Consider the following 56,881-nt stretch of genomic DNA (forward strand, 5'->3'; position numbering starts at 1 on the left):
CCGCTCCGCCGTCAGGCCCTCGTCTGGCGGCACGGACGCGGTGACCGCGACCGTGCCGTCATGCGTGGTCTCACTCACTGGTGGAAAACTTTCGTCCTCGAGATGCCGGGCCCGCAAGCGGACCCGGCATGAGCCGGAGAGCCTGGGTAGGGCCCCGATGTTCCCGCATACGAGCTTGTCAGATGACGGGGGGCCGGCCCAGTCGGGTCAGCCGCCATACCGTACGCCACTTCATGGGCCGACGGGGTCCGCAGGGAGTGGTCCAGCCCTCCCGGAATCCGCCGAACCACGCCTTCAGCGCGGGGCGCGAGGGCCGGCGCAGGAGGGTGAGGAGCATCCAGACGCCCAGATAGGCCGGAATCAGGAGGGCGGGGAGGTTGCGGCGGGCCAGCCAGACCCGGTTGCGGGCGACCATGCGGTGGTAGACCGCGTGCCGGGAGGGGGCGGTGATCGGGTGGTACAGCACCATGTCGGACCGGTAGTCGATCATCCAGCCGGCGTCGAGGGCCCGCCAGGCGAGGTCGGTCTCCTCATGGGCGTAGAAGAACTCGTCCGGCAGCCCGCCGACCTCGGCGAGGACCTCGGTGCGTACGGCGTTGGCGCCGCCGAGGAAGGTGGTCACGCGGGAGGAGCGCATCGGGTCGGAGGCGCGCAGCCGGGGCACGTGGCGGCGCTGGGTGACCCCGGTCTCCGGGTCGGCGATGCGGAAGCTGATGATGCCGAGCGCCGGGTCGGCCTCGAAGGCCTCGCGACACAGCTCGACGGTGTCATGGCCGGCGAGCAGGCCGTCGTCGTCGAGGAACAGCAGGACGTCGACGTCGGTGCCGCCGGGGCCGAAGGCCTCGATGCCGACGTTGCGGCCGCCGGGGATGCCGAGGTTCTCCGGCAGTTCGACGGTGCGTACGCCCTCGGGGACCTCGGGGACGGGCGAGCCGTTGCCGACGACGACGACCTGGACCGGGTCGCCGTCCTGCTTGGCGACCGAGTCCAGCAGGGCGCGCAGTTCGTCGGGGCGGTTGCCCATGGTGATGATCACTGCGCCGACCTTCATGCCGGCGCTCATTTCAGCCTGCTGGAGGCGAGGACGGACACCAGGTGCAGCAGGGTCTGCAGCAGGGCGATGCCGGCCAGGACTGCGGTGCCCAGGCGGGTGAAGAACAGGTCGTCCCGGACCGCGTCCGCGATCGCGAGGACCAGGATCAGCAGGGACGCCTCGATGCCGAGGATGAGACGGTGGAACTTGAACGCGGCGGCGGCCCGGCGGGCCAGCGCCATGCCGGAGGAACGCATCTCGGAGGCGGCCTCCTTCACCGGCGGCAGCCCGTTCTGGTGGCGGGCCACGCCGACGAGATCGGTCTCGGCCTTGATCAGGACCGCGCCGAGGGCGGCCAGGGTGCCGAGGAAGGCCCAGAGCCAGTCGATCCGTCCGGGACCCCACGGATCGGCGGCGCGCAGGCCGAGACCGACCAGGACGGCCGCGTCGGTGAGGTAGGCGCCGACCCGGTCGAGGTAGACGCCGCCGAGCGAGTACTGCTTCCGCCAGCGCGCGATCTCTCCGTCGACGCAGTCCAGCAGCAGGTACAGCTGGACGGCGACCACGCCGAGGACGGCCCCCGTGATCCCCGGTACCAGCAGCGCCGGGGCCGCGAGAACGCCGAAGACGGTCATCAGGTAGGTGAGCTGGTTGGGGGTGATCCTGGTGTTCACCAGGTAGCGGTCCACCCGCAGGGACACCTCGCGCATGTAGAGGCGCCCCATCCAGTGCTCACCGCTGCGCCGGTCCTTGACCCCCGGGGGGTGGACGACCGGACGGAGTTCAGCTACCGATGGCCTTGACATAGTCGGCGTAGACGTCCTTGATCTGTTCGGTCTTCAGGTCGAGATGTTCGAGGATGGTGAAGCGTCCGGGACGGGTCTCCGGGGCGAACTCGACGACCCGGACGAATTCGTCCGGCGTGAATCCGATCTCCTCCGGCAGCACCGGAAGCCCGTGTCGGCGCAGCACCTCGGCCATGTGGACCGATTCCTCGTGGGCGCCGCGCAGGTACATCGCGAAGGCGGCGCCCAGTCCGCACTGCTCCCCGTGGGCGGCGGCCCGTTTGGGGTAGAGCAGGTCGAAGGCGTGGTTGATCTCGTGGCAGGCGCCGGAGGAGGGACGGGAGTCGCCCGACACGGACATGGCGATGCCGGTGAGGACCAGTGCCTCGGCCAGCACCTGCAGGAAGCCGTCGTCACCGACCCCGCCCGGATGTCGCAGCACCGCCTCGCCGGCCTGCCGGGCCATGGCGGCGGCCAGGCCGTCGATCTTCTCCCCGTTGATCCGGTGGGCCAGTTCCCAGTCGGCGACCGCGGAGATGTTGGAGATGGCGTCGCCGATGCCGGACCGCACGAAACGGATCGGGGCCTCACGGATGACGTTGAGGTCGATGACGACCGCGATCGGGTTCGGCACTCCGTACGAGCCGCGACCGGCGTCGTTGTCGAGGGTCGCGACCGGCGAGCAGAGGCCGTCGTGCGCGAGGTTGGTGGCGACGGCGACCAGGGGCAGGCCGACGCGCGCCGCCGCGAACTTGGCGCAGTCGATGATCTTCCCGCCGCCGAGGCCCACGACCGCGTCGTAGCGGCCGGCCTTTATGGCGCCCGCCAGCCGGACCGCGTCGTCGATGGTGCCGCCGCCGACCTCGTACCAGTCGGCGCCGGGCAGCGAGGGCGCGATCCGCTCGCGCAGCTGGGCGCCCGAGCCGCCGCTGACGGCGATGGCCAGCCGGCCGGACTGCGAGATCCGCTCGTCGGCGAGTACGCAGCCCAGGTCGTCGAGGGCGCCCGGACGGATGTCCACGACGACCGGCGAGGGGATCAGCCGGGTCAGTACTGGCATGCGATCTCCCGTCCGCGGGCGAGGTCGTCGTGGTTGTCGATCTCCACCCACTTGACGTCGCCGATCGGTGCCACGTCGATCCGGAAGCCGCGGTTCACCAGTTCCTGGTAGCCGTGCTCGTAGAACTGCTGCGGGTCGGTCTCCCACACGGTCCTGAGCGCGTCGGCGAGCTCGACGGCGGCGTCGCCCTCGATGAGGGTGACGCCGATGTACTCGCCGGTGGCCTCGGCGGGGTCCATCAGCTTGGTGATCTTCGTCATCCCCTTCTCGGGGTCGACGACGACCTTCATCTCCTCGTCGGCGAGCTGCTTGACCGTGTCGAGGGCGAGGATGATCCGCTTGCCCTCGCCCCGGGCGGCGAGCAGGGTCCGCTCGACGGAGACCGGGTGCACGGTGTCGCCGTTGGCGAGGATCACACCGTCCTCGAGGGCGTCACGACCGCACCACAGGGAGTAGGCGTTGTTCCACTCCTCGGCCTTGTCGTTGTCGATGAGGGTGAGTCTGAGGCCGTACTTCGCCTCCAGGGCCGCCTTGCGCTCGTACACGGCCTCCTTGCGGTAGCCGACGATCACCCCGACCTCGGTCAGACCGATCTCGGCGAAGTTGCCGAGGGTGAGGTCCAGGACCGTCGGTTCGCCCTCTATGCCCGCGGGCCCCACCGGCACCAGCGCCTTGGGAAGGCTGTCGGTGTAGGGGCGCAGGCGCCGTCCGGCGCCGGCCGCCAGCACGAGGCCGATCATGCGGGTTCTCCTTCATCGTGTACGGCGGGCGCCCCTGCGGACGCCCAGAAGCGGATGCTCTCGACGAGCACCACCAGGGCCACGGCCACGGCGAGGACCGTGAGCGCGACCGTGAGCTGTGAGGCGGTGAGCAGTGCCGCCAGGACGGCGACCGCGAGCGTGCGGCCCTCGTGCCCTCCGATCACCCGCACCAGCCAGCGCGGGGACGCGCCCGCGTTGCCGCGGATGCGGTAGACCGTGTCGTAGTGATGGTAGGCGACCGCGGCCACCAGGCCGTAGGCCGCGGGCAGGGCTCCGTTCACCTCCGCGTCGGCCGCCAGCGCCAGGACGGTGCCGTACTCGGCGGCGCGGAGGAACGGCGGGACCAGCCAGTCGAGGGCTCCCTCGAGGGGACGTGCGACGGCGAGGGCGGAGGCCAGGACGTACCCGCAGGCGGCGACGGTCGTCCAGGGACCTCCGAAGCCGGTGAGCACGGCCGTGCCGGCGACCGCGAGACCGCCGAGCAGGGCGACGGCTGGGGCGGTGAAGCCGGGCAGCCACCGCGCGGGGCGCTCCAGCGGGCCGGTGAGGACCTGGGCGAGCGGGCCGGAGTCGGCGAGGTCGGCGAGCGCCTGCGCGGCCCGGTCGGTGCGGCGGGCCTTGCGGGTCAGCGAGCGCAGGACGCGGCCCGCGGTGGTGTACGTCGCGGCGAAGGCGCAGCCGACGAGCAGGGCGTAGAAGGTGATCCGGGGGGTGGTGACCGCGGTGAGGACGGCGATCATCGCCCAGCGTTCGCCGATGGGCAGGACGATCATGCGGCGCACCCAGACCGTCCAGCCGACGCTGTCGAGCCTGTCGGAGAGGGCGGCGGTGGGGCTGGTGTTGGCGGTGGCGTCGTGGTTGGCCTCGTTGAAGGAGAAGTCGACCACGTGCCGGCAGGTCTGCAGGACCATCGCGCCGAGGGCGAGGGCCCATACGTCGTCGCCTCCGCGGGCGGCTCCGAGGGCGAGGCCGGCGTAGTAGGCGTACTCCTTGGCGCGGTCGAAGGTGGCGTCGAGCCAGGCGCCGAGGGTGGAGTACTGCAGGGAGTAGCGGGCGAGCTGGCCGTCGGTGCAGTCCAGCACGAAGGAGGCGATGAGCAGCGCGCCGGCGGCGACGAAGCCGCCGCGGGTGCCGGTGGCGGCGCAGGCCGCGGCTATGAGCGCGGTGAGCAGGGAGGCGGTGGTGACCTGGTTGGGGGTCAGTCCGCGACGGGCGCACCAGCGGGCGATGTAGCGCGAGTACGGGCTGATGAAGTGAGTGGTGAAGAAGCCGTCGCGGGCCTTGACGGCCGACTTCAGGCGTACGGCCTCGTCGTCGACGGCGGCGACGGCCTGCCGGGCCTCGTTGCGGGTCTGGGGGTCGCCGGGGACGGTGGCCACGAGGCTGCCGAGCTCGGGGCGGTGCACGTCGGCGCCGTCGGCGTCGAGGGCGGCGGCGACACGGTCGGCGAGGCTGTCGACCAGGGGGGTGCCGCCGGCCGGCTCGGCGGGGGCCGCCGAACTCTCGCGGGCCAGCGCGCGGCTCAGGGCCTGGCGGCCGGCCGGCTGGGCGGTGACAGCGCCGGGGACCGCGGCGAGCGGGAAACGGGGGTCGGTGAGACCGAGGCGCAGCGCGTGCGCGTGGCCCACGAAGCGGGCGTCGACCACGGCGACCCGCTGCCCCGCGGGCACCCCGGCGAGCAGGGTCTCGGCCTCGGCGGCGCCGGCCGCGGTCCGTACGTCGAACCCGAGGGAGCGCAGATCGCCCTCGAGTGACGAACCGGGGACCGGCTGGCCGGTGAGGATGGCGGTCGACAACCGAATCTCACTCCCTGGATGCCGACGCGTCAACGTCGGTCATGTACACGATGAGGTGCCCGTACAGGTCCCCGGGCGGCATGTCGGCAGAGGTTATCGGATGCCCGGAAGTCCGCGTTCACTGACCGTTCGACAAATGGATCGGCGCGGTTCGCCCGCCCGCCGCTGCCGTGATCATCATCGGCGATGCGGGGCCCCGCCCACAAACCGTCGCACCGCAGCGGACATTCACCTCAATCCGCGCATGGAGGACCACCGGGTCCGCTCGGCATAGGGTGGGCCACCATGACATGGCTGATCACCGGCGGGGCCGGTTATATCGGGGCACATGTGGCACGGGCCATGGCCGGTGCCGGGGAGCGGGTCGTGGCGCTGGACGACCTCTCCGCCGGGGTGCCGGCGCGGCTGCCCGCGGACGTCCCGCTGGTCGAGGGCTCGACGCTGGACGGCGAGCTGCTGAGGCGGGTGTGCGTGGAGCACGGGGTGACGGGAGTGGTGCATCTCGCCGCGCGGAAGCAGGCCGGCGAGTCCGTGACACAGCCGACCCGGTACTACCGGGAGAACGTGGGCGGCCTCGCGACGCTCCTGGACGCCGTCGCCGGCGCCGGGATCGAACGCTTCGTCTTCTCCTCGTCCGCGGCCGTCTACGGCGACCCCGGTGTGGATCTCATCACGGAGGACGCCCCCTGCGCCCCGGTGAACCCCTACGGCGAGACCAAGCTCGCCGGCGAGTGGCTGGTCCGGGCGGCGGGTCGGGCGCACGGCATCGACACGGTGTGCCTGCGCTACTTCAACGTGGCGGGGGCGGCGGCCCCGGAGCTGGCCGACACCGGTGTCTTCAACATCGTGCCGATGGTCTTCGACCGGCTCACCCGCGACGAGGCCCCGCGCGTCTTCGGCGACGACTATCCGACGCCGGACGGCACGTGCGTCCGCGACTACATCCACGTGGCCGACCTGGCGGAGGCGCACCTGGCGGCGGCCCGCAGGCTGTCCGAGGGGGAGGTCACGGGAGACCTGACGGTGAACATCGGCCGCGGCGAGGGCATCTCGGTGCGCGAGCTGATCACGGTCATCGGCGAGGTCACCGGCGACACCCGGGCCCCGCTCGTCGAGGGCCGCCGCCCCGGCGACGCGCCCCGCGCGGTGGCGTCGGCCGCCCGCGCGGCCGAGCGGCTCGGCTGGACCGCCCGGCGCCCGGTACCCGAGATGATCGAATCGGCATGGCGGGGGTGGCGGCTGCACCACGGCCGGTGACCTGCGCACGGCATCTGTCCGCCACCTGACCTGCGCATCGTTTACGCAGGTCAGGGCAGATGACAACGGTGTTCAGTGCCGCGTTGCGGATACCCCCTCCCCGTAGTTCACTGTGGCCCGGACGGGATCACGGGAAGGAACCTTTCATGGGGGCTGGGCACGATCACGGGCATGCGCACGGCGCGCCCGTCGGCGGTACCGCGAGCGCGACGTACCGCGGCAGGCTGCGGGGGGCACTGGCGATCACGCTCGGGGTCATGGTGATCCAGATCGTCGGCGGCCTGCTGGCGGACTCGCTCGCCCTGGTCGCGGACGCGGCCCACATGGCGACGGACGCCGTGGGCCTGGGCATGGCGCTGCTCGCGATCCACTTCGCGAGCCGCCCGGCCAGCGAGCACCGCACCTTCGGCTACGCCCGCGCGGAGATCCTGGCGGCACTGGCCAACTGTCTGCTCCTGCTCGGCGTCGGCGGCTACGTGCTGTACGAGGCGATCGAGCGGTTCGTCTCCCCGGCCGCCACCGACGGCGGCCTGGCGATGGTGTTCGGTGTGATCGGTCTGGTCGCCAACCTGGTGTCGCTGACGCTGCTGATGCGCGGGCAGAAGGAGAGCCTGAACGTGCGCGGCGCCTTCCTGGAGGTGGCGGCGGACGCGCTCGGCTCCGTCGCGGTGATCCTCGCCGCGCTGGTGATCCTGGCCACCGGGTGGACGGCCGCCGACCCGATCGCCTCCCTGGTGATCGCGGTGATGATCGTGCCCCGGACCTGGAAGCTGCTGCGCGAGACCCTGGACGTACTGCTGGAGGCCGCGCCCAAGGGCGTCGACATGCGGCAGGTCCGGGAGCACATCCTGGCCACGGACGGCGTGGAGGACGTGCACGACCTGCACGCCTGGACGATCACCTCGGGGATGCCGGTGCTCTCCGCGCACGTGGTCGTCAGCTCCGACGTCCTGAACACCATCGGGCACGAGAAGATGCTGCACGAGCTGCAGAACTGTCTGGGCGCCCACTTCGACGTGGAACACTGCACCTTCCAGCTGGAGCCCGGCGGGCACGCCGAGCACGAGGCGCGCCTGTGCCATTAGGACGGGGCCGGGCGCGCCGCCGCGCGCCGGGGAACACAGCCCTCCGTCCCCGTGGGACGGCCCCGGGACATGCGGGCATGCCAAGGAGTGCCGGGAGTGCCGGATTCGTGCGGCAGACTGGGGGCGCCAAGACCGAGTGAAGGATGGGTATGCCGATCACACCTGCCACCGCGACGAACAGCCCGTCGAGCGGCGCCGCCGAGCCGATCTTGCTGGAACTGGTCGACGAGGACGGCGTGACGACCGGCACCGCGGAGAAGCTCGCCGCCCACCAGCCGCCGGGACGGCTGCACCGGGCGTTCTCGGTGTTCCTGTTCGACGAGCGCGGGCGGCTGCTGGTCCAGCAGCGGGCGCTGGGCAAGTACCACTCCCCCGGTGTGTGGTCCAACACCTGCTGCGGCCACCCCTACCCCGGTGAGGCGCCGTTCGCGGCGGCGGCCCGGCGGACCTTCGAGGAACTGGGCGTCTCCCCGTCGCTGCTCGCCGAGGCCGGCACGGTCCGCTACAACCACCCGGACCCGGTCTCGGGCCTGGTGGAGCAGGAGTACAACCACCTCTTCGTCGGCATGGTGCAGTCGCCGCCGCGGCCGGACCCGCAGGAGGTGGCGTCCACGGCGTTCGTGACCCCGGCGGAGCTGGCGGAACGGCACGCGAAGGACGCCTTCTCGGCCTGGTTCCCGACCGTCCTGGACGCGGCCCGCCCCGCGGTCCGCGAACTGACCGGGCCGTCGGCGGGCTGGTGACCTAGCCGATCCGCGAGGGCTTGAGCGGCAGGGCGGCCCAGATCGCCTTGCCGCCGTCGGCGGTGTGCTCGATGTCGTACGCCCCGCCCGCCTCGCGGGTGACCTCCCGCACCAGGAGCAGTCCGCGGCCGCCGGTGCGCCCGTGGTCGGTCTCCAGAGCGGTGGGCCGGTAGGGGTGGCCGTCCTCCACGGCCACCCGGACCCACTCGGCGCCCACGGCGACCTCGACGGCGAGCGTCGGGGACAGCAGCGCCGCGTGCCGTACGGCGTTGGTGACCAGCTCGGAGACGATCAGCAGCAGCCCCTGCACGACCTCGTCCGCGGCCGGCACCCCCTGGCGCAGCAACAGGTCCCGCACGGCGTGGCGGGCCTGCGGGACCGAGGCGTCGACGGCTGGGGCGGTGAACCGCCAGACACCTTCGTACGGCAGCGGATCGCCGCTCTCACGCTCGATTGTCACCACACGTCGAGTGTTGGTACCGATCGGTTCCGCACCTCACCCCTGAACAGAAGTCAGCGGATATCGAGCGTTTCCGACCGCCTGCGTACGACACGGTCGCCCCCGGGACCGCTCCGGTCCGTCCTGTGCCGGGTCGGCGAACTCTTCGGGTTGTACGTGTTCGGTGGCCCGGTGATCGCTCCCCTGCCGTTCCTTCCCCGGCGTCCGCCGTCCGCCCGTCCCCCACCGGGTGGAGTCCCTGCCGGTCGGCGCGTCGGCCGGGGCGGATAGCATCCGGCGGATGGAGCCCCAGTTGCTGCACGACGTCGCCGAGCACGTCGCCACGGTCGTCATCCGCAATCCGGCGAAGCGCAACGCCATGACGGCCGCGATGTGGGATTCCCTGCCGCCGCTGCTGGAAACGCTGGCGGCCGACCCGGACGTACGGACGCTGGTGCTCACCGGTGAGGGCGGGACGTTCTGCGCCGGCGCCGACATCTCCACGCTCCGGGGGTCGCCGCTCGAGGCGCAGCGGCTGGCCGTGGCGGCGGAGGAGGCGCTCGCAGCCTTCCCCAAGCCGACCCTGGCGGCGGTCCGCGGGCACTGCGTGGGCGGCGGGGCCCAGCTGGCGGCGGCCTGCGACCTGCGGTTCGCCGAGGAGGGGTCGTGGTTCGGGGTGACCCCGGCGAAGCTCGGCATCGTCTACCCGTCCTCCGCGACCCGGCGGCTGGTCTCGCTGGTGGGTCCGGCGACCGCCAAGTACCTGCTGCTCTCCGGTGAGTTGATCGAGGCCGGGCGGGCGCTGCGCACCGGACTGGTGGACGAGGTGCTGCCCGGGGGCGAACTGGACGAGCGGGTGGGCGGGTTCGCCCGGATCCTGGCGTCCCGCTCACAGCTGACGCAGGCGGCGGCGAAGGAGTTCGCGAACGGCCGCGCCGACCGGGACGCGTACTGGGGCGAGCGGGCCCGGGAGAGCGGCGACGGCGCCGAGGGCGTCGCCGCGTTCCTGGAGCGCCGGCCGCCCCGCTTCACGTGGAGCGTGTCTACGTCAGGCTGAAGCGGCTCCTCGACCGGAACTCCTCGACGAGGTGCGCGGGCGCCTCCCCCGGGGGAGCCGGCGTCGTAGGGCGGCCGCGGGTCGTACTCGATGAGCAGCTGGACGGCCCGGGCGTGCTCGTCGCCGGCGATCCGGCCGAGCAGGGTGAGCCCCATGTCGATGCCGGAGGAGACGCCGGCCACGGTGACGTACTTGCCGTCGGTCACCACCCGCTCCCCGGCCGGCTCGGCGCCGTACCGTTCCAGGTGGTCGAGCGCGAGCCAGTGGGAGGTGGCCCGGCGCCCCCGGAGAAGTCCGGCCGCGGCCAGCAGCAGGGACCCGGTGCACACGGACGTCGTCCAGGTGCTGGACGCGTCGGCGCCGCGCAGCCACTCCAGCAGGGCCTCGTTCTCCATCTGGGGCGTCTGCCCGGGGCCACCGGGGACGACGAGGACGTCCGGACACGGTACCTCTCCCAGGGTCTTGTCGGCGGTGATCGCGAGGGCGCCGGTGTCGGTGCGCACGGGCCCGGTCCGCTCGGCGACGAACACGGTCTCCGCGTCCGGGAGCCGGCCGAGGGTCTCGTGGGGACCCACCGCGTCGAGGGCGGTGAAGCGGTCGAAGAGGACGATGGCGATCTGCATCGGCGGCCTTTCAGCCGTGGTCGGGTGCGAGGGCGGGCCGGAACCGGCGGCGGTACTCCGCCGGGACGTCCCGAGGGTCCGGACGAAGACGCGCCGCATCGCCTCGGGGGGCCGTAGCCGCTGGCGCGGGAGACCTCCTCCACACCGCCGGTGGTGTCCTCCGACAGCCGCCGGGCGTGTTCGAGGCGTACCCGGTCGACGTAGCGGCCCGGCGTCGTGCCGGTCTCGGTGTGCAAGGCGCGGGCGAAGTGACGCGGCGAGAGGGCCGCGCGGGCGGCGAGCGCCTCGACCGAGAGATCGGTGTCGGGGTGCTCGGTGATCCACTGCTGGACCTCGCGCAACGGCTCGCGCCGCGCGGTCTGGGCTGCGAGCTGGGCGCTGAACTGGGCCCGGTTCCCGGGCCGGCGCAGGAACACCACCAGGTGCCGGGCGACGGTGAGGGCGGCCTGACGGCCGAGATCCCCCCCCACCAGGGCGAGCGCGAGGTCGATGCCCGAGGTGACGCCGACGGAGGTGGCGACGTGGCCGTCCCGGACGTAGATGGGGTCCGGGTAGACCTCGACGGCCGGGTGATCGCGGGCCAGCGTGTCGCAGTGGGCCCAGTGCGTGGTGGCGCGACGGCCGTCCAGCGACCCTGCTCCGGCGAGCAGGACCGCTCCCGTGCAGACGGAGACCAGCCGCTCGGCCCGCGGCCCGTGCCGGCGCAGCCAGTCGGTCAGCCGCGGGCCGGGCCGACGGGCGCCCTGTCCGCCGGGCACGAGCAGCGTGTGCGGTTCCGGCGCGTCGGCCAGGGTCCCGTCCGGTACGACGGTCAGCCCGCTGCTCGTGCGTACCGGGGCGCCGTCCAGGGAGGCGGTGCACAGCCGGTACGTCCCCGGGGTGTGCTTCTCGGCGCCCGCGAAGACCTCCACGGGACCGGTGACGTCGAGGCTCTGCACGCCGTCGAAGAGGACGACGAGAACGGTTCGCTGCGCCATGCCGTCGATTCTCGGCAGTGCCCGGCGTGGCCGCAGCGACGGGTCCCCCACCTTTCCTGCCATGTCCGGACGGTGTGCATGGGGAGGCGTCGACGAGGTATACGCAGTACCTCCGGCCGGGGAGGTCGGCCGACGAAAGGGGAGACACATGTTCCGTGCCGTCGCGGATGTCCTGCGCCAGATCGGCGGGGCCGTCGCCACCGTGGTGACGCTGCCCTTCCGGGCGCTCGCCAGGCTCTTCGGCGGGGCCTCGTCCACCGCCCGGGGCCGTCGCGCCTGACGCCGCCCGTGCGGCCCCCGGGCGAGTCGCCGCCCTGATCCCCGATTGTCGGCGTCACCTGCCACAATTGCCGCGCAACCTCAGTGGAGAAGGCGGTACGGGAACGTGACGACACCCCTCGCAGGGTCCATCGAAGGCAGGATCGCCGAGGAGCTCGGCGTACGGGAGCGGCAGGTCAGGGCCGCCGTCGAACTGCTCGACGGCGGTTCGACGGTGCCCTTCATCGCCCGCTACCGCAAGGAAGCGACCGAGATGCTCGACGACGCGCAGCTGCGCGCACTCGAGGAGCGGTTGCGCTACCTGCGGGAGCTGGAGGAGCGCCGGACGGCGATCCTGGAGTCGGTGCGCGAGCAGGGCAAGCTGACCGACGAGCTCGAGGCGCGGATCCGGGGCGCGCAGACCAAGGCGCGCCTGGAGGACGTCTACCTGCCGTACAAGCCCAAGCGGCGCACCAAGGCGCAGATCGCGCGCGAGGCGGGTCTCGAGCCGCTGGCGGAGGGGCTGCTCGCAGATCCGGGCGTCGATCCCCTGGCCGCGGCCGCCGCGTTCGTGGACACCGGCAAGGGGGTCGCCGACCCGCAGGCCGCCCTGGACGGTGCGCGGGCGATCCTCACCGAGCGGTTCTCGGAGGACGCCGACCTGATCGGCGAGCTGCGCGAGCGGATGTGGGTGCGCGGGCGGCTGGCCGCGAAGGTGCGCGACGGCAAGGAGGAGGCGGGCGCGAAGTTCGCCGACTACTTCGACTTCGCCGAGCCGTTCACCGAGCTGCCCTCGCACCGGATCCTGGCGATGCTGCGCGGCGAGAAGGAGGAGGTCCTCGACCTCGTCCTGGAGCCGGAGGAGCCCACGGACGGACCGTCGTCGTACGAGGGGATCATCGCGAACCGGTTCGCGATCGCCGACAAGGGCCGTCCCGCCGACAAGTGGCTGGGCGACACGGTCCGCTGGGCCTGGCGCACCCGCGTCCTGGTGCACCTCGGCCTCGACCTGAGGCTGCGGCTGCGCACGGCGGCCGAGGACGAGGCGGTGCGGGTCTTCGCGGCGAACCTGCGCGACCTGCTGCTCGCCGCCCCCGCCGGTACGCGCGCGACGCTCGGCCTGGACCCCGGCTTCCGTACGGGCGTGAAGGTCGCCGTGGTGGACGCGACCGGCAAGGTCGTCGCCACGGACGTGATCCATCCGCACGTCCCGGCCAACCGATGGGACGAGGCGGTCGCGAAGCTGGCGCGGCTGGCGCAGGAGCACGCGGTCGAGCTGATCGCGATCGGCAACGGCACGGCGTCCCGCGAGACCGACAAGCTCGCCGGCGAACTCATCGCCAAACACCCCGAGTTGAAGTTGACCAAGGTGATGGTGTCCGAGGCGGGCGCCTCCGTGTACTCGGCCTCCGCCTTCGCCTCCCAGGAGCTGCCCGACATGGACGTGTCGCTGCGCGGCGCGGTGTCGATCGCGCGCCGGCTCCAGGACCCGCTGGCCGAGCTGGTGAAGATCGACCCGAAGTCGATCGGGGTCGGCCAGTACCAGCACGACCTGTCCGAGGTGAAGCTGTCGCGTTCGCTGGACGCGGTGGTGGAGGACTGTGTGAACGGCGTGGGTGTGGACGTCAACACCGCGTCGGCGCCCCTGCTCGCGCGGGTCTCCGGCATCACCTCCGGGCTCGCCGAGAACATCGTGGCGTACCGGGACTCCAACGGTCCGTTCCGGTCGCGGGGCGAGCTGAAGAAGGTGTCGCGGCTCGGTCCCAAGGCGTACGAGCAGTGTGCGGGCTTCCTGCGGATCCGTGGCGGCGACGATCCGCTGGACGCCTCCAGCGTGCACCCGGAGGCGTATCCGGTGGTGCGGCGGATGGTGAAGTCCTCCGGCACGGAGGTCGCCGCGCTGATCGGGAACACGGCGGTGCTGCGGTCGCTGCGGCCGCAGGAGTTCGTGGACGAGACGTTCGGTCTGCCGACCGTGAGCGACATCCTGAAGGAGCTGGAGAAGCCGGGGCGGGACCCACGGCCGGCGTTCAGGACCGCCGTCTTCAAGGAGGGGGTGGAGAAGATCTCCGACCTGGCCTCCGGGATGGTGCTGGAGGGTGTCGTCACGAACGTGGCCGCGTTCGGCGCGTTCGTCGACGTCGGTGTGCACCAGGACGGTCTGGTGCACGTCTCGGCCATGTCGAAGACGTTCGTCAAGGACCCGCGGGACGTGGTGAAGCCGGGTGACATCGTCAAGGTCAAGGTGCTGGACGTCGACATCCCGCGCAAGCGGATCTCGCTGACGCTGCGGCTGGACGACGAGGCCGCGCCTCAGGGGGAACAGCGGGGGCAGCGCGGGGAGCGGCAGGGGGGCCGACCGCCGAAGCAGCGGCAGCAGCAGGGGCGGTCCGGGGCCGGAGGGAAGGGACGGTCCGCGGCCGCACCCGCTCCGGCGAACGGGGCGATGGCTGACGCGTTGCGGCGGGCCGGGCTGGCGTAGGCGCGCCGACGTTGTGGCCGGGCGGGGGTGGTTCGCGTGGGCCGGTGCCCACCGCGTGACGCCCTCGCCCAGCCGTGCCGCCCTGCGGCAGGGGCGCCCGCGGAGGGGTGGGGCGGGGCGACTGCCCGCAGCTACGTGCGTTCCACGACCTTGCCGTCCGTTACTTCCAGGCGTCTGGTCACCTTGACCGCGTCGAGCATGCGGCGGTCGTGGGTGATCAGGAGGAGGGTGCCCTGGTAGGTGTTCAGGGCCGATTCGAGTTGCTCGATGGCCGGCAGGTCCAGGTGGTTGGTCGGCTCGTCGAGGATCAGGAGGTTGACACCCCTGCCCTGGAGGAGCGCCAGCGCGGCCCTCGTGCGTTCGCCCGGGGAGAGGCCGGCCGCCGGACGCATGACGTGGTCCGCCTTGAGGCCGAACTTGGCCAGGAGCGTGCGGATGTCGGCCGGCTCCAGGTCCGGCGCCGCCGGGCGGAACGCGTCGAGCAGGCTCTGCGGGCCGTGGAACAGCGCGCGGGCCTGGTCCACCTCGCCGAGGAGCACGCCCGAGCCCAGCGCGGCGTGCCCGGCGTCGAGCGGGACGCGGCCCAGCAGGGCGGCGAGCAGGGTGGACTTGCCCGCGCCGTTGGCGCCCGTGACGGCCACCCGGTCCGCCCAGTCGATCTGCAGGGAGACCGGGCCGAGGGTGAAGTCGCCGCGACGGACCTCGGCGTCCCGGAGGGTGGCGACGACCGCGCCCGAGCGAGGGGCCGACGCGATCTCCATGTGCAGCTCCCACTCCTTGCGCGGCTCCTCGACCACGTCCAGGCGTTCGATCATGCGCTGGGTCTGACGCGCCTTCGCGGCCTGCTTCTCGCTCGCCTCGCTGCGGAACTTGCGGCCGATCTTGTCGTTGTCGTTGCCCGCCTTGCGGCGCGCGTTCTTCACGCCCTTGTCCATCCAGGCACGCTGCGTCTGTGCCCGGTCCTGGAGCGCGGCCCTCTTGTCGGCGTACTCCTCGTACTCGTCGCGCGCGTGCCGGCGGGCCACCTCCCGCTCCTCCAGATACGCCTCGTAGCCACCGCCGTAGAGGTTGATCCGCCGCTGGGCGAGGTCGAGTTCGAGGACCTTGGTGACCGTGCGGGTGAGGAACTCGCGGTCGTGGCTGACGACGACCGTGCCGGCGCGCAGGCCGGTCACGAAGCGTTCGAGGCGTTCCAGGCCGTCCAGGTCGAGGTCGTTGGTCGGCTCGTCGAGGAGGAAGACGTCGTAGCGGGAGAGGAGCAGGGAGGCGAGTCCGGCGCGGGCCGCCTGGCCGCCGGACAGGAAGGTCATCGGCCGGTCCAGGCCGACGGTCAGGCCGAGGGAGCCGGCGACCTCCTCGGCGCGCTCGTCGAGGTCGGCACCGCCCAGGGAGAGCCAGCGCTCCAGGCTCGTGGCGTACGCGTCGTCCGCTCCCGGCGCGCCGTCGACCAGGGCCTGGGTCGCCTCGTCCATGGTCCGCTGGGCCTCGGTGACACCGGTGCGGCGGGCCAGGAACGCCCGTACGCTCTCGCCGGGCCGGCGCTCCGGCTCCTGCGGGAGGTGCCCGACGGTCGCGGTGGGCGGCGAGAGACGCAGCTCGCCCTGTTCCGGCGCGGTGAGGCCGGCGAGCAGGCGCAGCAGCGTGGACTTGCCCGCGCCGTTGGCGCCGACCAGACCGATCACGTCGCCGGGTGCGACGACGAGGTCGAGGCCGGTGAAGAGGGAGCGGTCGCCGTGTCCGGCGGCGAGGTTCTTGGCGACGAGGGTGGCAGTCATCAGACCGCCGATCCTAATGGCCGCGCGCGGCCGGCCGCGCCCCGGTTCTCACCGCCCCGCCTCCGTCGCCCGTACCGTCCCGCCGGTGCGCGCCACGAGGTACGCCTCGCCCCTGACCGCCTTGCCGCGTCCAGGAGGACGTGGTGGCGGCCGGGTTCGAACACGCCGTCGAGGAGGTCCCGGACGCGGGTGCGGGAGAGACGGTCGATCCGGTACGCGGTGAGCCGGACCCGGCAGGGCGAGGTGCCTCCGGCTCCGCCGCGTCACCGGCGGCCGGGCGATCGTGCGGCGGTGTGCGGCGCTGTGTCAGGCCGTCGCGGGGGCGCGGGTCCTGGAGCACCGGGCGGGATCGCGGCTGGAGCGGGTGCCGCTGCCGGGCGGGCGGGACCCGGTGCACCACTACGGCCACGACGGTGCGGGTCACGGCGGGGGTGGGGGTGTGCGGAGGAGGCGGCGGCGCTCGCCGCACGCTGAAGCGGGCGGCGGCCGCGCCGCCCCGATGGGGCGCGGCCGCCGGGGTTCCGTCAGTGTCGGCCGATGGGGTCGCCCTCCACGTCCGGGCCGCGGCCCGGGCCCACCCGGATCTCGAACTCGCCGTCGTACTTCCTGTGACCCTCGATGACCGCGAGCTCCACCGCCTCGGAGCCCATCTCGCCCCGCACGATGAGCGGGTCGCTGCGCAGGTCGCGCATGAGCGCCACGCACATGAAGAGCATCACGACGACGAACGGTGCCGCCGCGAGGATCGTGAGGTTCTGCAGGCCGGTCAGCGCGTCGCCCTGTCCGCTGCCGACCATCAGCATGATCGCCGCCACCGCGCCGGTGACCACGCCCCAGAACACCACCATCCAGCGGCTGGGTTCGAGCGCGCCCTTCTGCGAGAGCGTGCCCATCACGATGGAGGCGGCGTCGGCGCCCGAGACGAAGAAGATGCCGACGAGGACCATCACCAGCAGGCTGGTGACGGTGGCGACGGGGTACTCCTGCAGCACGGCGAAGAGCCGGCCCTCGGGGGTCGTCTCGTCGCCGAGCCGGTTCTGCTCCTGCAGCTTCATCGCCGAGCCGCCGAAGACCGCGAACCAGACCAGGCTGACCGTGCTGGGGACCAGGATGACCCCGCCGATGAACTGGCGGATGGTCCGGCCCCGGCTGATGCGGGCGATGAACATGCCCACGAAGGGCGTCCAGGAGATCCACCAGGCCCAGTAGAAGACGGTCCAGCTGCCCAGCCATTCGGGGACGTCCTCGCCGCCGCTGATCTCGGTGCGGCCGGCCAGCTGGGGCAGGTCGCCGAGGTAGCCGAAGACCGAGGTCGGCAGCAGGTCGAGGACGATGATGGTGGGGCCCGCGACGAACACGAACACGGCGAGGATCAGGGCCAGCACCATGTTGATGTTCGACAGCCACTGGATGCCCTTCTCCACACCGGAGACCGCGGAGGCCACGAACGCCACGGTCAGCACCGCGATGATGCCGACCAGCAGCCCGGTGCCGACCTCGTCCAGCCAGTCGAGCTTCTCCACACCGGAGCCGATCTGCAGCGCGCCGAGGCCGAGCGAGGCCGCGGAGCCGAAGACGGTCGCGATGATGGCGAGCACGTCGATGACCCGGCCGCCGGCGCCGCCCGCGTTCTTCTCACCGATGAGCGGGGTGAACACGGCGCTGATGGTCTGCCGGCGGCGCCGGCGGAAGGTGCTGTAGGCGATGGCGAGGCCGACCACCGCGTAGATCGCCCACGGGTGGAGCGTCCAGTGGAACAGGGTGGTGGCCATGGCCGTCTCCATACGAGCGCCCGAGTCGGCCGGGTGGGCGCCCGGCGGGGGCGTCGTGTAGTGCGCCAGTGGTTCGCTCACGCCCCAGAACATCAGGCCGATGCCCATGCCCGCGCTGAACATCATGGCGACCCACGACACCGTGCGGAACTCCGGCTCCTCACCCTCGGCACCGAGGTGGATCCGGCCGTAGCGGCTGGCCGCGAGCCAGAGGGCGAAGACCACGAAGCCGGAGGCGGCCAGCATGAACGCCCAGCCGCCCTGGTGCATCAGCCCGCCGAGCGCGGTGCTGGAGACGTCCTCGAGCGAGTCCGTCCCGATGGCGCCCCACAGCACGAACGTGAGGGTGAGCGCGGCGGTGACGCCGAACACCACCCGGTCGGTCCGCGGGTGTTCCCGGCCCGGCAGGCCGGTTTCGGAGCCCGGCAGCGGACCCGCCGTGTCGTCCTTGTCGCTGTGCTGGTCATGCGTCACAGGCGGCACCTTTCCTCAGAACCGTGGGGCGGGAAGCACTCCTTCCGCTACGCCCCTACCACCTTTGGCCCAAAACTCACCCCATCGGCGGAAAGTATTGGCCCTCCATCAGGTGATATGCCGCGAGGACGCGTTTCATCGGGCTCCAGGGACGCGGTGGGCGGTGGCTTCGGGCCGGTCCACACCGTCCAGGACGGTTCCGGGGCCGCGGAGTGCGAGCCCGCCGTGGCGCGGGCGAAGGCGGCCGCTCCGCCGGCGAACGGCACCCGCACGGAGGTGCGGGCCAGGTCGAGGACGAGCGTCGGGGCGTCGGCCGGGGGATCGCTCGGGCCCCGGTGCCGTGCGGTGGCCCCGGAGGGCGACGTGGCCGGTGGCCGCCAGGTCGAGGGCGAGCTCCGGTGGGTGCTGCGGCCGTTGCCGTGTCGACGGCGTCCTTGCCCACGGGCGGTTCCACTCTCTGGTGCGCTCGGGCGGGTCGCGCCCGGGTGTTCCGGATCGCCTTGGTCGGCACGCTCGGACCACGCACGGACCGAGGGCCGCCTTTCCGGCAACGTGCTTGCTCATGCGATGGCGCACGTCACACCGGGGAACGTCCCGCACGTCCGCGCGGAGTGACAGCCGAGGTGTCACAGCGGTGGTGGAACAGCGATACTGCTGCACATGACGACCGAGACCGAGCAGCCGTTCACGATCGACGAACTGGCGGCCCGGGCCGGCGTCACCGTGCGCACGGTCCGTTTCTACGGCACCAAGGGGCTGCTGCCGCCGCCGGTGATCGGTCCCCGGCGGGTCGGTCACTACGGGCGCGGGCACCTGGCCCGGCTGGAACTCATCGAGGAGTTGCAGCACCGGGGCATGACGCTGGCGGCGATCGAGCGGTACCTGGGACAGCTGCCGCCGGACCTGAGCGCCCGGGACCTGGCGATCCAGCGGGCGGTGGTGGCCTCCTGGGCACCCGAGGCGGTGGAGACGGCGCCGCGCGGGGAGTTGGAGCGCCGGGCGGGGCGGTCGCTGAGCGGGGAGGACCTTCGGCGGCTGACGGCGATGGGCGTCGTCGAGCGGGACGGCGAGGCGTTCCGGGTGGACCCCGGGCTGCTGCGGCTCGGGGTGGAGCTGCTGGACGTGCCGCTGTCCCACGAGACGGTCCTCGCCGCGCGCACCGCGCTCATCGAGCACTCCCGCGCGGCCGCCCGCGAGTTGTCGCGGCTGCTGCGCGACGCGGTCGCGGAGCGGGACGCGCGGGACGTGCGGTCCCTGTCCGCCCGGATGCACCCGCTGGTGGTCCAGGCACTGCTGACCACCTTTCAGCGGTCGCTGCGGGAGGAGCTGCGGGAGTGGCTCGACGAGGAGGGGTGACGGGGCGGGCCCCGTCACCCCGTGCGGCGGGTCAGCGGGCGTCCGTGAAGGTCTCCCCCCGCTCCGCCTTCGCCACCAGCAGCGCCGGCGGGGTGAAGCGCTCGCCGTAGCGCTCGGCGAGTTCCCGCGCCCGGGCCACGAAGCCGGGCAGGCCGCCCTCGTAGCCGTTGATGTACTGCAGGACGCCACCGGTCCAGCCCGGGAAGCCGATGCCGAGGAGCGAACCGATGTTGGCGTCGGCGACGGAGGTCAGCACGCCCTCCTCGAGGAGCCGGACGGTGTCCAGCGCCTCGGAGAAGAGCATCCGCTCCTGCATGTCCGCGAACGGGATCTCGTGGCCGGGCTCGGTGAAGTGCTCGCGCAGCCCCGGCCACAGCCCCACCCGCCTGCCGTCCTCGCCGTACTCGTAGAAGCCGGCGCCGCCGCTGCGGCCGGGGCGCCCGAACTCGTCGACCATGCGGTCGACGACCGCCTCGGCGGGGTGCGCGGTCCAGGTGCCGCCGGCCTCCTCGACGGCCCGCTTCGACTCGCCCCGGATCTTGCGCGGCAGGGTGAGGGTCAGTTCGTCCATCAGGGAGAGCACCTTGGCCGGGTAGCCCGCCTGGGCGGCGGCCTGCTCGACCGACGCGGGCTCGATGCCCTCGCCGACCATGGCGACGCCCTCGTCGATGAAGCGGCCGATGACGCGTGAGGTGAAGAAGCCGCGCGAGTCGTTGACGACGATGGGGGTCTTGTTGATCTGCCGGACCAGGTCGAAGGCGCGGGCCAGGGCCTCGTCGCCGGTGCGCTCGCCCTTGATGATCTCGACCAGCGGCATCTTGTCGACGGGCGAGAAGAAGTGCAGCCCGATGAAGTCGGCCTGGCGTTCGACGCCCTCGGCGAGGGCGGTGATGGGCAGGGTGGAGGTGTTGGAGCACAGCAGCGCGTCGGGGGCGACGACGCCCTGGATCTCCTGGAACACCTTGTGCTTGAGGGAGGTGTCCTCGAAGACGGCCTCGATGACCGCGTCGCAGCCGGCGAGGTCGGCGGCCTCCGCGGTGGGCGTGATCCGGGCGAGCAGCGCGTCGGCCTTCTCCTGGCTGGTGCGGCCCTTGGCGACGGCTCTGGCGCACAGCTTCTCGGAGTAGCCCTTGCCCTTGACGGCGGCTTCCAGGGAGACGTCCTTGAGGACGACGTCGATGCCCGCACGGGCGCACGCGTAGGCGATGCCGGCGCCCATCATCCCGGCGCCGAGGACGGCGACCTTGGTGACCTGGCGCGGTTCGACGCCCTTCGGACGGCTGGCGCCGGAGTTGACGGCCTGGAGGTCGAAGAAGAACGCCTGGATCATGTTCTTCGAGGTCTGTCCGGTGGCCAGCTCGACGAAGTAGCGGGCCTCGACGACCTGGGCGGTCTCGAAGTCGACCTGGGAGCCCTCGACGGCGGCGGCCATGATGTTGCGCGGGGCCGGGTAGGGCGCGCCGCCCGTCTGCTTGCGCAGGTTGGCCGGGAAGGCCGGCAGGTTGGCGGCGAACTTCGGGTGGGCGGGGGTGCCGCCGGGGATGCGGTAGCCGGGCCTGTCCCAGGGCTGGGCGGACTCGGGGTTGGCCTCGATGAAGGCGCGGGCCTTGGCGAGCATCTCCTCGCGCGTGTCGGCGATCTCGTCGACCAAGCCGTTCTGCTGGGCGCGGCGCGGGGTGTACTGGGTGCCCTGGAGGAGCACCTTCAGCAGCGCGTCGGTGATGCCGAGCATGCGGACGGTGCGGACGACGCCGCCGCCGCCGGGGAGCAGGCCGAGGGTGACCTCGGGGCAGCCGATCTTGGAGCCGGGGGCGTCGAGGGCGATCCGGTGGTGGCAGGCGAGGGCGAGTTCGTAGCCGCCTCCCAGGGCGGCGCCGTTGATCGCTGCGACGACCGGCCTGCCGAGGGTCTCGATGCGGCGCAGGTGCCGCTTGACGGCCATGCCGCCGTCGAAGAGGTCCTGCGCCGTCTCGGGGGTGGCCCGGATCAGGTCGCGCAGGTCGCCGCCGGCGAAGAAGGTCTTCTTGGCGGAGGTGATGATGACGCCGCGGAGGGAGTCCTTCTCCGCCTCCAGTCGGTCGGTGATCACGGCGAGGGAATCGCGGAACGCCCTGTTCATGGTGTTCGCGGACTGGTCGGGATCGTCGATGACGAGGGTGACGACGCCGGTGCGGTCCTGTTCCCAGCGGATGGTGGTGCTCTCGGTCATGTGGAGGTCTCCGTGAGTAAGGTGGCGGGTCGCCGGGTTCAGAGGCGTTCGACGACGGTGGCGATGCCCATGCCGCCGCCCACGCAGAGCGTGGCGAGGCCGTGGCGCAGGTCGCGGCGCTCGAGTTCGTCGAGGAGGGTGCCGAGGATCATCGCGCCGGTGGCGCCGAGGGGGTGGCCCAGGGCGATGGCGCCGCCGTTGACGTTGACCTTGTCCAGGGACAGGCCCATGTCCCGCGCGTAACGCAGGACGACGGCGGCGAACGCCTCGTTGATCTCGACCAGGTCGATGTCGTCGATGGTCAGGCCGGCCTTGGCGAGGGCCTTGCGGGTGGCGGGGGCGGGGCCGGTGAGCATGATGGTGGGCTCGGAGCCGGACACGGCGGCGGAGACGATCCGCGCGCGGGGGGTGAGTCCGTGGCGCTCGCCGGCCTCCTTGGAGCCGACGGCGACGAGCGCGGCGCCGTCGACGATCCCGGAGGAGTTGCCCGCGTGGTGGACGTGGTCGATCCTCTCCACCCAGTGGTACTTCTGCAGCGCCACCGCGTCGAAGCCGCCCCGCTCGCCGATGTCGGCGAAGGACGGCTTCAGCCTGGCCAGCGAGTCGGCGGTGGTACCGGGGCGCAGGTGTTCGTCGTGGTCGAGGACGGTGAGACCGCTGCGGTCCCTCACCGGGACGACGGACCGCTCGAAGCGGTTCTCCTTCCAGGCGGTGGCCGCGCGCTCCTGCGACAGGGCGGCGTACTCGTCGACGTCCCGCCGGGAGAAGCCCTCGATGGTGGCGATGAGGTCGGCGCCGATGCCCTGCGGGACGAAGCCGGTGGCGAGGTTGGTCATCGGGTCGTTGAACCAGGCGCCCCCGTCGGAGGCCATCGGCACCCGCGACATCGACTCGACACCGCCCGCCAGGACGAGGTCCTCCCAGCCGGAACGGACCTTGGCGGCGGCCAGGTTGACGGCCTCCAGCCCCGAGGCGCAGAAGCGGTTCTCCTGGACGCCCGCCACCGTGTCCGGCAGTCCGGCGGCGATGGCGGCGATGCGGGCGATGTCGGAGCCCTGGTCACCCAGCGGACTCACCACGCCGAGCACGATGTCGTCGACGGCGGCCGGGTCGAGGCCGGGGAAGCGGTCGCGGATCTCGTGGATGAGGCCGACGACCAGGTCGACGGGCTTGGTGCCGTGCAGGGCGCCATCGGCCTTGCCGCGCCCGCGCGGGGTGCGGATCGCGTCGTACACGTACGCTTCGGTGCTCACGAGGGGGCCTTTCACTGAGGGTTCGGGGGCTACGGGGCTACGAGGGCGGGGACAGCAGTCCGGGCACGTCCCAGTCGCGGGCCACCTCGTCGGTGTCGGCGCCCGGCCGGGCGGGTCCGGTGCGGACGGTGGTGGGGGTCGCGGAGAACCGGGGGGCCGGTGCGGGCTGGGTGATGCCGGCGTGGTCCGTGAACGTGGAGCGGACGGCGAGGTGCGGGTGGTGCGGGGCCTCGCGCAGGGAGAGCACGGGCGCCACGCACGCGTCGGAGCCGGCGAACCGGACCGTCCACTCGTCGCGGGTGCGGGCCCTGAAGCGGGCGGTGACCTGTGCGCGCAGCTCCGGCCAGCGGGTGACGTCGGCGTGGGCCCCGGCCTGGTCGTCCAGGCCGAGCAGGCGCAGGAACTCGGTGTAGAACCGCGGCTCCAGCGCGCCGACCGCCATGTGCTCGCCGTCGGCGGTCTCGTAGGCGCCGTAGTAGGGGCAGCCGCCGTCGAGGAGGTTGGCGCCGCGCCGGTCCTGCCAGGCGCCTGCGGCGAGCATGCCGTGGATCATCGCGGAGAGGTGGGCGGTGCCGTCCACGATCGCGGCGTCGACGACCTGTCCGGCGCCGGTCGCGCGGGCGTGGTGCAGCGCGGCGAGGACGCCGACGACGAGGTAGAGGGAGCCGCCCGCGTAGTCGCCGAGCAGGTTGGCCGGGACGGCCGGGGGCCTGTCCGGGTCGCCGATCATACCGAGGGCGCCGGTGAGGGCGATGTAGGCGATGTCGTGGCCGGCGCGGTCGGCGAGGGGCCCTTGCTGGCCCCAGCCGGTCATCCGCCCGTAGACCAGGCGCGGGTTGCGGGCGTGGCAGTCCCCGGGGCCGACGCCGAGCCGCTCGGCGACTCCGGGGCGGTAGCCCTCGACGAGGACGTCGGCGCGTTCGGCGAGGTCGAGGACGCGGGCGGGGCCGCCGGGGGCCTTCAGGTCGACGATCACGGAGCGCTTGTTGCGGTTGGTCACGTCGAGGGCGGGGTCGATCCCGAGTCCGGGTCCGCCCGGACGGTCCACGCGCACGACGTCGGCGCCCAGGTCGGCGAGGAGCATGGCGGCGAACGGGCCGGGGCCGATCCCGGCCAGTTCGACCACGCGTACGCCGTCGAGCGGACCGTGTCCCGGCGTCTTCGCCTCCGTCATCGAGCCCCCATCGGCTGTGACACTCCTGGTGTAACACCTACGATGCTAGGAACGTGTCCCACCCGGCACAAGACGGGGCGAGCAAGCGCTTGGCCACTCTACGGCGCGACGCTGTCGCCCGCGCCGGTCCGCGCACCCGTCCGGCGCACGTCGGGCTCCGGCGGGACGCGCCCCCGGCCGGTCTCGCCCAGGACGCGGCCGCACGCTTCTTCCCGCTCCCTCCAGGGCGTCCGGGGACAACGGCCACCGGATTCCTCCGGGCTCCGCCCCCTCACGCTAGCCTCGACCACCGACAGCGGCGCGGCTGCACGACCAAGGGGTGTCATGGGCAGGTTGAACAGGGCGGACCGTCCGTACGACATCGTGCTCTTCGGGGCGACCGGCTTCGTCGGCACGCTGACCGCGGAGTACCTCGCCGACCGTGCCCCCGCCGGGCTGCGCTGGGCGATCGCCGGCCGCGGCGCGGAGAAGCTGGAGCGGCTGCGGGAGCGGCTGCCCGGCGGCGCGGAGGTCGGGCTGCTGCGGGCGGACGCGTCCGATCCGGCCTCACTGCGCGCCCTCGCCGAACGCGCGCGGGTGGTCGTCACCACCGTCGGCCCCTACGTGGAGTACGGCGGGGAACTCGTCGCCGCCTGCGCGGACACCGGGACGGACTACGTCGACCTCACGGGTGAGCCGGAGTTCGTGGACCTGATGTACGTCCGGCACGACGCACGCGCGCGGGAGACCGGGGCGCGGCTGGTGCACGCCTGCGGCTTCGACTCGGTGCCGCACGACCTGGGCGCGTACTTCACGGTGCGGCAGCTTCCGGAAGGGGTGCCGCTGGCGGTGGACGGCTTCGTGCACGTCGACGCGGCCTTCTCGGGCGGGACCTTCGCCTCGGCGCTGAACCAGTTCGCCCGGCACCGCGGGCTGCGCGCGGCGGCCCTGGACCGCCGGCGCCACGAACCACGGCTGGTGGGCCGCCGGGTCTCGGCCGCGCCGGGTGCGCCGCGCTACGCACCGGAGGTCGGCGCCTGGGCCCTGCCCCTGCCGACCGTCGACGCGCAGATCGTGCGCCGTTCGGCCAGGGCGCTCGACCGGTACGGCCCCGACTTCCGCTACCGGCACCACGCGGCCGTGCGGCGGCTCCCGGTGGCGGTGGGTGGAGTGGCGGCCGTGGGCACGCTGGTGACGGCGGCCCAGTTCCCGCCCCTGCGACGCCGGCTCTCCGACCGGCTCGGGTCCGGCCAGGGGCCGAGCCCCGAGAAGCGCGCCCGGAGCCGGTTCACCGTCCGCTTCGTCGGCGGGGGCGGCGGGCGCCGGGTGTACACGGAGGTCTCGGGCGGCGACCCCGGCTACGACGAGACGGCGAAGATGCTGGCCGAGGGGGCGCTCTGCCTGGCCTTCGACGACCTCCCGCCGACGGCCGGCCAGGTCACGACGGCGGTGGCGATGGGCGACGCGCTGATCGACCGCCTCCGCACGGCGGGCATCCGCTTCCGCGTCGCCGCGGCCCGGCCGGCCGGGAGCTAGAACGACCATCCGGCCAGCGTGTGGACCATCCCGATGATCCAGCCCAGCCCGGCCGGCACGGCGAGGGCGAGGGCGACGGTCACGGCCCGTCCTACGGGCCGCGGGTCGGCGGCAACAGGCTTGGCGGCACGGTGCGTCGTCATGCGCGTCAGCCTGCCGGGGCGGGCCGGGGCCGGCATCCGCAAAGGTACTCAGGAGCGGTACTCAGACCGCACGGGCACGTTCCACGCCGGATCCGGACCGCGCTTGAGACTTTCGAGCCTCACGCCCCGGGAGAACACGGCGAGAGCGAGGCCGGACCAGCGCCGAACCCTCAAAGGGCGGTTCAATGAAATACTTGAGGGCATGCGATTTCTCCTCGAAGTGGCCATGGACGGCGACGCGTTGGCGAAGGATCCCGCCGGGGAGCTGGGGCGGATCCTGCGGTACTGGGGCGGGAACCTGCGGCACTGTCCGCTGGAGCCCGGGGACGGGTCGGTGGTCTACGACTCCGAGTACCGGGAAGTGGGACGGTGGAGGATCGAGGACGCGTCCTAGAGGGGAGCGGCCCCGGCGAGTGCGCGACGGCACAGGGCGTCGGCCCTTCGGGTGGTCTCCGGGAGGCGGTAGGCGGGGGTCAGGGCCAGGGTGTGGGCGCAGGCGTTGTCCAGGCTCACGCGGTGGCCGACCGAGACGAAGACCGGCTTGACGGCGTCCCTGGTGCGCAGGGCGCGGCCCACCTCCTCGCGGCCGGCGAGCAGCGGGGAGGCGCTGCCGCGCGGGGCGCCCGGCTCGTCGTGGGTGAAGACGAAGGGGTTCTTGGCAACGCCGATCGTCGGCAGGCCGGTGAGGACGCCGAGGTGGCTGGCCAGGCCGAAGCGGCGGGGGTGGGCGAGGCCGTAACCGTCGCACACCACCAGGCCGGGCGGGCACCGCAGGGCGTCGAGGGCTGCCAGCACGGTGGGGATCTCGCGGAAGGCCAGCAGTCCGGGGACGTACGGGAAGGAGATCCGGCCGACGGCCGTGGACTCGGCGACGAGATCGAGGGTCGCCGCGTCGAGGACGACGGCCGCGGCGGCGACGACATCCCGCTCGTCGTCGTACGCCACGTCGACGCCGGTGACGCGGCCCGTGCCGGGCGGCGGACCCGGTCCGTCGAGCACCACCCGCGCGCGGAGCGCGTCCTGGACCGTGCGGGCCTCTTCCTCGGTCACGGGCCAGTCGGCCGGTGTGCGTACGGTCGTCATGGTGCCCCGAGCCTACGGGGCCCGCGTGCTCCGCGCGAAGGGCGCCTCCCGGTCCGTCCCCTCCGCGCGGAGGCGGCTCACTTGCCGAGCGCCCGCTGGAGCTGGCCCTTGTTCATGTTCGAACGGCCCTCGATGCCGCGCTTCTTGGCCTCCTCGTACAGCTGGTCGCGGGTGGGCCCCTGGGAGCCCTTGCCGGACCGCTGGCCGCCGCGCTTGCCGGACGACATGTCCTGGGTCGAGGTGCGGCTGGCGGTCCTGGACTCGCCGGACCGGGCGCGCTCCTTGTTCACTGTCCGGGCGGCGATCTCCTTGGCACGCCCGGTGCTCTCGCCCCGGTCCTCGGCGCTGTCCTTGATGTGCTCGTACTGACGCTCCCGTTTGGGGCTGGAACCGCGTGGCATGTCCGCTCACTTCCTCTCGGGTACGGCGAACGGGTACCCATGCCGGCGGCGGTCAGAGCCCGGCGTGTGCGTCAGCGCTCCGGGCGGGCCGCCCTCCCCTTCTCCCCCGCCGCCCGCCGTCCGGCAGCCGTGGCCGGGCGGCGGTCGACCGTGTCGTACGAGCCGGTGTCGACGGTCCGCCGGGGGCGGCCCGCGTCGGTCGTCGGGCCGGGGTCGGTGGGGCCGACCGCGAGGACGGCGGTGCGGCTGCGCGGGAGCCGGGCGACGCCGGAGCGGGGGGCCGTCGGCAGTGGGCCGGCGGCGGGGCGCGGCAGCGGCCGGACGCCAGGCGCGGCCGCCGGCGGTGGTGCACTGGCCGGCCCCCGGGTGCCGGCCGGCCAGGCGGTGTCGCGGCCGACGACGGACAGTCCGCGACGCCGCACGTCCGGGGTCCCGGTGCCCCCGAGCGCCCCGCACGGCGACGTCCCGCGGTCCGGTCCGGGTGTCCGGGCCGGTACGGTCGTCAGGGCGGCCGGGCCGCCGCGCACACGGCTGCCGCGGTCACCCGGCGGCGTGTTCGCCTCGTCCGTCCCGTCGGTCGCGTGCTCCCCGAGCGCCTCACGGCGGAGGGAGCCGGCGCATCCATCGTCCGGGCCCCGCCCAGGGAGTCGCCCGACGGGCGGGAGGTGCGTCGGGCGGCCCGAGCGCCCCGGAGGGCGCTCGGGGAGAGCCCTGTCACTCGGGCGCATGAAGGCGGTGACAGAGGTCACTCGCTTCTCGTGTGCACGGATTGGCCGATTCCGTCGTCTCATCCAGTACCCGCCCCGATCCGCCCCGGAAGCCTGTCCAGCCGTCACGAGGGAGCAAGGCGTTGTCCACCGTCATCGAGCAGACCGTCGAGGCCCGTCTCGTCGCCGCCGCGCCGCGGATGCCGAGCATTCCCGCCACTCTGCACTACGACCGCGACGACCCGTTCGCCGTCCGCATGACCTTCCCCGCGCCCGCCACCCTGGAGGGCGTCGAGGTCTGCTGGACCTTCGCCCGCGACCTGCTCGCCGCGGGGATGCAGAAGCCCGAGGGCGACGGCGACGTACGGGTGCGGCCGTACGGCTACGACCGCACCGTGCTGGAGTTCCACGCCCCCGAGGGGACCGCCGTCGTGCATGTCCGCTCGGGCGAGCTGCGCCGGTTCCTGGAGGCCACCGGGGAGCTGGTGTCGGCCGGCCTGGAGCACTTCCGGCTCGACCTGGACCACGATCTCGCGGAACTGATGCGCGACGCCTGACGCGTACGGTCGGCGCCCTCCGCTCGTCGGGGCGTCGGGCTCGGCGTGCGCGGCGTGCGCGGCGTGCGCGGCGTGCGCGGCGTGCGCGCGGCCGTCGTCCCGCGCGTCCTCGTGCCGGGCGGTCCCCGCGCGGCGGGCCGGGGCGGCCGGGGCCGGGCTTCGCCGGCGGCGGGCGCGTGGTTTCCGTCGGCGGGATCCCCGCCCCTCCGGGGCCGTCGCCCCGGAGGGGCGGGGATCCGCGCGGGACGTGGCCCGCGTGCGCCTGGACGTGGCACCGGCCGACAGTGCGGGGCGGGAGCACATGACGTGCGCCCCGGGGGCGCACCCACATCGGCGCGCCCCTATGCGGGTGCGCCACAGGGGCGGGCCCTCACCGAGCGAAGGCTCATCGGCTCCTGACGAGCGAGGCCGGCGGCGCCTCGTCCCTCAGCTCCGAGCACAGCTCGCGCAGGACGGCGGCGAACGCGGGCGCCACCGCTCCGGCGCGGTGGGCCAGGGTCTCCGCGCGCCCGTCGCGGGAGGAGCCGTCCGGGGCGGACGGCAGACCCGCGGCGGCGGCGAGGGCGAGTAGGGTCGCGGTCGGTTCGGGGACGCCCTCCACTGGTGCGGATCCGGCCAGGATCCGGTGGGCCTCCCGGCGCAGGGCGTCCGCGCGGGCGGTGTCGGCCAGGACGTGCTCCACCGACGGGAACACCCCGAGGACCCGGTGCTTCTCGGCGCGCAGCACTCCCTCGGCCACCAGTTGCTCCCGGACCGCGTCCAGGGTGTACCGCGCCCGCAGCGTCACCCAGACGCGCCAGCGGTGCGGGCGGGACTCGCTGACCAGCTCCAGGAGACCGTCCAGGACCGGATCACCGGTCCTGGAGTCGAGGTCCCGGGGAGTGGCGATACCGTCGTCGTCGATCAGCAGGCCCCGCCGGGCCAGCTCGGCGAGGGCCCCGGCCCGTACCGCGGGAGCCTGCCGGGACGGGTCGGCGTCCCAGGCCAGCAGGGTCAGGCGGGCCGGCAGCGAGAGCGGGCCGTCGGGCACGGGGCCTCCTCCTCGGGGGCGGTGACGTCGTGCCCGGAAAAGCCGTTGACAGCCGTTCCGGGCACTCCTACGGTGTACAACGGTCCTGTTGCCGTCGAATGGAGAAGGACGTTGCTCGTCTGAGGTTCTGAGACACCGCGTCACACCGCTCGGGTGTGTACGTCGCGTGCGACCTCGGCGTTCGAGCCGTCCTTGCGCTCCTTGCGGAACAGGCCTTTCCTCGTGCCCAGGCCTTCCCTCCCGGCTGCCGGTCCTCGTCCCGCGGTGTCTCGATACGCGTTTGCCCCTGATCGTCCCGAGCAACCGCGGAGGCCCGCATGACACCATCCATCACCTGTACGTCCCTCGCCTTCACCTGGCCCGACGGCACCGCCGTCTTCGAGGGCCTCGACGTCGCCTTCGGCCCCGGCCGCACCGGCCTCGTCGGCGTCAACGGGTCGGGGAAGTCCACCCTGCTGAAGCTGATCGCCGGTGAGCTCCGGCCGACCGACGGCGCCGTCCGGGTCACCGGCGAGGTGGGGTACCTGCCGCAGAACGTGACGCTCGACACCGCGCTGAGGGTCGACGAGGCCCTCGGCATCGCCGCCCGGCGGGCCGCGCTGCACGCCATCGAGGCGGGCGACGTGGCCGAGGGGCACTTCGAGACCCTCGGCGACGACTGGGACGTCGAGGAACGCGCCCTGGCCATGCTCGGCGAACTCGGCCTCGGGCACATCGGTCTCGACCGCACCGTCGGCGAGGTGTCGGGCGGCGAGTCGGTGCTGCTGCGGCTGGCCTCGCTGCTGCTGCGCCGCCCGGACGTGCTGCTGCTCGACGAGCCCACCAACAACCTGGACCTGTACGCCCGCAGACGGCTGTACGCGGCCGTCGCGAACTGGCCGGGCGTCATGGTCGTGGTCAGCCACGACCGTGAACTGCTGGATCTGGTCGACCAGATCGCGGACCTCCGCCGAGTCGGTGCAACGGCGCGCAGCGCCTCGGCAGAGGGCGGCGGTGGTCGACGGGTGGGCGAAGTCACCTGGTACGGCGGCAACTTCTCGGCCTACGAGGAGGCCCTGGCCGTCGAGCAGGAGGCCGCCGAGCGGATGGTGCGCGTCGCCGAGGCCGACTTCCGCAAGCAGAAGCGCGAACTGTCCGAGGCCCAGGTCAAGTTGGCCCGCCGCAAGCGGTACGGACAGAAGATGTGGGACAGCAGGCGTGAGCCGAAGATCGTCATGGGGGCGCGCAAGCGCGCGGCGCAGGAGTCCGCGGGCAAGCACCGCGTCATGCACGAGGAGAAGCTCACCGAGGCCAGGGAGCGCCTCGACGACGCGGTGGAGGCCGTACGGGACGACGACGAGATCCGCGTCGACCTGCCGTACACGGCCGTACCGCCGGGTCGCGGGGTCCTCACCCTCATGGGCCTGGAACTGGAGCACGGCGCCCGGGTGAACGGCGGTTTCGATCTGCGCGGCCCGGAACGGGTGGCGCTGATCGGGCGCAACGGCGCGGGCAAGACGACGCTGCTGCGCACGATCGCCGGGGAGCTGGAGCCGGTGTCGGGCGAGGCGGACGCCCATGTGCCCCTGCGGTTCCTGCCGCAGCGGCTCGACGTCCTCGCCCCGGAGCTGACCGTCGCCGAGAACGTGGCCCGGTTCGCCCCGGGCGCCACCAACAACCGGATCCGGGCCCGGCTCGCCCGCTTCCTGTTCCGGGGCGCCCGGGCCGACCAGCAGGCGGAAACGCTCTCCGGCGGCGAGCGGTTCCGGGCGACGCTGGCGGCACTGATGCTGGCGGAGCCCGCGCCTCAGCTGCTGATGCTGGACGAGCCGACCAACAACCTCGACATGGCGAGCGTCCGCCAGCTGACCACGGCGCTGGAGGCGTACGAGGGAGCCCTGATCGTGGCCGGTCACGACCTGCCGTTCCTGGAGTCGATCGGCATCACCCGGTGGCTGCTGATGGAGGAGGGGGAGCTGAGGGAGATCACGCCGGAAGCCGACGGGTGGCCCGCGTAGCGTCCGCGGCGGTCCGGGCCGACGGCCGGTCACCGGTGGTTCCCCTCACCACCGCCGGGGGTGGCCCGGGCCGGGCCGGCCCTGCATGACGGCCGGGCCGGTGCCCGGGGGAACCGGCCGCTCCACGGACTCCCCCGGCACGGCCACCACGCCCCGTCCGATGCGGAGTCTCCCTCGTGCCGGCAAGAAGGCCCTCGTCCGTCGCCCCGCCCCCGTCCGGCCGAGGGGCTGGTGACGCGCATCGAGCGGGAGGGCGTCGACGTCGGCCGCGCGGTGGAACAGTGGGGGGCGTACACACGGACACTGCGCGCCCACGGCCGGGAGACGATCGAGGTGGCCCCGGCCGTCGACCGCCCGGACTCGGTGTTCGTGGAGGACAGGCCGTCATGTTCCGGAACGTGGCGCCGATCGCCCGCTCCGGTGCGCAGTCCCGGCGCGCGGAGACGCCCGGGGCCGAGAGGGCCGTGGCGTCGTCGGGCTGCTCGGTGAACCGGGTCCGGGGGCCGGGCACGCCGGACGGCGGCGGTGCGCCGAAGGTCGGCGACACGGTGTACGTGGGCCGGGGCGGGCGGACCGACGCGGCCGGGGTGCAACAGGTGCGGGCCGCGTCCGGGGCGCTGGGGGCGCGGCACCCGTCGCCGAGGCGCCGCACCTGAAACCGGCGGTCACGGCACTGCCGGACGGGACGGTCGTCGGGCGCGTGGCCCATGGACACACCGTCACCGTTCCCGCGTCTCCGGCCCGTTCCGGAGGCGGCCGGGGCGCACGTGGTGCTGCCCGACGGGGACGGGCTGCTGATGGCGGCGAGCGCGCCGAAGAGCGCTGAACTGTTCGCGGACCTCTGCTACGAGCCGGTCCTGGTGGACACCGGCGACCTCGAGAAGCGCGAGGGTTGCGTGACGTGCCTCCCGGTGCGGCTTCGTGAACTGCGCCTCTGACCAGTGACCGTGTCACCGTAGGGCGCAGCGATCCACGGCTCCGGGGCGGGACGACACTCCGGGGGAACCCCGCTGATCAGCCTCTTTACGACACCCTTAACCTACGGCTACGTAACCTACGGCTACGTAGCCTACGATTCCGTAGGTTCCCGGCACCGCTCGCCGGATCCCCGTATGTCACCGTCCCCATGGAGTCACCCGTGTCGCTCACCTCTCCCCACACTTCTCCCCACCTCGGCAGCCCTTCGGACTGGACCGACGCCCGGCTGTTGTACGCGCTGGAGGAAGTGGTCGAGAAGGAGCTCGACCGGCACCTGAAGGTCACCAAGGACTGGATGCCGCACGAGTACGTGCCGTGGAGCGACGGCCGCAACTTCCCCGGCTTCTTCGAGGACGGCGAGGCCTGGGACAAGGAGCAGTCGAAGGTCACCGAGGTCGGCCGGATCGCGCTGGTGGTGAACCTGCTCACCGAGGACAACCTCCCCAGCTACCACCACGAGATCGCCACGCTGTTCGGCCGGGACGGCGCCTGGGGCACCTGGGTGCACCGCTGGACGGCCGAGGAGGGCCGGCACGGCATCGTGATGCGGGACTACCTGCTCGCCTCGCGGGCGGTGGACCCGGACAAGCTGGAGCAGTTCCGCATGGCGCACATGAGCGAGGGCTTCGAGTCGGACAACCGGCACTCGATGCTCCACTCGATCGCCTACGTCGCCTTCCAGGAACTTGCCACCCGCATCTCGCACCGCAACACCGGCCACCAGTCCGGCGACCCGGTCTGCGACCGCATGCTGGCCCGGATCGCGACCGACGAGAACCTGCACATGGTCTTCTACCGCAACCTGCTCAAGTCGGCGTTCGAACTGGCTCCGGACCTCACGATGCAGGCGGTGCGCGATGTCGTGGTGAACTTCCGGATGCCCGGCCACGGCATCCCCGGGTTCGAGCGGGCGGCCGCGCAGATGGCCATCGGCGAGGTCTACAACCTGCGCATCCACCACGACGACGTGATCCAGCCGGTGCTCCGCTTCCTGAAGGTCATGGAGATCGACGGGCTGGGTCCCGAGGGCCTCAAGGCCCAGGAGGAACTGGGCCTGTTCATGGGGGGCCTGGACGCGGAGGCCGCGAAGTTCGACGAGAAGCTGGCGGCCCGCAAGGCCCGGATGGCGGCCCGCGCCGGCCACTGAGGCCCGGCCGGGGCGCGAGGGGCCGGGACGGCCCGATCGGAACCAGCGTGTCCGCCCGGGCGAGGCGGCGCGACCGCCTCTGCCCCACGTCCGGCCGCGCGTCGGCCCCCGTCGCGGGGGACGGCGCCGGCCGTACCGGTCCTCCCGGTCCGGCGACCGGCGACCGGCGACCGGCGACCGGCGACCGGCGACCGGCGGGGACTACCGTCCGGCGCGCCGCAGTTCCAGGCGCTCCTTCTCCGACATGCCGCCCCAGACACCGAAGCGCATGTCGTGGGCCAGGGCGTACTCGAGGCAGGCGCCCCGGATCGGGCAGAGACCGCAGATCCGCTTGGCCTCACGGACCGAGCTACCGGGCTCAGGGAAGAAGAAGTCTCCCCCCGTCTGCGCGCACAGCGCCTCCTCCTGCCAGGCGAGGTCGGGCGACGGAATCGTTTCGGTGTGCATGACCGAAAGCGTGCCGTGCGGCGAAAAACGTCCGATCAACGCGGAATCAACGGAGGGCCCTTTGGGCCTCCCACGACCGCATGATGATGACGCCGGGGCGCCCGGCGCGCACGGCGGCGCGCCGGGCGTGTCAGGTCTCGCGCGGATCACTCCTGAGGACGGCGAACCGTGCGCCGTACGGGTCCTCCAGGCGGGCCGTCCGGCCGGCGACGGAGGTGACGGGCATCAGCGCCCCGCCGCCCAGCTCGACGGTCCTGGCGACGGCGGTGCCCGTGTCGTCCACCCCGAAGCAGGGCAGCCGGTGGGGCCCGCCGGACTCCGCCCCGGCGGGGTCGTCGGCCTGCGGCACCAGCCCGCCGGACATGCCCTCCTCGCCCGTCCCGGCGGGGCCGACGGAGGTGCGGGCGCCGTCGGGGAAGGTCACCGCCGCGCCCTCCACCGCCCTGCCGGCTGTCGCCGGTGAAGCACTCGGGCGGATGTGTCACGGGCCCGCGGGCCGGGGGGGGTCGCACGGCCCGGCACTCGCGGAGTGCGCCGCGTCGAGGCGGGCCGGAGGGGCTCCACGCGGCCCGGCGCTTACGGGGCGCCTCCTCCGCTCCCGGCTTCTCCCTCTCCCGGCTTCGCTCGACCGGGGCCTCATCGCCCTGGGGCGCCTTCCGGGCCTTCGGGGCACTGGAGGAGGCACGACGTGCCCGCGGTCGGCGGAGGTCCTAGGCGGACGCCCGTCGGACCAGGGTCGTCGGGAAGATCACGGCGGACGGGGCGCCGTCGGCGTTCTCGTCGGACGCGGTGGTGCCGTCCAGGTCGCGCAGGAGGAGGCGGGCCATCAGCCGGCCCATCTCCTCGATGTCCTGGCGGACCGTGGTGAGCGGCGGTTCGGTCTGTTCGGCGATCGGCAGCATGTCGTCGAAGCCGACGACCGCCACGTCGTCCGGTACCCGCCGCCCGTGTTCGCGCAGCACGCGCAGGGCGCCCGCCGCCATGAGGTCGTTGCCGGCGAACACCGCGTCCAGGCCGGGGCAGCTGTCGAGGAGTCGCCGCATCGCCCGCTCGCCCCCGGCCGGGGTGAAGTCGCCCTCTGCGACCAGTCGCGGATCGGCGTCGACCATGACGTCGCGGAAGCCGTCGAGCCGGTCCAGCGCCGCGGTCTGGTCGAGGGCGCCGGTGATGTGGGCGACACGGCCGCGGCCGAGGCCGAGCAGATGCCGCACGGCGTCGCGGGCGCCGCCCCGGTTGTCGCTGTCGACGTAGGCGACGCCGCGCCGGCCGCCGTTCCAGTCGGGCCTGCCGCCGTAGACCGTCGGCAGACCGGCCCGCTGGATCAGTCCGGGCAGCGGGTCGTCGATGTGGAGGGAGAACACCAGTGCGCCGTCGACATGGCCGCCGGCCAGGTAGCGGCCGACGCGGGCGTGGTCGTCGCGGTCCTCGGTGAGCAGCAGCACGAGCTGGTTGTCGTGGGCCGTCAGCTCCTTGCTGATGCCGCGCAGCTGCCGGGCGAAGAAGGGATCGGCGAAGACCCGGGTCTCCGGTTCGGCCACGATGACGGCGATGGCGTCGTGGCGCTTCGTCACCAGGCTGCGGGCGGCCTGGTTCGGTACGTACCCGAGTTCCTCCACCGCCCGCCTCACCCGCTCGGCCAGACGTTCCCGCACCCCGTCGGAGCCGTTGACCACGCGGGAGACCGTGGCCCGGGAGACCCCGGCCCGCGCGGCCACGGCCTCCAGCGTGGGGCGCGGCACTGTGTCGGTCACTTCGGGGCTCCTCACCTGCGGCTGCGGGAAAGGATAGCCCCGGCCCGGCCACGGGCGAGAGCGCTCTCGGATCGCGTCCGGTGCGTCAGTGCCCGTGCTCGTGGCCCTCCCCGGCGGCCGCCCCGTGGGCGTGCTCGTGCGGGTCGTAGCCCGGGATGGTGCCGTCCGGCTTCCTCACCAGGAACAGGCCGACCATGCCCATGTCCGAGTGGCTCTGGACGTGGCAGTGGTACATCCAGGCGCCCGCCCCGACGCCCTCCCCCGCGATGACCTGGAAGCCGAAGGAGTCGGCCGGGCCGCAGATCTTGTTGTCGATGACCTGACTCGGGTCGTCGGGTCCGGTGAGCATGCCGGTGCGGTTGTCGGCCCAGCGGTGACCGTGCATGTGGAACGTGTGGTGGTACTCGCCGTGCGTGATCATGACGATCTCTACGCGGTCGCCCACGGTGGCCTCGAAGTCAGGGCCGGTGTGCGCCGGCTTGTTGTTGATCGACATGTCGTTGAAGACGATGGTGTGGGTCGCGTCGGGCAGGACACCGACGAGGGCTCGGGCGTGGACCGGGTCGAGTACGCGATCGGGGCCGACGGCGCCTGGCAGCCGTACACCGCCCCGGTCGTCGTCGACCAGGTCGGCACGCACACCGTGCGCTACCGCGCCCTGGACAAGGCGGGCAACGTGTCGGCGGAGAGGAGCGTCGAGTTCACCGTCGTCGCCCCGCAGTCGGACGACACCACCTCGCCGGAGACCTCGGCGACGGTGGCCGGCGAGAGGAACGACGACGGTGCCTACGTCGACATGGCGACGGTCACCGTCACCGCGTCGGACACCGGCACCGGCGTCAACACCATCGAGTACGCGATCGGCGCCGACGGCGCCTGGCAGCCGTACACCGCCCCGGTGATGGTGCACCGGGTGGGCGCCCACACGGTGCGCTACCGGGCCACCGACAGGGCGGGCAACGCGGCGGCGGAGAAGAGCGTGGAGTTCACCGTCGTCGCCGCTCCCCCGCAGGACACCGCCCCGCCGGCGACCGGCGTGACGGTGACGGGCGTCAGGAACTCCGCCGACGCCTACCTCGGTGAGGCCACCGTCGTCCTCAGCGCGGACGACGGGCACGGGGGCTCCGGCGTCGCCGGCATCGAGTACTCGCTCGACGGCGGGCCGTACCTGGCGTACACCGGCCCCGTGGTCGTCGACCGGGCGGGCCGGCACACGGTCGCGTACCGGGCGAGCGACCGGGTCGGCAACACCTCCGATCCGCTCACGGTGAGCTTCACGGTCGTGGCGGACGGCGGGGTGCCCGCGCCCCACTGCCCCGAGTACGACGAGCGGCTGACGGTGGTCGTCGGCACGGTCGACTCGGGCGTGCCGAACCGGGTCACCGACAACCGGTGCCGGATCGGCGAGCTGATCGAGGACGAGAAGGAGTGGACCTCACAGGCGCTGTTCCTGAAGCACGTGAGGAGCGTCCTGGAGGGGCTCAGGAAGAAGGGGGTCGTCGACCAGCAGGAGTACCGGGCGATCGACAAGGCGGCCCGTCAGTCCGGCATCGGCGAGCCCGGCCGGACCGAGGGCTACCACAAGATCCTCGACAGCAGTCAGGAGTCGTTCGCCAAGTGGGAACAGGTGGGCGGCGGTTCGTTCGCGCTGAACCCGGACGGGTCGATCACCTCCGGCACCACGAGGAGCGGGCTCGGCATGCTGTGGTTCCCCGAGCGCAAGTACGGCGACTTCTCGCTGAGGTTCCAGTGGCGTGACGACGCCCCGGGCGCGGGCAACGCCAACTCCGGCGTGTTCGTACGGTTCCCGCAGGTCCACGACCACCCGGAGGAGTCGCGGCCGGAGTGGGTCGCCATCACGTACGGGCACGAGGTGCAGGTGTTCGACTCGCCCACCGGCGACATGTACAAGACGGGCTCGGTCCACGGCTTCGACCGGGTCGGCCTGGCCGGCGCGGGCGTGACGCAGAAGGGCACCTGGAACGACTACGAGATCCGGGTGGTGGACCAGCACTACTCGGTCTACCGCAACGGCGTGCCGATCAACGAGTTCGACAACACCGGCGGCCAGGACTTCGCCCCGCCGCGCTCGGACGACCCGGGCACGGACGGGCGGCGGTTCACCTCCGGCCATATCGGACTGCAGGTGCACGGCACGACGGACGTCGTCTCCTACCGGGACGTCCGGATCAGGGAGCTGTAGGTCCCCACCGGTCAGGAAGCCGGGGTTCCGGCTTCCTGACCCGGCCCGGCCTCACCCGGCCGGGTCCCCGGCTCCCGGGTCAGGGCTTGATCAGCACCTTGACCGCGCCGTCCTGCTTCTTCTGGAACATCTCGTAGGCCCGCGGCGCCTCGTCGAGCGGCACCCGGTGGGTGGCGAAGTCGTCGACGCCCAGGGGGTCCTCGTCGGTGAGGTAGGGGATGATCTCGTCGCTCCAGCGGCGTACGTTCGCCTGGCCCATGCGCATCTGGATCTGCTTGTCGAACAGGGTGAGCATGGGCATCGGGTCGGCCATGCCGCCGTACACGCCGCTGATCGATATGGTGCCGCCGCGGCGCACCAGTTCGATCGCGGTGTACAGGGCGGCGAGCCGGTCGACGCTGAAGCGTTCCGCCATCGGACCGCTGAGCTTGCGGGGCAGCAGCGCCGAGGCGTTCTGCACCATGCGGGCCGCCGCGCTGCCGTGCGCCTCGGTGCCGACGGCGTCGATCACGGCGTCGGGGCCGCGGCCGTCGGTCTGGTCGCGGATCGCGGCGACGAGTTCCTTCTCGTCGTCGAAGGAGCGCAGGTCGAAGGTCTCCACGCCCCGCTGCTTCGCCCGGTTCAGCCGTTCCGGGACCAGATCCACGCCGAACACCCGTCCCGCGCCCTGGACCTGGGCGATCCGGCAGGCCATGTCGCCGATGGGGCCGAGCCCGAGCACGGCGACGCTGCCCCCCTTCGGGACACCGGCGTAGGCGACCGCCTGCCAGGCGGTGGGCAGGACGTCGGAGAGGTAGACGAACCGGTCGTCGGACGGGCCCTCGGGCACCTTGATCGGGCCGTACTGGGCCTGCGGGACCCTCAGGTACTCGGCCTGGGCGCCCGGCACCGCACCGTACAGCCGGGTGTAGCCGAACAGGGCCGCGCCCATGCCCTCGGAGCTGACCTGGGTGGTCTCGCACTGGGTGGGCAGTCCGGTCAGGCACATCCAGCAGTTGCCGCAGGCGATCTGGAACGGCACCACGACCCGGTCGCCGACCTGCAGGTCGGGCACCGCCGCGCCGACCTCCTCGACGATGCCCATCGGCTCGTGGCCGAGGATGTCGCCCGGGGCCATGAACGGGGTGAGGACCTCGTAGAGATGCAGATCGGATCCGCACAGTCCGGTGGAGGTGACGCGGATGATCGCGTCCGTCGGCTCCTCGATCCGGGGATCGGGCACGTTCTCCACCTTCACGTCCCGTTTTCCCTGCCAGGTCAGTGCCCTCATCGCAGCCTGCTCCCTCCGTGGTGACCGGTGTGTCGTTCACGCGGTGGGCGTCCGGGTACCCGAGCCGCCCCACGCCGAACCGCCGGCCGTCGACCCGGTCGGCGCAGGCCGCCGCACGGAGCGCCTCCGGCCGTCGCCGGCCGGAGGAACGCACGATCAGGACAACGGACGGCACGAGGCGGACGCGGTGGCGCCGGTGGGCGCGGAGTCAGGGGCGTGCCGCCGGGGCGTCCCGGCGGGGCCGCCGACCCCGTACACCGGAGACGGTGGGTTCCGGGAAGGGCCACCGTGCTGTGGGGCGGACGCGGGCGCCGGGCGCGCCGGGCCCGTCCGGCCGCGCGGGACGGCACCGCGTCCGCCGCCGTGGAGGGCGGGCGGACGGGCTTCGCGCACGGTCGGGTGTGGGGGTGTACGCGCGGACGGCCCGATCGGCCCGGTCAGCGCGGGGCCGCCGGGGAGGGGGCCGGATCGCGCAGGCCTTCGGCCGCGTCCGCCACCCGCCGGATCAGGTCGATGAAGAGCGCCTGCTCGTCGGCGTCGAGCGGGGCCAGGAAGACCTGGTTCATCCGCGCGGTGCGCACCGTCAGCCTGCGGTGGGTGCGCACGCCGTCGTCGGTGAGGCGCAGCAGGAAGCGGCGGCCGTCCTGCGGATCACGGACCTTGTCCAGCAGCCCGCGCCGGATGAGCCGGCCGATCACCTCGGCGATGGTGGACCGGTCCAGCCCGACCCGCTCCCCGACGGTGCGCTGGTCAAGACCCGGCTCGGCGACGAGCGCGTTGAGGACCGCGAACTGCGGCGAGGTGATCTCCTCGGAGACCATCGTGTTCCACAGCAGGTAGTGCGTCTGCTGGAGCCGCCGGGCGAGGTGCCCGGGGTGGGTGGCGAGGTCCACCGCGGCCATGTGCGCTCCCTCGTCGTTTTCGTTGGTGCACTGAACGATACCCGCACAGAGGCGTCCTCGTCGTGACCCCTGTGCCGTTCGGTACGTGTTTGAGCAGGGTATTGACGCTCCGACCCTCTCGATGGCAGCGTGTGGCCGACCTCGCGGGAATACTCAGTGCCCTGACTAACTCGGTCGGGTCGCCCGGAAAGGACGGGATCCCTCGGATGGACAAGGTGGTCGCCTCGGCTGCGGAGGCGGTGGCTGACGTGCCGGACGGCGCGTCACTGGCGGTGGGCGGCTTCGGCCTCAGCGGTGTGCCGAACGTGCTGATCCAGGCGCTGTACGAGCGGGGGGTCGACGGGCTGTCGGTCGTCTCGAACAACTGCGGGGCGATGGAGTCCGGGCTCGCGGTGCTGCTGGCGGCGGGCCGGATCGCCCGGGTGACCGGTTCCTACATCGGCGCGAACAAGGAGTTCGCCCGGCAGTACCTGGCCGGCGAGCTGGAGGTGGAGCTGATCCCGCAGGGCACCCTCGCGGAGCGGCTGCGCGCCGGGGGCGCCGGCATCCCGGCGTTCTACACCCCGGCCGGGGTGGGCACGCAGGTCGCCGAGGGCGGACTGCCCTGGCGCTACGACGGCTCCGGCGGGGTGGCGCTCGCCTCGCCCGCGAAGGAGGTCCGGGAGTTCGACGGCGCCCAGTACGTGCTGGAGCGCGGCATCCGCACCGACTACGCGCTGGTGCGGGCGGCGAAGGGCGACCGGCACGGCAACCTCGTGTTCAACAGGTCCGCCCGCAACTTCAACCCCCTCGCCGCGACGGCGGGCCGGGTGACGGTGGCGGAGGTGGAGGAGCTGGTCGAGCCCGGCGCCCTCGACCCGGACGCGGTACACCTGCCGGGGGTCTTCGTGCAGCGGGTGGTCGCCCTCACGCCCGAGCAGGCGGCGGACAAGAGGATCGAGCGGCGGACGGTGAGCGGCTGATGGCCTGGACACGGGAGGAGATGGCCGCGCGGGCGGCCCGGGAACTGCGCGACGGCCAGTACGTCAATCTCGGCATCGGCCTGCCCACACTGATCCCCAACCACCTCCCGGCCGGGGTCGAGGTGGTGCTGGAGAGCGAGAACGGCATCCTGGGCACCGGACCGTACCCTGCCGAGGCGGAAGTCGACCCGGACCTGATCAACGCCGGGAAGGAGACCGTCACGGTCCTTCCGGGCGCCTCCTTCTTCGACTCGGCGCTGTCCTTCTCGATGATCCGCGGCGGGCACATCGACGTCGCCGTCCTCGGCGCGATGCAGGTGTCCGGGCGCGGCGACCTGGCCAACTGGGCGGTACCCGGCAAGCTCGTCACCGGCATCGGCGGCGCGATGGACCTGGTCCACGGCGCCCGCACGGTGATCGTGGTGATGACCCACTCCGCGAAGGACGGCTCGCCGAAGATCGTGACGGAGTGCTCGCTTCCGCTGACCGGCAGGGAGTGCGTGGACCGGATCATCACCGACCTCGGCGTCCTCGACGTCACCGACGGCGGGCTCGTCCTCGCCGAAACCGCTCCCGGCGTGACCGTCGAGGAGATCACCGCCAGGACCGGAGCCGAACTCACCCTCGGGGAGGGCCTGTCGTGACCGACGTACTCACTCAAGCCGACATCGACCGGGAGATCGCGTCCGAGCGCGCCGCGTACGGGAAGCGGGTCGCCGACGGCGCGCCCGTCGAGCACCACCCGCGCCGTGACTACGCGCCGTACCGCTCCTCGGCGCTGCGCCACCCGAAGCAGCCGCCGGTCGCCATCGACGTCACCAAGGACCCGGAGCTGGTGGAGCTGTACTCCCCCGCGTTCGGGGAGCGGGACATCACCGAGATCGACAACGATCTCACCCGGCAGCACGCCGGTGAGCCGATCGGCGAGCGCATCACCGTCTCCGGCCGGCTGCTGGACCGCGACGGACGGCCGGTGCGCGGCCAGCTGGTGGAGATCTGGCAGGCCAACTCGGCCGGACGGTACGCCCATCGGCGTGAGCAGCACGACGCCCCGCTGGACCCGAACTTCACCGGCGTGGGCCGCACCCTCAGCGACGACGACGGCTCCTACCGCTTCACCACCATCCAGCCGGGCCCGTACCCCTGGCGCCAGCACCTCAACGCCTGGCGGCCCGCGCACATCCACTTCTCGGTCTTCGGTACGGCGTTCGCCCAGCGGCTGGTGACACAGATGTACTTCCCCAGCGATCCGCTCTTCCCGTACGACCCGATCATCCAGTCGGTGACGGACGACGCCGCCCGACAGCGGCTGGTCGCGACCTACGACCACAACCTGTCGGTGCCGGAGTTCTCGATGGGCTACCACTGGGACATCGTGCTCGACGGACCGCAGGCCACCTGGATGGAAGAGGGGCGCTGACCCACCATGACGAAGATCGACACCACCCGTCCGGAGACCGTGCTGCCCACCCCGTCGCACACGATCGGCCCCTTCTACGGCCACGCCCTGCCCTTCCCCGGCGGTGAGGACATCGCGCCCGTCGGACACCCGGACACCGTCACCGTGCACGGGTACGTGTACGACGGCGAGGGCCGTCCACTGCCGGACGCGCTGCTGGAGTTGTGGGGGCCGGACCCCGAGGGGAGGGTGCCGACGACGGACGGTTCGATGCGCCGGGACCCGGCGAGCGGCGGCTTCCTCGGCCGCAACGGCGTGGAGTTCACCGGCTTCGGGCGGATCCGGACCGACGCGAACGGCCACTGGTACGCCCGTACGCTCCGTCCCGGAGCCCGGGGCGGGAACGCGCCGTACCTCAGTGTGTGCGTGTTCGCGCGGGGGCTGCTGGTGCACCTGTTCACCCGGGTCTACCTGCCGGGCGACGAGGCGGCGCTGGCGGCGGACCCGCTGCTGTCCCGGCTCGACACCGGGCGCCGCGACACGCTGGTCGCGGGCGAGGAGAGCGCGGGCACGTACCGTTTCGACATCCGCCTTCAGGGCGAGGGCGAGACGGTCTTCCTGGAGTTCCAGTGACACCAGCCGATTCCGACACCGGCCTGCTCGCCCCCGGGTGGGCCGGTTCCCCGGCCGCCGCCGAGACGGCGGACACGGCGTTCCTGCGGGCGCTGCTCGATGCGGAGGCCGCGCTGACCCGCGCCCAGGCCGCACTGGGACTCGCCCCGGCCCGGGCGGCGACGGCGGTGACGGAGGCGGCCGACCCGGCCGGTTTCGACGTCGCGTCCCTCGCCGTACGGGCGCGGGGCGGCGGGAATCCGGTGATCCCGCTGGTCGCGGAGCTGACCCGGGCGGTCGGCGCGGAGCACGGCCCGTACGTGCACCGGGGGGCGACCAGCCAGGACGTGATGGACACGGCCATGATGCTGGTCGCCCACCGCGCCCTGGGACCGGTCCTCGCCGACTTCGACCGTTGCCGGCGGGCCCTGGCCCGCCTGGCCGCCGAGCACCGTGACACACCGATGCCGGGCCGGACGCTGACCCAGCACGCCGTACCGACGACGTTCGGGCTGAAGGCGGCCGGGTGGCGGTCGCTGGTGCTGGACGCGCGGGACCGGATGACGGCGGTACGCGGCTCACTGCCCGCCCAACTCGGCGGCGCCGCGGGGACGCTGGCGGCCTTCTCCGCGTACGGGGCCGAGGACGCCACCGCGCTGCCGGGCGCGTACGCCCGTGAGCTCGGGCTCGCCGAGCCCCTGTTGCCCTGGCACACGCTGCGCACACCGGTCGCCGACCTCGCCGGCTGTCTCGCCTTCGCCGCCGGCGCGCTGGGCAAGCTCGCCGTGGACGTCCTCACCCTCTCGCGCACGGAGATCGCCGAGGTCGCCGAGGGCGGCGGGGGCGGCTCCTCGGCCATGCCGCACAAGGCGAATCCGGTGCGCTCGACACTGATCGTCGCGGCGGCGCGGCGCGCACCGCAGCTCGCGGCGACACTGTACGGCTCGCTGGTGGCCGAGGACGAGCGGCCGGCCGGCGCCTGGCACGCCGAGTGGGAACCGCTGAGGGACCTGCTCCGCCTGGTGGGCGGCGCCGCCCGGGACGCGGCCGAACTGGCCGAGGGACTGCGGGTGTGTCCGGAGGCCATGCGTGACCACCTCCGGCTCACCCACGGACTGATCGTCTCCGAGCGGCTGTCCGCCGAACTGGCGCCGGTCCTCGGTCGCGCCCGCGCGAAGGAGCTGCTCACGGAGCTGGCCCGGCGGGCGTACCAGGAGGGGCGCGACCTCGGCGAACTGCTCGCCGGAGAGAGCGAGCTGGAGGAGACCGACGTCTCCTCGCTCATCGACCCCGCCCATTACACCGGTTCCGCCGGCCCGCTCACCGACCGCGCCCTGGAGCGACGTTGACCGACACCCTCCTCAACCACCTTACGGAAGGCCCTTCTTCCGCTCCCCCGCTGCTGCTCGGCCCCTCGCTCGGCACCTCGTACGCCCTGTGGGACGAGGTGGCGCCCGAGCTGTCGGTCGCGCACCGCGTGGTCCGCTGGGACCTGCCGGGGCACGGCGGTTCGGCGGCGGGGCTGATCGGCGCCGGTGCGACCGTCGGCGACCTCGCCGGCCTGGTGCTCGCGCTCGCCGACGCGCTCGGCATCGAGCGGTTCGCGTACGCGGGCGTCTCGCTGGGCGGCGCGGTGGGGCTGCATCTGGCCGTGCACCATCCGGACCGGCTGTCGTCGCTGGCCGTGATCTGTTCCTCGGCGCACTTCAACGGCGCGAAGCCGTGGCAGGAGCGGGCGGCGCTGGTGCGTCGCGAGGGGCTCGCCGGCCTCGCGGAGGGCGCGCACGCCCGGTGGTTCACGTCCGGGTTCACCGTGCCGGGGCTGGTCCGGGACCACCGGGAGGCCGACCCGGGGGCGTACGCCGCCTGCTGCGACGCGCTGGCCTCGTTCGATCTGCGGGACCGGCTGGCGGAGGTGTCCGTGCCGACGCTGCTGGTGGCCGGCCGGGAGGACCCGGCGACGCCGCCCGAGCATCTGCGGGAGATCGCGGACGCGGTGCCGGACGCCGCACTGGTGGAGATCCCGGGCGCCTCGCACCTGGCGCCGGCCCAGCGCCCGGAGGCGGTGCTGACCGCGTTGCGGACGCACTTCGGCGGGGCCGCCCGGCGCGGTATGGAGGTGCGCCGGGAGGTGCTGGGCGACGCGCACGTGGACCGGGCGCAGGCCCGGCAGACGCCGTTCACGGCACGCTTCCAGGACTTCATCTCGCGCTACGCCTGGGGCGAGATCTGGACCGACCCGACCCTCACCCGCCGCGAACGCAGCATGGTCACGCTCACGGCGCTGGTCGCGCACGGCCACTACGACGAGCTGGCCATGCACGTCCGCGCGGCGCGCCGCAACGGGCTCACCGCCGAGGAGATCGGGGCGGTGCTGCTCCAGACGGCCGTGTACTGCGGGGTCCCGGCGGCGAACTCGGCGTTCGCGACGGCTCAGCGGGTGCTGGCGGAGGAGGACGGGTAGCCGGGGGCGTCCTCGGCGCTAGCGCGGTCCCACGCCCGCCCCGAGCTCCTCCCTGGCCCGCTCCACCAGGCCGTCGGCGCCGCAGGAGCGGGCCAGGGCGAGGCCGCGCTCGAGGTCGGGGACGGAACGGGCGAGGATACCGTACTCGACTCGGGCCGCGGCGTGTTCGTACTGGCAGGGGGAGGACTCCAGGTAGGCGACCGCCTGGGCGGCGAGGCGGACCGCGCGCTGGCCGGTCTCCAGGGCGGCGGCGACGCGCAGGGCCTCTCCTATGGCGGTGTCCGTGCCGAAGCGTTCGGCCTGCCGGCGGACGTCGACGGCGAGCCGGGCGGCACGGACGGGGTCCTCGGTGGCGAGGGCGCGGGCGAGGTCGGCGGCCCAGAAGACGTGCACCGGATTGTGGTGGCCGCGCACGGCCGCCGCCTTCTGCGCCGCCTCCAGTTCGTTGACGCCCTCCTGGACACGGCCGACGGCGAGCAGCAGCCGGCCGCGCACGGAGCGCGGGTCGGGCAGCACGATGGTGGACGGGTAGGGCGGTGCGAAGCCGTACCGTTCGGCCACCTCCCATGCCTCGTCGACATGACCGCGCGCGAGCAGGGTGTCGACCAGGTTGCAGGTCGCCGTCCAGTACAGGGGCAGTCCGCGGCCGACGTGTTCGGCCAGGCGCAGGGACTCGCGCAGTGCCGCCTCCGCCGCCTCCAGCCGGCCCCGCCTGCGGCGTCCGAGTCCCACGTAGGCGTGGGCCAGGGCCAGGTGGCCGCCGCTCCAGCCCGCCGTGTCGTAGGCGTGCAGGGCCTCGTTGTAGAGGCTCTCGGCGCGATCGAGGCGGTCGGTGTACGCGTAGGTGTCAGCCAGCATCAGCAGCAGCTCCACGCCCCACTCGGAGTCGGTCCAGCCGAGGCCGGGGGCGAGACGGCCGTTGACGAGGGCGCGGTCGCAGATCTCGACGATCTCCTCGGCGTTCTCGCCGCGCATCATGGCGTCGAAGCCGCGGACGATGAGCAGCGCACGTTCGGAGTTGTCCCGGCCGGTGCAGGTGGCGGCGAGTTCGGCCAGCCGTTCGGATCGGCCGGGGGAGGCGGTCTCGCCGGCGTGGATGCCCTCCCACATGAACTGCACGGTCCGCAACCGCATCTGCGCGGGGCCGGGTCCCAGCCGGGAGGCCTCCGCCTCGACGGTGCGGACGGCCTCCTCCATCTGGTCGTTGTGCAGCAGCGCCTGGGAGAGGCGGACCACGGCGTCCACCCGCCGGTCGCCGTCGAGGCCGGGCATGCCGAGGGCGGCCCGCAGATGGCCGATGGTGCGGGCGGGTGCGGTGAGGAAGGTGGCGCAGCCCAGTTCGTAGAGGACCCGCGCGTGGACCTCGGGGCGGGGCGGTTCCTCCAGGGCGCGTTCCAGGCAGCGGCGGGCGGCGTCCGGGGCGCCGACGGCGAGGTGCTCGCGGGCGGCCTCGCGCAGTTGCCGGACGAGTTCCTCGTCGTCCTCCGGGTGCACTTCGAGGAGGTGGCGGGCCGCCGCGGCGGCGCCGCGTCCGGAGTCGGTGACGATCCGGGCGGCTATGCCGTGCATGGCGCGGCGCAGGGCGTCGGGGATGGAGTTGTAGACGGCGGTGGCGATCAGGGGGTTGACGAACTCGAGGTCGGCGGGAGCGGTGCGGATCCTGGCGGACGGGTCGGCGACGGTGAGTATGCGGGCGCTGCGCAGGCGTTCGGCGCAGCGGGCGGCGGCGTCGACGTTCAGGGTGGAGAGCCGGGCCACCAGGTCGACGGTGATGTCGTTGCCGAGGATGGCGGCGGCCCAGGCGAACCGGGTGGCGTCTATGCCGAGTTGCTCCAGGCGGGCGACGAGTCCGCCGCCGCGGGCGGAGCGGTTCAGGTCCCGCAGTTCGCCGGCGTGGGCCTCGACGGGTTCGAGTTCGGTGTCCTGGACCTTGGCGAGGAGTTCGACGGTCTCGTAGGGGTTGCCGTCGGTGACGGCCCAGACCTCGCGGCAGAACGCGGCGTCGGCGTTCTCGCCCAGGGTGGCGCGGGTGAGTCCGGCTGCGGCCTCCGGGGTGAGGGCGCTGAGCACGGCGACGGGCCGGTCGGCGGCGACCGCGTCCAGATACCGGGCGCCGGCCTCGGAGATCCCGCCGGGCCGGCGGGCGACCACGACGAGGACGCAGACGTCCGCCAGGCGTTCGGCGAAGGAGGCGAGCCAGCGCAGGGTCTCCTGGTCGGCCCAGTGCGCGTCGTCGATCAGCAGGACCAGCGGCCAGTCCCGGCGGGCCAGCCGGTGCACGACGGCGACCAGTCCCTCGCACACGCCCTGCGGGTCGGCGTACCGCTCGCCGGGGTCGGTTATGCCGAGGGCGGGGCCGGCGATGTCGTACCAGTCACCGAGGTACTCGCGCGCCTCCTCCGGCAGCATCGACACCAGTGCGGGCTGGAGGAGCTGGCGCACGACGTTGAAGGGGACGGAGCGCAGGGTCTCGCCGGCGCGGGCCGACCACACGGTGCAGCCGCGCTGCTCGGCGATGCGGCGGGTCTCGGCCAGCAGCGCGGTCTTGCCGAACCCGGCCTCGCCCTGGAGCACCAGCAGACCGCCCGGTGAGGAGCGGTCCGCGCACAGGGTGTCGACGGCCTGTGTGATCACGGCGACTTCCTCGTCGCGCTCCCACAGAGCGGCCGGGGGCCGCATCTCCGTCATCCCGCTACCTCCCCGAGTCGCCCGAATGACGTACAGACCTTGAGCGTAGTCCTCCTGCCGTCCGAGCGGTGCCCGCTCGCGCCACGTGTTGCCGTGACGGGTGACACGGCCGCGGGGAGTCGGCGCGCGCCGTCCCTCAGCAGGGGCTCTGATGGTCAACTGCTGCCGAGGGGAAGGACGATGGGAATCGCCGGGCGGCCCGCGCGAGGGTGTGACGGGGCTCTCTCATCCGGCTTTCACCGAGGCCTCATACGGTGGGGGCATGACGCAGGTGACTCCTCCCGGGTGGTACCCCGACCCCGGGCAGACGAATGAGGGGCCGGCCACCGAGCGCTGGTGGGACGGCAGGGCCTGGACGGAGCAGGTCCGTCCGGTGGGGCCGGCCGCCGCCTGGGGTCCCCCGGTGCCGGACGGCACGGGCGGGCCGGCGTATCCGGCCCACCCGGCGTACCCCGCTCCGGCCCCGCCCGGACGAGGGCGCAAGGTGCGGAACGGGACAGCGGTGGCGGCCGTCGTCGCCGTCCTGGCGAGCGTCGGTGTGGGCGTGTACGCGCTGACGGACGACGGCGGGGGCGGCACCACGACCTCGCAGGGGCCGGCCGGGCGGGACGGCGGGCCGTTCGGCGACCCGGACGGACGGGACGGGGGTTCCGGCGGTGCGGAGCCCGCGCCGGACGGGTCCGGGGCTCCGCGGATCGAGAGCGGGTCGGTGACCGACGCGCTGAGCGGCATCAGCCTGCCCGTCCCGGACGGCTGGTACGGCCAGGAATCACAGGTGGGCGCCTCGGTGACGTCAAAGGACTCGTACGACTGTCCCGGCGACACCTCCAGGACGTGCACCGAGGGCGGTGCGTACTCTGCTCCGGCCCTGGCGTTCGGCATCCGCGGGTCCACCGCCGAGGAGGTCGCCAAGGCGGACATCCCCGCCAACGCGGAGGAGAGCTACGGCGGTGCGGCGTACGGAAGGATCACCTCGCACGACGTCCTCGCGTCCAGGGCCGTGACCGTGGCCGGGCAGAAGGGCTATCTGGTGCGCTGGAAGGCGGTCACCAGCAAGGGCTCCGACGGGTACGTCCAGTCGCTGGCCTTCCCGTCGCCCACGCAGCCGCAGCGGATGGTCGTGGTCCGTTTCGGGGTGGACACCGATCAGGGGCAGTCCGTCCTCGACGAGATCACCGAGGGCATCGAGGCGTCGTCGGGCGGCGGCAGCGGCCAGGACGTCTGACACCGCGCGGCCGACGGCCGGACGGGGCGCCCCTCCGCTCAAGAGGCGTCCCACCCGGCCGGGGTGAGCGCCGCCCCCGTCCCCACGGTGCGGCGCGGTCAGGCCGCCGTACGGTGGTCATCCCGTCGACGGCGGCCTGAGTCTCATTCGAGGCCGAGGGCCGGCAGCACGGCGGCCTCCACGAAGCGGATCAGGTACTCCGGGTCCGCGTTGCGGCCCTCCAGTACGGGCCGGACCCGCAGCACACCGAAGATCTGCGCCGGGACGTACTCCAGCGCCGGGTTCCCGGCGGCGACCTCACCGCGCTCGACTCCGCGCCGCAGGATCTCCTGCAGCGCGCCGACCTCCGGGTCGACCAGCGCCTCGCGCAGCGCCCGCGCCAGCTCCCGGTCCTGGACGACCGCGTGTCCGAGCGCCTGGAGCAGCGTGGTGTCCTTCGGCGACCACTCCCCCGCGCACCGCGCCACCTCGCGCAGGTCTCCGGCGAGGGTGCCGGTGTCGATGCGGGCGAACCGCGTCCGCCGGCTGGAGCGCAGGGCGGCGGCGACGAACCGGGGTTTGGTCCGCCACTGCCGGTAGAGGGTGGACTTGCTGCACCGCGTGCTGGCGGCGATGCCCTCCATGGTGACGGCGTCGTAGCCGCACTCGCGGATCCGGTCCAGCACGGCGTCGAAGAACTCCCGCTCGCGCTCCGGCGTGATCTTGGAGCGGCGCGAGGTCCCGGCCGACCCGGGACGGTCCGCGTCCTGTGACGTCATCGGCTCGGTTCCTCGTCCTTCGAGCGGGCACAGGTGATTGATGCGCCAGTGTACCGGTACGCGACCGTACCGGTACACAAGCGTATCGGTACACTGGCGTATCAATACGAGCTCGTGCCGATGAGATGCGGCACCACGCACCGCACGGCCCGGCGCCGGCGGGGCGCCTCCCCCGCTCCGGCTCCGTCCGAGCGGGAGGCACCCCCATCCGCCCTGGGGGTGCCTCTCGGGCCCTTGAGGCACCGGGGGGAGTCACGACTGGCCGCAGCGACGCGGTCGCCCCTCCGGCCGGCCCGCGGTCAGTCCGTGACGATCGCCGGGTCGCTGACGCCCGGCCGGCCGTTCTCGACGTGCCCCGCGAAGCGGCGCAGGTAGCCCGGCTCGGCCGGGGAGGTGACCGTCAGGTCGTACCAGCGGTGGCTCGCGCGCAGGCCGACGGTGCGGTGCACGGTGGCGCCGGGGCGGACGGTGACGGTCGCGGGACGGCCGCGGTAGCCGTCGGCCAGCCGCAGCCGGGCCGTGCCCGGCCCCTCGTTGACGAACGTCAGCCGGATGTCGTCGCCGGTGTGGCGGGCGGTGACCTCGCAGCCCGCGGCCCCGTTCGGTCCCCGGAAGACGCGGAGGAACCCGTTGGGGCCGTGCACGGTCAGGTCGTACGAGCCCTCGGAGCAGGCCGAGTTCCAGGTGTCCGAGATCCTCTTTCCGGCCTCGGTCGTGTAGGTCCAGGGGCCGTCGGCGCGGTTGCCGGACGTGACCAGGAAGCCGGCGCCCGCCCGGGCGCCGGAGGCGAAGGTCAGCGTGAACCTTCCGGTCGCCGGGTCGGCGGAGCCGTCCACCGCCGGGGCGTACTTCAGCGGGCGGGCCGGGCGCAGCCCGCGCTCCTGGCGGGGCATGCCGGTCTCGGCCGGGGGCGTGGGCCGGTAGTCGGGGTGGCGGTCGCGGTCCGGCGGCTCGTAGGCGTCGGTGTCCGGCAGCCGGGCCGGCCGGCTGTCCCTGCGGGAGAAGTCGAAGGCGGAGGTCAGGTCGCCGCAGACGGCGCGGCGCCACGGCGAGATGCCCGGCTCGCGCACACCGAAGCGGCGCTCCATGAACCGGATGACCGAGGTGTGGTCGAACGTCTCCGAGCAGACGTACCCGCCCTTGCTCCACGGTGAGACCACCAGCATCGGCACGCGCGGGCCGAGCCCGTAGAAACCCTCGCGGTGGGTGGCGTCGCCCTCGAAGACGTCCAGGGACACGTCTACGGTGGAGCGGCCCTGCGCGGCCGACTTCGGCGGCAGCGGCGGCACCACGTGATCGAAGAAGCCGTCGTTCTCGTCGTACGTGATGAACAGGGCGGTCCTCGCCCAGACGGCCGGGTTGGAGGTGAGCGCGTCCAGGACCTGGGAGATGTACCAGGCGCCGTAGTTGGAAGGCCAGTTGGAATGCTCGGAGAAGGCCTCGGGGGCGGCGATCCAGGAGATCTGCGGCAGCCGTCCGGCCTTGACGTCGGCGCGGAGCCGGTCGAAGTAACCGTCGCCGTTCCCGACGTCGGTGCCGGTGCGGGCCTTGTCGTACAGGGGGTCGCCGGGTTCGGCTTCGCGGTACTTGTTGAAGTACAGCAGGGAGTTGTCGCCGTAGTTGCCGCGGTAGGCGTCGGAGATCCAGCCCCAGTGACCGGCCGCGTCCAGGCCGTCGCCGATGTCCTGGTAGATCCTCCAGGAGATCCCGGCCTCCTCCAGCCGCTCGGGATACGTCGTCCAGTCGTAGCCGAGTTCGTCGTTGCCGAGGACCGGGCCCCCGCCCGTGCCGTCGTTGCCGGTGTGCCCCGACCACAGGTAGTAGCGGTTGGGATCGGTGGAACCGATGAAGGAGCAGTGGTAGGCGTCGCAGACGGTGAAGGCGTCGGCGAGCGCGTAGTGGAAGGGGATGTCCTCGCGGGTCAGGTACGCCATGGTGGTGGTGCCCTTGGCGGGCAGCCAGCGGTCGTACTTGCCGTTGTGGTAGGCCTCCTGGCCGTCGGACCAGCCGTGCGGCAGCCCTTCCAGGAACTGCATGCCGAGGTCGTCGGCCTCCGGGTGGAAGGGCAGGACCTCGGTGCCGTCGCTCCTGGTCTGGTGCCACACCGGCCTGCCGCCGTCCAGCGTCACCGGATGCGGGTCGCCGAAGCCGCGGACGCCGCGCAGCCTGCCGAAGTAGTGGTCGAAGGAGCGGTTCTCCTGCATCAGGACGACGATGTGCTCGACGTCCTCGATCGACCCCGAGCGATGGTGGGCCGGGAGCGCGGCGGCCCGCTCGATGCTCGCCGACAGCGCACTGAACGCCGTGGTGGCTCCCGTGAGTTGGAGGAATCGGCGCCGGTTGACTCCAGGCATGGGTGAGGGCCTCCCGTACGGTGCCGGATGCTGAGGGGTGCGCGCGGAAGGAGTGTTCCAGGACCGGCGAACGTCGCGGAAGGGCGCGGTGGCTCGGGCGTGAAGGTCGTCGGTACGTGAGGTGCGGCGCCGCCTCGTGGACCGTCCCGGATCACCGTGCGGACCCGGCCGGCCCCGGGGTCCCGCCGTGACAGTGGTCCCGGCGCAGCGCCGCTTCGGCGCCGGTGAGGTGCACGACCGTGGCGAGCCACTGGGCCGCGTACCGGTCGGGGTCCCCCTCGTCGAGGCGGCCGAAGACGTCGCGGGCGCGGCCCTGGCCACCGCGCCGGTGACGAAGCCGCCGTGGCGCAGCGCGGCGGCGTGGCCGCGCGCGGGTCCGGATTCCGGCACAGCGCGTCCGGCGACGGCCCGATCGGCGTGCACCGCTGTGGGGGTGGGCGAAAGACCAGAGGAACCCGCCGACAGCCCACCGGCGCCCGTTCCGGGCCGGGTCGACGGGAGGCGGGGGGAAGCGCGGTCTTTCCGGACGGACGGTGGAATTCGCGCCAGATTGGGCGATGACTGTTTCCGGCCGCGCTTCGAACGGGGCGGCCCCCTGCCCCGGCGCCTCCTGTACGGCGCGGTACGGCCGCTCCGGCCGGCGATGTGCCGCCGTAACCAGGGCAGCGGGGACGCCGTCGTGGGCACGGCGGCCGGTCGCCGCGTTCCGCGCGGGCGGGTGCCGCCCTCCGGAGGGTGTGCGGCTCCGTCGTTTTCGGCCGGGCGGGCACAGCCGTCCCCGCTCCCCGAGGGCCGCCGGGAACGACGGATTGCGTCCGGTGCGGTTCGCACGTGCGTACGCGTCGTGTTGTCCCGGGGCAATCAGGGCACACGGCTCCTGGCGCGGAGGGAGTGCGCGGTCGGCTGCCCAGGGAGCAGCCGCTGACAGAGGGTGGGGGAAATGGTTCGTACTGTCGTGGTGCACGACGAGGAACTGTTGCGATCGGCACTGGTGCAACTGCTCAGATCCGATACCGCGTTGGAGGTCTCGTCCATGTCGCCCGGCGCCAGCCTGCCGGATCACGACGCGTTGCCGACGGACGTGTGGGTCGTGGACGGTGACTGCCTGTGGGGGCCGGGGCAGACACACGACGCGTCCTTCCGGACGCTGTGCGGGGACCGGCTCGTCGTCCTGACGACCGCCAGGCGGCCGGGGATCCTCCGTCGGGCGTTCGACGGCGGTGCGCTCGGGCTGGTCGACAAGAACGCCCCGGCGCGCCGGCTGATCACGGCGGTCCACACGGTCGCCAAGGGGGAACGTTTCCTCGACCAGACGCTCACGGTCGCCCTGCTGGAGGGCGCGGAGATGCCGCTGACCACCCGCGAGCTGAGCGTGCTGTCCCTCGCCTCCCAGGGGGCGCCGATGGCCGAGATCGCGGCCCGTCTGCATCTGTCCCGGGGGACCGTCCGCAACTACATGGCCACGGCGATCCGGAAGGTGGGCGCCCGCAACCGGGTCGACGCGATACGCATCGTCCAGAGCGCCGGATGGACGTGACGGACGTGCGGGGACCGCCCCGGGGACGGCCGGCCCCGGTCAGGGCCTCCGGGCCGGGCCGCCGTTCCAGTGGCCCGTCAGGTCACGGTAGAGCGGTGAGCGCTCCAGCGCCTCCTCGTGCGTGCCGCACACCGCCTGTGTCCCGTCCAGCACCAGTACCCGGTCGGCGCGGACGGCCGACGACAGGCGGTGCGCCACCACCAGCAGTGTCCCCCGGCGCCGCGCGAGGGCCTCCTCCGCGCGCGCCTCGGACGCCGGGTCGAGGTGGCAGGTGGCCTCGTCGAGCAACAGCAGGGGCGCGGGGGACAGGTGGGCGCGTGCCAGCGCGACGAGCTGCCGTTCGCCCGGGGACAGGTCGGCGGGCCGCACCGGGGCGTCGAGCCCGCCCAGGCGCTCGACCAGCGGCCGCAGGCCGAGGGACCCGACGGCGGCGTCGAGGTCCGCGCGGTCCGCGTCCGGACACAGGTACGCGAGGTTGTCCCCCACGGTCCCGGAGAAGACGTACGCCTCCTGGGGCACCAGTACCCGCAGCGCGGCGAGCTCGGCCGGGGCGCGCCCGGTCACCTCCCGTCCGGCCACCCGCACCTGGCCGCCGCTCGGCGCGAGCGTCCCCGCGACCAGGCGGGTGAGCGTCGACTTGCCGATGCCGCTCGGTCCGACGACGGCGAGGCGCTCGCCCGGGGCGACGCACAGGTCGAGCGAGTCGAGGACCGGCTGCGCGCGGGCGCCGTAGGCCAGGGTCACGGACCGCAGCTCCACCGCCGCGGTCGGTCCGCCGCGCACCGGACGTCGCCCGCGCACCGGTGACCGGGCGCCGACGACGGCGGGGCCGGCAGTCGGACGGCGCGCGGCCGGGTGCCCGGGCTCCGGCGTCCCCGTCCCCGTCCCCGCATCCGGCGCCGGCTCCGGCTCCGGCTCCGGCTCCGGCTCCGGGCCGATGATCCGGTCGAGGACGACCAGCAGCCGGGCCCCCGCCGCGCCGAGCGCGGTCATCAGCGTGTGCAGGGCGGGCAGCAGCGACTGGACGAGATAGGTGAAAGCTCCCAGCAGCGCGCCCGCCGTCACTCCCCGCCCGCGCAGCCACGGCACCGCCAGCAGCAGCGCCAGGACGGGCAGCTGACCCGCGACGCCGAGCGCCGCCGTGCGCACCGCCGCCCAGCCGGCCAGGGCACGGGCCGCGGCGGCGGCCCCCTCGACCAGCGCCGCGCCGCGCCGCGCCGCTCCGGGCCCGGTTCCGCAGGCCGTCAGGTCCCGCAACGCCGCCCGTGACCGGGCCGCATGGTCGCCCAGCGCCTCGTCGGCCGCCAGGGCGCGCCGCTGGGCCGCCGCCATGGGCCGCAGCGTCGCCAGGAACAGCAGCAGGCCGCCCGTCAGCGGCGGAAGCACCACCACGAGGAGGGCGGGGTGCAGCGACAGCAGACCCAGCAGCGCTCCGGCGGCGGTGAAGACGAAGGACCTGAGGGTCAGGACGAGGCCGGCGAAGCTGTCCCGGGCGATCTCGACCTGATTCGTCAGCCGGGAGACGGCCGCCCGGTCCGTCCCGCCGGCCCCGTCCCGGACGGCCCGGTCCAGGGACCGGTCGACCGCGCGCCGCACCAGGCCGTCGCGCAGCGGCTCCGTCAGCCCGGCCAGCTGGGTGAACACGCCCCGGATCACCGGGGCGCCGAACAGTACGGCGACCAGCGCGACCGCGAGCCACAGCAACCCCCGGCGCACGTCACCGGCGAGGAACCCCCGGTCGACGGCCTGAGCCACGCCGTAGCCGACGAGGAACGCCTGCCCGGTCTCGGCCAGCGACCAGAGCGCGAGCCGCGCCAGCACCCCTGTGCGGCGGGCGAGGAAACGACGGGCGGGCGGCGCGACGCGGCGCAGCGCCCCGGTCCCGTCGCCCGTCTCCGCGACGCGCGTCACGGCCGTGCCTCCTCGGGTTCGGCCCGGCGCCCGGCACTCGTACCCGGCGCCGCGGTCCCGGTGTCCCCGGCCCCGAAGACCGCCCGGTAACCGGCCGTCCCCCACAGCTCGCGGTGGGGCGCGACGGCCCGCACTCCCCCGTCCTCCAGCCAGATCACCAGGTCCGCCCGGGCCGCCACCGACGGGCGGTGCGCCACCACCAGCCTGGTTCCGGGCCGCACCGAGTGGCGCAGCGCCCGGTCCACCTCGTGCTCCGTGGCGGTGTCCAGACTGGACGTCGCGTCGTCCATGACCAGCAGCCGTCCGGCGTGCGCGAACGCCCGGGCGAGCCCGAGGCGCTGGTACTCGCCGCCCGAGAGCGGCGCCGCGGACAGCGGGGTGTCGTAACCGCTCGGCAGCCGGCGGACGAAGCCGTCGGCGCCCGCGGCCCGGCAGGCCTCCCTGACCTGCTCGGGCGACACCCGCCGGGAG

The 56,881-nt window shown here is 73.4% G+C and carries 46 protein-coding genes and 6 pseudogenes (1 of these 52 cut by a window edge); 23 read left to right on the plus strand and 29 right to left on the minus strand.

Annotation, left to right across the window (positions count from 1 at the left end; genetic code table 11):
• Positions 1–178: 178 nt before the first annotated feature.
• The 5 genes from KYY02_RS07890 to KYY02_RS07910 are packed head-to-tail and all read right to left on the minus strand — an operon-like array spanning position 179 to position 5,435.
• A complete protein-coding gene (locus KYY02_RS07890; protein WP_371236842.1) occupies positions 179–1,063 on the minus strand; it encodes a glycosyltransferase family 2 protein in 885 nt (294 codons plus the stop codon).
• Positions 1,060–1,839 carry a CDP-alcohol phosphatidyltransferase family protein gene (locus KYY02_RS07895; RefSeq protein WP_371236844.1) on the minus strand — a complete coding sequence of 260 codons (780 nt, stop codon included), beginning with the start codon at positions 1,837–1,839 and terminating at the stop codon, positions 1,060–1,062. The genes KYY02_RS07890 and KYY02_RS07895 overlap by 4 nt, the downstream gene beginning before the upstream one ends.
• Positions 1,817–2,878 (minus strand): iron-containing alcohol dehydrogenase family protein, encoded by a 1,062-nt coding sequence (locus KYY02_RS07900; protein ID WP_371236846.1) that lies wholly within the window; start codon positions 2,876–2,878, stop codon positions 1,817–1,819. Before KYY02_RS07900 ends, KYY02_RS07895 begins: the two co-directional genes overlap by 23 nt.
• Complete coding sequence (locus KYY02_RS07905) at positions 2,866–3,618, minus strand: phosphocholine cytidylyltransferase family protein (protein WP_371236847.1); 753 nt, start codon at positions 3,616–3,618, stop codon at positions 2,866–2,868. Before KYY02_RS07905 ends, KYY02_RS07900 begins: the two co-directional genes overlap by 13 nt.
• Positions 3,615–5,435, minus strand: coding sequence for a DUF5941 domain-containing protein (locus KYY02_RS07910; RefSeq protein ID WP_371236848.1), 1,821 nt, complete (start codon positions 5,433–5,435; stop codon positions 3,615–3,617). Before KYY02_RS07910 ends, KYY02_RS07905 begins: the two co-directional genes overlap by 4 nt.
• A gap of 285 nt (positions 5,436–5,720) precedes the next feature.
• Here KYY02_RS07910 and galE point away from each other — a divergent pair, with 285 nt between their 5' ends.
• The 3 genes from galE to idi all read left to right on the plus strand — a co-directional run bounded on the left by galE (position 5,721) and on the right by idi (position 8,520).
• Entirely contained in the window at positions 5,721–6,692 is a 972-nt protein-coding gene (galE, locus tag KYY02_RS07915) for a UDP-glucose 4-epimerase GalE (protein WP_371236850.1), read from the plus strand.
• 146 nt (positions 6,693–6,838) lie between these two features.
• The gene (locus KYY02_RS07920; protein ID WP_371236851.1) at positions 6,839–7,777 is read left to right on the plus strand and encodes a cation diffusion facilitator family transporter; all 939 of its coding nucleotides are present in this window, start codon (positions 6,839–6,841) and stop codon (positions 7,775–7,777) included.
• A gap of 149 nt (positions 7,778–7,926) precedes the next feature.
• A complete protein-coding gene (gene idi / locus KYY02_RS07925) occupies positions 7,927–8,520 on the plus strand; it encodes an isopentenyl-diphosphate Delta-isomerase (protein ID WP_371236852.1) in 594 nt (197 codons plus the stop codon).
• Between the two features lies 1 nt (position 8,521).
• Here the strand turns inward: idi and KYY02_RS07930 are convergent, their stop codons facing one another.
• Positions 8,522–8,983 carry an ATP-binding protein gene (locus KYY02_RS07930; RefSeq protein WP_371236854.1) on the minus strand — a complete coding sequence of 154 codons (462 nt, stop codon included), beginning with the start codon at positions 8,981–8,983 and terminating at the stop codon, positions 8,522–8,524.
• 277 nt (positions 8,984–9,260) lie between these two features.
• Between KYY02_RS07930 and KYY02_RS07935 the strand changes: the two genes are divergently transcribed.
• Positions 9,261–10,016, plus strand: a complete 756-nt coding sequence (locus tag KYY02_RS07935) for an enoyl-CoA hydratase/isomerase family protein (RefSeq protein ID WP_371236856.1) — start codon at positions 9,261–9,263, stop codon at positions 10,014–10,016.
• On the opposite strand, the pseudogene KYY02_RS07940 reads toward KYY02_RS07935, so the two are convergent.
• Positions 10,003–10,639 (minus strand): annotated as a pseudogene (locus KYY02_RS07940) (DJ-1/PfpI family protein). The gene KYY02_RS07935 and the pseudogene KYY02_RS07940 sit on opposite strands and share 14 nt — an antisense overlap.
• Positions 10,640–10,649: 10 nt before the next feature.
• Positions 10,650–11,616, minus strand: a pseudogene (locus KYY02_RS07945) (GlxA family transcriptional regulator).
• A 148-nt stretch (positions 11,617–11,764) separates the two neighbouring features.
• On the opposite strand from KYY02_RS07945, the gene KYY02_RS07950 reads away from it, so the two are divergent.
• Both KYY02_RS07950 and KYY02_RS07955 read left to right on the plus strand, forming a co-directional pair.
• Positions 11,765–11,896: an LPFR motif small protein gene (locus KYY02_RS07950; RefSeq protein ID WP_371236857.1), complete on the plus strand. Its 132-nt coding sequence runs from the start codon at positions 11,765–11,767 to the stop codon at positions 11,894–11,896.
• A gap of 105 nt (positions 11,897–12,001) precedes the next feature.
• On the plus strand, positions 12,002–14,356 hold the full coding sequence (locus tag KYY02_RS07955) for a Tex family protein (protein ID WP_371236858.1): 2,355 nt from the start codon (positions 12,002–12,004) through the stop codon (positions 14,354–14,356).
• A gap of 131 nt (positions 14,357–14,487) precedes the next feature.
• Here the strand turns inward: KYY02_RS07955 and KYY02_RS07960 are convergent, their stop codons facing one another.
• On the minus strand, positions 14,488–16,131 hold the full coding sequence (locus tag KYY02_RS07960; protein WP_371236860.1) for an ABC-F family ATP-binding cassette domain-containing protein: 1,644 nt from the start codon (positions 16,129–16,131) through the stop codon (positions 14,488–14,490).
• A 277-nt stretch (positions 16,132–16,408) separates the two neighbouring features.
• Between KYY02_RS07960 and KYY02_RS07965 the strand changes: the two are divergent.
• Positions 16,409–16,605, plus strand: a pseudogene (locus KYY02_RS07965) (amino acid oxidase); the annotation flags it as partial.
• Between the two features lie 50 nt (positions 16,606–16,655).
• Here the strand turns inward: KYY02_RS07965 and KYY02_RS07970 are convergent.
• A complete protein-coding gene (locus KYY02_RS07970) occupies positions 16,656–18,377 on the minus strand; it encodes a BCCT family transporter (protein WP_371236861.1) in 1,722 nt (573 codons plus the stop codon).
• Between the two features lie 660 nt (positions 18,378–19,037).
• Here KYY02_RS07970 and KYY02_RS07975 point away from each other — a divergent pair.
• The gene (locus KYY02_RS07975; protein WP_371236863.1) at positions 19,038–19,733 is read left to right on the plus strand and encodes a MerR family transcriptional regulator; all 696 of its coding nucleotides are present in this window, start codon (positions 19,038–19,040) and stop codon (positions 19,731–19,733) included.
• Positions 19,734–19,764: 31 nt separating this feature from the next.
• On the opposite strand, the gene KYY02_RS07980 is transcribed toward KYY02_RS07975, so the two are convergent.
• The 3 genes from KYY02_RS07980 to KYY02_RS07990 are packed head-to-tail and all read right to left on the minus strand — an operon-like array spanning position 19,765 to position 24,369.
• A complete protein-coding gene (locus KYY02_RS07980; RefSeq protein WP_371236865.1) occupies positions 19,765–21,942 on the minus strand; it encodes a 3-hydroxyacyl-CoA dehydrogenase NAD-binding domain-containing protein in 2,178 nt (725 codons plus the stop codon).
• Between the two features lie 38 nt (positions 21,943–21,980).
• A complete protein-coding gene (locus tag KYY02_RS07985) occupies positions 21,981–23,195 on the minus strand; it encodes an acetyl-CoA C-acetyltransferase (protein ID WP_371236867.1) in 1,215 nt (404 codons plus the stop codon).
• Between the two features lie 37 nt (positions 23,196–23,232).
• A complete protein-coding gene (locus KYY02_RS07990) occupies positions 23,233–24,369 on the minus strand; it encodes a CaiB/BaiF CoA transferase family protein (protein ID WP_371236868.1) in 1,137 nt (378 codons plus the stop codon).
• Between the two features lie 324 nt (positions 24,370–24,693).
• On the opposite strand from KYY02_RS07990, the gene KYY02_RS07995 reads away from it, so the two are divergent.
• Positions 24,694–25,884 (plus strand): saccharopine dehydrogenase family protein, encoded by a 1,191-nt coding sequence (locus KYY02_RS07995; RefSeq protein ID WP_371236870.1) that lies wholly within the window; start codon positions 24,694–24,696, stop codon positions 25,882–25,884.
• Here the strand turns inward: KYY02_RS07995 and mmpA are convergent.
• A complete protein-coding gene (gene mmpA / locus KYY02_RS08000) occupies positions 25,881–26,027 on the minus strand; it encodes a morphogenic membrane protein MmpA (protein ID WP_371236872.1) in 147 nt (48 codons plus the stop codon). The genes KYY02_RS07995 and mmpA overlap by 4 nt on opposite strands.
• Before the next feature lie 202 nt (positions 26,028–26,229).
• On the opposite strand from mmpA, the gene KYY02_RS08005 reads away from it, so the two are divergent.
• Complete coding sequence (locus KYY02_RS08005) at positions 26,230–26,421, plus strand: hypothetical protein (protein ID WP_371236874.1); 192 nt, start codon at positions 26,230–26,232, stop codon at positions 26,419–26,421.
• On the opposite strand, the gene KYY02_RS08010 is transcribed toward KYY02_RS08005, so the two are convergent.
• From KYY02_RS08010 to KYY02_RS08020, 3 genes are all read right to left on the minus strand, one after another.
• Positions 26,418–27,110 (minus strand): endonuclease V, encoded by a 693-nt coding sequence (locus KYY02_RS08010; RefSeq protein ID WP_371236875.1) that lies wholly within the window; start codon positions 27,108–27,110, stop codon positions 26,418–26,420. The two genes, KYY02_RS08005 and KYY02_RS08010, sit on opposite strands and share 4 nt — an antisense overlap.
• 77 nt (positions 27,111–27,187) lie before the next feature.
• The gene (locus KYY02_RS08015) at positions 27,188–27,511 is read right to left on the minus strand and encodes a plasmid stabilization protein (RefSeq protein ID WP_371236877.1); all 324 of its coding nucleotides are present in this window, start codon (positions 27,509–27,511) and stop codon (positions 27,188–27,190) included.
• Positions 27,512–27,582: 71 nt separating this feature from the next.
• Positions 27,583–27,933 carry a hypothetical protein gene (locus KYY02_RS08020; protein WP_371236879.1) on the minus strand — a complete coding sequence of 117 codons (351 nt, stop codon included), beginning with the start codon at positions 27,931–27,933 and terminating at the stop codon, positions 27,583–27,585.
• A 428-nt stretch (positions 27,934–28,361) separates the two neighbouring features.
• On the opposite strand from KYY02_RS08020, the gene ssgD reads away from it, so the two are divergent.
• The gene (ssgD, locus tag KYY02_RS08025) at positions 28,362–28,775 is read left to right on the plus strand and encodes a spore wall synthesis regulator SsgD (protein ID WP_371236881.1); all 414 of its coding nucleotides are present in this window, start codon (positions 28,362–28,364) and stop codon (positions 28,773–28,775) included.
• A 385-nt stretch (positions 28,776–29,160) separates the two neighbouring features.
• Here the strand turns inward: ssgD and KYY02_RS08030 are convergent, their stop codons facing one another.
• The gene (locus tag KYY02_RS08030) at positions 29,161–29,805 is read right to left on the minus strand and encodes a GOLPH3/VPS74 family protein (RefSeq protein ID WP_371236883.1); all 645 of its coding nucleotides are present in this window, start codon (positions 29,803–29,805) and stop codon (positions 29,161–29,163) included.
• Between the two features lie 317 nt (positions 29,806–30,122).
• Between KYY02_RS08030 and KYY02_RS08035 the strand changes: the two genes are divergently transcribed.
• The 3 genes and pseudogenes from KYY02_RS08035 to KYY02_RS08045 all read left to right on the plus strand — a co-directional run bounded on the left by KYY02_RS08035 (position 30,123) and on the right by KYY02_RS08045 (position 33,927).
• Positions 30,123–31,802, plus strand: coding sequence for an ABC-F family ATP-binding cassette domain-containing protein (locus KYY02_RS08035; protein ID WP_371236884.1), 1,680 nt, complete (start codon positions 30,123–30,125; stop codon positions 31,800–31,802).
• A gap of 160 nt (positions 31,803–31,962) precedes the next feature.
• Positions 31,963–32,740: pseudogene (locus tag KYY02_RS08040) on the plus strand (N(G),N(G)-dimethylarginine dimethylaminohydrolase).
• Positions 32,741–32,940: 200 nt separating this feature from the next.
• Positions 32,941–33,927, plus strand: coding sequence for an acyl-ACP desaturase (locus tag KYY02_RS08045; protein ID WP_371236885.1), 987 nt, complete (start codon positions 32,941–32,943; stop codon positions 33,925–33,927).
• Between the two features lie 201 nt (positions 33,928–34,128).
• Here the strand turns inward: KYY02_RS08045 and KYY02_RS08050 are convergent, their stop codons facing one another.
• From KYY02_RS08050 to KYY02_RS08065, 4 genes and pseudogenes are all read right to left on the minus strand, one after another.
• Complete coding sequence (locus tag KYY02_RS08050) at positions 34,129–34,374, minus strand: WhiB family transcriptional regulator (protein ID WP_371236887.1); 246 nt, start codon at positions 34,372–34,374, stop codon at positions 34,129–34,131.
• A 130-nt stretch (positions 34,375–34,504) separates the two neighbouring features.
• The gene (locus KYY02_RS08055) at positions 34,505–34,798 is read right to left on the minus strand and encodes a VOC family protein (RefSeq protein ID WP_371236888.1); all 294 of its coding nucleotides are present in this window, start codon (positions 34,796–34,798) and stop codon (positions 34,505–34,507) included.
• 286 nt (positions 34,799–35,084) lie between these two features.
• Positions 35,085–36,125, minus strand: a complete 1,041-nt coding sequence (locus KYY02_RS08060) for a LacI family DNA-binding transcriptional regulator (RefSeq protein ID WP_371236890.1) — start codon at positions 36,123–36,125, stop codon at positions 35,085–35,087.
• 85 nt (positions 36,126–36,210) lie between these two features.
• Positions 36,211–36,666: pseudogene (locus KYY02_RS08065) on the minus strand (multicopper oxidase domain-containing protein); the annotation flags it as partial.
• Here KYY02_RS08065 and KYY02_RS08070 point away from each other — a divergent pair.
• Positions 36,661–38,328 (plus strand): annotated as a pseudogene (locus KYY02_RS08070) (OmpL47-type beta-barrel domain-containing protein); the annotation flags it as partial. The pseudogenes KYY02_RS08065 and KYY02_RS08070 overlap by 6 nt on opposite strands.
• Positions 38,329–38,407: 79 nt before the next feature.
• Here KYY02_RS08070 and KYY02_RS08075 read toward each other — a convergent pair.
• Together KYY02_RS08075 and KYY02_RS08080 are read right to left on the minus strand one after the other, a co-directional pair.
• Positions 38,408–39,598, minus strand: a complete 1,191-nt coding sequence (locus KYY02_RS08075; protein WP_371236894.1) for a zinc-dependent alcohol dehydrogenase — start codon at positions 39,596–39,598, stop codon at positions 38,408–38,410.
• Between the two features lie 437 nt (positions 39,599–40,035).
• Positions 40,036–40,500, minus strand: a complete 465-nt coding sequence (locus tag KYY02_RS08080) for a MarR family winged helix-turn-helix transcriptional regulator (protein ID WP_371236895.1) — start codon at positions 40,498–40,500, stop codon at positions 40,036–40,038.
• A gap of 206 nt (positions 40,501–40,706) precedes the next feature.
• On the opposite strand from KYY02_RS08080, the gene KYY02_RS08085 reads away from it, so the two are divergent.
• Genes KYY02_RS08085 through pcaDC form a run of 6 tightly spaced genes read left to right on the plus strand, consistent with a single transcriptional unit; the run spans position 40,707 to position 45,937 of the window.
• On the plus strand, positions 40,707–41,462 hold the full coding sequence (locus tag KYY02_RS08085; RefSeq protein ID WP_371236897.1) for a CoA transferase subunit A: 756 nt from the start codon (positions 40,707–40,709) through the stop codon (positions 41,460–41,462).
• Positions 41,462–42,106, plus strand: coding sequence for a CoA transferase subunit B (locus KYY02_RS08090; protein WP_371236898.1), 645 nt, complete (start codon positions 41,462–41,464; stop codon positions 42,104–42,106). Before KYY02_RS08085 ends, KYY02_RS08090 begins: the two co-directional genes overlap by 1 nt.
• Positions 42,103–42,882: a protocatechuate 3,4-dioxygenase subunit beta gene (gene pcaH, locus KYY02_RS08095; protein ID WP_371236899.1), complete on the plus strand. Its 780-nt coding sequence runs from the start codon at positions 42,103–42,105 to the stop codon at positions 42,880–42,882. The genes KYY02_RS08090 and pcaH overlap by 4 nt, the downstream gene beginning before the upstream one ends.
• A 6-nt stretch (positions 42,883–42,888) precedes the next feature.
• The gene (gene pcaG / locus KYY02_RS08100) at positions 42,889–43,494 is read left to right on the plus strand and encodes a protocatechuate 3,4-dioxygenase subunit alpha (RefSeq protein WP_371236900.1); all 606 of its coding nucleotides are present in this window, start codon (positions 42,889–42,891) and stop codon (positions 43,492–43,494) included.
• Positions 43,491–44,822 carry a 3-carboxy-cis,cis-muconate cycloisomerase gene (gene pcaB / locus KYY02_RS08105; RefSeq protein WP_371236902.1) on the plus strand — a complete coding sequence of 444 codons (1,332 nt, stop codon included), beginning with the start codon at positions 43,491–43,493 and terminating at the stop codon, positions 44,820–44,822. Before pcaG ends, pcaB begins: the two co-directional genes overlap by 4 nt.
• Positions 44,819–45,937, plus strand: a complete 1,119-nt coding sequence (gene pcaDC / locus KYY02_RS08110; protein WP_371236904.1) for a bifunctional 3-oxoadipate enol-lactonase/4-carboxymuconolactone decarboxylase PcaDC — start codon at positions 44,819–44,821, stop codon at positions 45,935–45,937. The genes pcaB and pcaDC overlap by 4 nt, the downstream gene beginning before the upstream one ends.
• 18 nt (positions 45,938–45,955) lie before the next feature.
• On the opposite strand, the gene KYY02_RS08115 is transcribed toward pcaDC, so the two are convergent.
• Positions 45,956–48,625 (minus strand): ATP-binding protein, encoded by a 2,670-nt coding sequence (locus tag KYY02_RS08115; RefSeq protein ID WP_371236906.1) that lies wholly within the window; start codon positions 48,623–48,625, stop codon positions 45,956–45,958.
• 262 nt (positions 48,626–48,887) lie between these two features.
• Here KYY02_RS08115 and KYY02_RS08120 point away from each other — a divergent pair, with 262 nt between their 5' ends.
• Positions 48,888–49,850: a DUF2510 domain-containing protein gene (locus tag KYY02_RS08120; protein WP_371236908.1), complete on the plus strand. Its 963-nt coding sequence runs from the start codon at positions 48,888–48,890 to the stop codon at positions 49,848–49,850.
• Positions 49,851–49,993: 143 nt separating this feature from the next.
• Here the strand turns inward: KYY02_RS08120 and KYY02_RS08125 are convergent, their stop codons facing one another.
• Positions 49,994–50,608, minus strand: a complete 615-nt coding sequence (locus KYY02_RS08125) for a TetR/AcrR family transcriptional regulator (protein ID WP_371236909.1) — start codon at positions 50,606–50,608, stop codon at positions 49,994–49,996.
• Between the two features lie 299 nt (positions 50,609–50,907).
• Complete coding sequence (locus KYY02_RS08130; protein WP_371236910.1) at positions 50,908–52,962, minus strand: phosphocholine-specific phospholipase C; 2,055 nt, start codon at positions 52,960–52,962, stop codon at positions 50,908–50,910.
• Between the two features lie 940 nt (positions 52,963–53,902).
• On the opposite strand from KYY02_RS08130, the gene KYY02_RS08135 reads away from it, so the two are divergent.
• Positions 53,903–54,499: a response regulator transcription factor gene (locus KYY02_RS08135; protein WP_371236911.1), complete on the plus strand. Its 597-nt coding sequence runs from the start codon at positions 53,903–53,905 to the stop codon at positions 54,497–54,499.
• A 39-nt stretch (positions 54,500–54,538) separates the two neighbouring features.
• Here KYY02_RS08135 and KYY02_RS08140 read toward each other — a convergent pair whose 3' ends face one another.
• Together KYY02_RS08140 and KYY02_RS08145 are read right to left on the minus strand one after the other, a co-directional pair.
• Complete coding sequence (locus KYY02_RS08140) at positions 54,539–56,410, minus strand: ATP-binding cassette domain-containing protein (protein ID WP_371236913.1); 1,872 nt, start codon at positions 56,408–56,410, stop codon at positions 54,539–54,541.
• Positions 56,407–56,881, minus strand: the final stretch of a protein-coding gene (locus tag KYY02_RS08145) for an ABC transporter transmembrane domain-containing protein (protein WP_371237111.1). The gene runs 1,310 nt beyond the window's last position; the window shows 475 of its 1,785 coding nt (coding positions 1,311–1,785); its start codon lies beyond the right edge, outside the window; the stop codon is at positions 56,407–56,409. Before KYY02_RS08145 ends, KYY02_RS08140 begins: the two co-directional genes overlap by 4 nt.

Source organism: Streptomyces pimonensis (assembly GCF_041380215.1).
Taxonomy (GTDB): Bacteria; Actinomycetota; Actinomycetes; order Streptomycetales; family Streptomycetaceae; genus Streptomyces; species Streptomyces pimonensis.

Coding starts and splice junctions, on each gene's coding strand:
- KYY02_RS08120 (WP_371236908.1), top strand. CDS start 48,888: ATGACGCAGGTGACTCCTCCCGGGTGGTACCCCGACCCCGGGCAGACG.
- KYY02_RS07900 (WP_371236846.1), bottom strand. CDS start 2,878: ATGCCAGTACTGACCCGGCTGATCCCCTCGCCGGTCGTCGTGGACATC.
- galE (WP_371236850.1), top strand. CDS start 5,721: ATGACATGGCTGATCACCGGCGGGGCCGGTTATATCGGGGCACATGTG.
- KYY02_RS08080 (WP_371236895.1), bottom strand. CDS start 40,500: ATGGCCGCGGTGGACCTCGCCACCCACCCCGGGCACCTCGCCCGGCGG.
- KYY02_RS07995 (WP_371236870.1), top strand. CDS start 24,694: ATGGGCAGGTTGAACAGGGCGGACCGTCCGTACGACATCGTGCTCTTC.
- KYY02_RS07895 (WP_371236844.1), bottom strand. CDS start 1,839: ATGTCAAGGCCATCGGTAGCTGAACTCCGTCCGGTCGTCCACCCCCCG.
- pcaG (WP_371236900.1), top strand. CDS start 42,889: ATGACGAAGATCGACACCACCCGTCCGGAGACCGTGCTGCCCACCCCG.
- KYY02_RS08125 (WP_371236909.1), bottom strand. CDS start 50,608: ATGACGTCACAGGACGCGGACCGTCCCGGGTCGGCCGGGACCTCGCGC.
- KYY02_RS07960 (WP_371236860.1), bottom strand. CDS start 16,131: ATGACTGCCACCCTCGTCGCCAAGAACCTCGCCGCCGGACACGGCGAC.
- KYY02_RS07975 (WP_371236863.1), top strand. CDS start 19,038: ATGACGACCGAGACCGAGCAGCCGTTCACGATCGACGAACTGGCGGCC.
- KYY02_RS08075 (WP_371236894.1), bottom strand. CDS start 39,598: ATGAGGGCACTGACCTGGCAGGGAAAACGGGACGTGAAGGTGGAGAAC.
- KYY02_RS07935 (WP_371236856.1), top strand. CDS start 9,261: ATGGAGCCCCAGTTGCTGCACGACGTCGCCGAGCACGTCGCCACGGTC.
- KYY02_RS08005 (WP_371236874.1), top strand. CDS start 26,230: ATGCGATTTCTCCTCGAAGTGGCCATGGACGGCGACGCGTTGGCGAAG.
- mmpA (WP_371236872.1), bottom strand. CDS start 26,027: ATGACGACGCACCGTGCCGCCAAGCCTGTTGCCGCCGACCCGCGGCCC.
- KYY02_RS08090 (WP_371236898.1), top strand. CDS start 41,462: ATGGCCTGGACACGGGAGGAGATGGCCGCGCGGGCGGCCCGGGAACTG.
- KYY02_RS08135 (WP_371236911.1), top strand. CDS start 53,903: ATGGTTCGTACTGTCGTGGTGCACGACGAGGAACTGTTGCGATCGGCA.
- KYY02_RS07980 (WP_371236865.1), bottom strand. CDS start 21,942: ATGACCGAGAGCACCACCATCCGCTGGGAACAGGACCGCACCGGCGTC.
- KYY02_RS08085 (WP_371236897.1), top strand. CDS start 40,707: ATGGACAAGGTGGTCGCCTCGGCTGCGGAGGCGGTGGCTGACGTGCCG.
- KYY02_RS08010 (WP_371236875.1), bottom strand. CDS start 27,110: ATGACGACCGTACGCACACCGGCCGACTGGCCCGTGACCGAGGAAGAG.
- idi (WP_371236852.1), top strand. CDS start 7,927: ATGCCGATCACACCTGCCACCGCGACGAACAGCCCGTCGAGCGGCGCC.
- KYY02_RS07950 (WP_371236857.1), top strand. CDS start 11,765: ATGTTCCGTGCCGTCGCGGATGTCCTGCGCCAGATCGGCGGGGCCGTC.
- KYY02_RS07920 (WP_371236851.1), top strand. CDS start 6,839: ATGGGGGCTGGGCACGATCACGGGCATGCGCACGGCGCGCCCGTCGGC.
- KYY02_RS08035 (WP_371236884.1), top strand. CDS start 30,123: ATGACACCATCCATCACCTGTACGTCCCTCGCCTTCACCTGGCCCGAC.
- KYY02_RS08115 (WP_371236906.1), bottom strand. CDS start 48,625: ATGACGGAGATGCGGCCCCCGGCCGCTCTGTGGGAGCGCGACGAGGAA.
- KYY02_RS07990 (WP_371236868.1), bottom strand. CDS start 24,369: ATGACGGAGGCGAAGACGCCGGGACACGGTCCGCTCGACGGCGTACGC.
- KYY02_RS08015 (WP_371236877.1), bottom strand. CDS start 27,511: ATGCCACGCGGTTCCAGCCCCAAACGGGAGCGTCAGTACGAGCACATC.
- KYY02_RS08050 (WP_371236887.1), bottom strand. CDS start 34,374: ATGCACACCGAAACGATTCCGTCGCCCGACCTCGCCTGGCAGGAGGAG.
- KYY02_RS07905 (WP_371236847.1), bottom strand. CDS start 3,618: ATGATCGGCCTCGTGCTGGCGGCCGGCGCCGGACGGCGCCTGCGCCCC.
- KYY02_RS07890 (WP_371236842.1), bottom strand. CDS start 1,063: ATGAGCGCCGGCATGAAGGTCGGCGCAGTGATCATCACCATGGGCAAC.
- KYY02_RS08130 (WP_371236910.1), bottom strand. CDS start 52,962: ATGCCTGGAGTCAACCGGCGCCGATTCCTCCAACTCACGGGAGCCACC.